At 54.9% G+C, this 57,671-nt stretch carries 52 protein-coding genes and 1 other RNA gene (1 of these 53 only partly in view); 31 read left to right on the top strand and 22 right to left on the bottom strand.

Annotation, left to right across the window (positions count from 1 at the left end):
* The 7 genes from NP590_RS06075 to cysN all read left to right on the top strand — a co-directional run.
* A protein-coding gene (locus NP590_RS06075) for a SulP family inorganic anion transporter (RefSeq protein ID WP_256601377.1) crosses the window boundary here: on the top strand, positions 1–630 show its 3' portion. Its footprint begins 930 nt before the window's first position; only the last 630 of its 1,560 coding nucleotides appear in the window; its start codon lies off the left edge, out of view; the stop codon is at positions 628–630.
* A gap of 166 nt (positions 631–796) precedes the next feature.
* Positions 797–1,705, top strand: a complete 909-nt coding sequence (gene cysD / locus NP590_RS06070; RefSeq protein ID WP_256601375.1) for a sulfate adenylyltransferase subunit CysD — start codon at positions 797–799, stop codon at positions 1,703–1,705.
* 20 nt (positions 1,706–1,725) lie between these two features.
* On the top strand, positions 1,726–2,808 hold the full coding sequence (locus NP590_RS06065; protein ID WP_256601374.1) for an AAA family ATPase: 1,083 nt from the start codon (positions 1,726–1,728) through the stop codon (positions 2,806–2,808).
* On the top strand, positions 2,805–3,329 hold the full coding sequence (locus tag NP590_RS06060) for a hypothetical protein (RefSeq protein ID WP_256601373.1): 525 nt from the start codon (positions 2,805–2,807) through the stop codon (positions 3,327–3,329). Before NP590_RS06065 ends, NP590_RS06060 begins: the two co-directional genes overlap by 4 nt.
* A gap of 235 nt (positions 3,330–3,564) precedes the next feature.
* Positions 3,565–3,768, top strand: coding sequence for a DUF2281 domain-containing protein (locus tag NP590_RS06055; RefSeq protein ID WP_256601372.1), 204 nt, complete (start codon positions 3,565–3,567; stop codon positions 3,766–3,768).
* Positions 3,769–3,772: 4 nt separating this feature from the next.
* Positions 3,773–4,081, top strand: a complete 309-nt coding sequence (locus NP590_RS06050; protein WP_256601370.1) for a type II toxin-antitoxin system death-on-curing family toxin — start codon at positions 3,773–3,775, stop codon at positions 4,079–4,081.
* 123 nt (positions 4,082–4,204) lie between these two features.
* Positions 4,205–5,830, top strand: a complete 1,626-nt coding sequence (gene cysN / locus NP590_RS06045; protein WP_256601369.1) for a sulfate adenylyltransferase subunit CysN — start codon at positions 4,205–4,207, stop codon at positions 5,828–5,830.
* Between the two features lie 109 nt (positions 5,831–5,939).
* Here the strand turns inward: cysN and NP590_RS06040 are convergent, their stop codons facing one another.
* The 3 genes from NP590_RS06040 to hrpA form a co-directional block, all read right to left on the bottom strand.
* Positions 5,940–6,263 carry a hypothetical protein gene (locus NP590_RS06040; protein ID WP_256601368.1) on the bottom strand — a complete coding sequence of 108 codons (324 nt, stop codon included), beginning with the start codon at positions 6,261–6,263 and terminating at the stop codon, positions 5,940–5,942.
* 145 nt (positions 6,264–6,408) lie between these two features.
* Positions 6,409–7,125, bottom strand: coding sequence for a rhomboid family intramembrane serine protease (locus NP590_RS06035; protein ID WP_256601367.1), 717 nt, complete (start codon positions 7,123–7,125; stop codon positions 6,409–6,411).
* Between the two features lie 41 nt (positions 7,126–7,166).
* Complete coding sequence (hrpA, locus tag NP590_RS06030) at positions 7,167–11,060, bottom strand: ATP-dependent RNA helicase HrpA (RefSeq protein WP_256601366.1); 3,894 nt, start codon at positions 11,058–11,060, stop codon at positions 7,167–7,169.
* A 494-nt stretch (positions 11,061–11,554) separates the two neighbouring features.
* Between hrpA and NP590_RS06025 the strand changes: the two genes are divergently transcribed.
* From NP590_RS06025 to NP590_RS06010, 4 genes are all read left to right on the top strand, one after another.
* On the top strand, positions 11,555–12,157 hold the full coding sequence (locus NP590_RS06025) for a DUF502 domain-containing protein (protein ID WP_256601365.1): 603 nt from the start codon (positions 11,555–11,557) through the stop codon (positions 12,155–12,157).
* A 124-nt stretch (positions 12,158–12,281) separates the two neighbouring features.
* A complete protein-coding gene (locus NP590_RS06020) occupies positions 12,282–12,566 on the top strand; it encodes a hypothetical protein (RefSeq protein ID WP_256601363.1) in 285 nt (94 codons plus the stop codon).
* A gap of 43 nt (positions 12,567–12,609) precedes the next feature.
* The gene (locus NP590_RS06015; RefSeq protein ID WP_256601362.1) at positions 12,610–13,194 is read left to right on the top strand and encodes a DedA family protein; all 585 of its coding nucleotides are present in this window, start codon (positions 12,610–12,612) and stop codon (positions 13,192–13,194) included.
* A 113-nt stretch (positions 13,195–13,307) separates the two neighbouring features.
* Positions 13,308–14,072 (top strand): exodeoxyribonuclease III, encoded by a 765-nt coding sequence (locus NP590_RS06010; protein ID WP_256601361.1) that lies wholly within the window; start codon positions 13,308–13,310, stop codon positions 14,070–14,072.
* Positions 14,073–14,078: 6 nt separating this feature from the next.
* Here the strand turns inward: NP590_RS06010 and nhaR are convergent, their stop codons facing one another.
* Together nhaR and NP590_RS06000 are read right to left on the bottom strand one after the other, a co-directional pair.
* On the bottom strand, positions 14,079–15,005 hold the full coding sequence (nhaR, locus tag NP590_RS06005; RefSeq protein WP_256601360.1) for a transcriptional activator NhaR: 927 nt from the start codon (positions 15,003–15,005) through the stop codon (positions 14,079–14,081).
* A 137-nt stretch (positions 15,006–15,142) separates the two neighbouring features.
* Entirely contained in the window at positions 15,143–18,025 is a 2,883-nt protein-coding gene (locus tag NP590_RS06000) for a cation-transporting P-type ATPase (RefSeq protein ID WP_256601359.1), read from the bottom strand.
* 386 nt (positions 18,026–18,411) lie between these two features.
* Between NP590_RS06000 and ppc the strand changes: the two genes are divergently transcribed.
* The 8 genes from ppc (at position 18,412) to NP590_RS05960 (ending at position 29,241) form a co-directional block, all read left to right on the top strand.
* Positions 18,412–21,216 (top strand): phosphoenolpyruvate carboxylase, encoded by a 2,805-nt coding sequence (gene ppc, locus NP590_RS05995; RefSeq protein WP_256601358.1) that lies wholly within the window; start codon positions 18,412–18,414, stop codon positions 21,214–21,216.
* A gap of 610 nt (positions 21,217–21,826) precedes the next feature.
* Positions 21,827–23,494: an ATP-binding cassette domain-containing protein gene (locus NP590_RS05990; protein ID WP_256601357.1), complete on the top strand. Its 1,668-nt coding sequence runs from the start codon at positions 21,827–21,829 to the stop codon at positions 23,492–23,494.
* Positions 23,491–24,855 carry an HlyD family secretion protein gene (locus tag NP590_RS05985; RefSeq protein WP_256601355.1) on the top strand — a complete coding sequence of 455 codons (1,365 nt, stop codon included), beginning with the start codon at positions 23,491–23,493 and terminating at the stop codon, positions 24,853–24,855. The genes NP590_RS05990 and NP590_RS05985 overlap by 4 nt, the downstream gene beginning before the upstream one ends.
* A gap of 151 nt (positions 24,856–25,006) precedes the next feature.
* A complete protein-coding gene (locus NP590_RS05980; protein ID WP_256601354.1) occupies positions 25,007–26,398 on the top strand; it encodes a TolC family protein in 1,392 nt (463 codons plus the stop codon).
* On the top strand, positions 26,395–26,835 hold the full coding sequence (locus tag NP590_RS05975; protein WP_256601352.1) for a hypothetical protein: 441 nt from the start codon (positions 26,395–26,397) through the stop codon (positions 26,833–26,835). The genes NP590_RS05980 and NP590_RS05975 overlap by 4 nt, the downstream gene beginning before the upstream one ends.
* Positions 26,836–26,966: 131 nt before the next feature.
* Positions 26,967–28,034 (top strand): GGDEF domain-containing protein, encoded by a 1,068-nt coding sequence (locus NP590_RS05970; protein WP_256601351.1) that lies wholly within the window; start codon positions 26,967–26,969, stop codon positions 28,032–28,034.
* A 160-nt stretch (positions 28,035–28,194) separates the two neighbouring features.
* The gene (locus NP590_RS05965; RefSeq protein ID WP_256601350.1) at positions 28,195–28,404 is read left to right on the top strand and encodes a hypothetical protein; all 210 of its coding nucleotides are present in this window, start codon (positions 28,195–28,197) and stop codon (positions 28,402–28,404) included.
* Between the two features lie 333 nt (positions 28,405–28,737).
* Positions 28,738–29,241, top strand: a complete 504-nt coding sequence (locus tag NP590_RS05960; protein WP_256601349.1) for a DUF4124 domain-containing protein — start codon at positions 28,738–28,740, stop codon at positions 29,239–29,241.
* Positions 29,242–29,259: 18 nt separating this feature from the next.
* On the opposite strand, the gene argH is transcribed toward NP590_RS05960, so the two are convergent.
* Positions 29,260–30,651, bottom strand: a complete 1,392-nt coding sequence (gene argH, locus NP590_RS05955; protein WP_256601348.1) for an argininosuccinate lyase — start codon at positions 30,649–30,651, stop codon at positions 29,260–29,262.
* Between the two features lie 162 nt (positions 30,652–30,813).
* Between argH and argA the strand changes: the two genes are divergently transcribed.
* Complete coding sequence (argA, locus tag NP590_RS05950) at positions 30,814–32,130, top strand: amino-acid N-acetyltransferase (protein WP_256601347.1); 1,317 nt, start codon at positions 30,814–30,816, stop codon at positions 32,128–32,130.
* 2 nt (positions 32,131–32,132) lie between these two features.
* Positions 32,133–32,924 (top strand): 3',5'-cyclic-AMP phosphodiesterase, encoded by a 792-nt coding sequence (cpdA, locus tag NP590_RS05945; RefSeq protein ID WP_256601346.1) that lies wholly within the window; start codon positions 32,133–32,135, stop codon positions 32,922–32,924.
* Here cpdA and NP590_RS05940 read toward each other — a convergent pair.
* Positions 32,921–33,445 carry an RNA pyrophosphohydrolase gene (locus tag NP590_RS05940; protein WP_256601345.1) on the bottom strand — a complete coding sequence of 175 codons (525 nt, stop codon included), beginning with the start codon at positions 33,443–33,445 and terminating at the stop codon, positions 32,921–32,923. The two genes, cpdA and NP590_RS05940, sit on opposite strands and share 4 nt — an antisense overlap.
* Before the next feature lie 149 nt (positions 33,446–33,594).
* Here NP590_RS05940 and NP590_RS05935 point away from each other — a divergent pair, with 149 nt between their 5' ends.
* Positions 33,595–34,248: a histidinol-phosphatase gene (locus NP590_RS05935; protein WP_256601344.1), complete on the top strand. Its 654-nt coding sequence runs from the start codon at positions 33,595–33,597 to the stop codon at positions 34,246–34,248.
* Between the two features lie 89 nt (positions 34,249–34,337).
* On the opposite strand, the gene NP590_RS05930 is transcribed toward NP590_RS05935, so the two are convergent.
* Positions 34,338–34,568 carry a sulfurtransferase TusA family protein gene (locus NP590_RS05930; RefSeq protein WP_013820292.1) on the bottom strand — a complete coding sequence of 77 codons (231 nt, stop codon included), beginning with the start codon at positions 34,566–34,568 and terminating at the stop codon, positions 34,338–34,340.
* A gap of 72 nt (positions 34,569–34,640) precedes the next feature.
* Here NP590_RS05930 and cysG point away from each other — a divergent pair, with 72 nt between their 5' ends.
* A complete protein-coding gene (gene cysG, locus NP590_RS05925) occupies positions 34,641–36,041 on the top strand; it encodes a siroheme synthase CysG (protein ID WP_256601389.1) in 1,401 nt (466 codons plus the stop codon).
* Positions 36,042–36,179: 138 nt separating this feature from the next.
* The gene (locus tag NP590_RS05920) at positions 36,180–36,572 is read left to right on the top strand and encodes a c-type cytochrome (protein ID WP_504222743.1); all 393 of its coding nucleotides are present in this window, start codon (positions 36,180–36,182) and stop codon (positions 36,570–36,572) included.
* A gap of 81 nt (positions 36,573–36,653) precedes the next feature.
* On the opposite strand, the gene NP590_RS05915 is transcribed toward NP590_RS05920, so the two are convergent.
* The 7 genes from NP590_RS05915 to NP590_RS05885 form a co-directional block, all read right to left on the bottom strand.
* Entirely contained in the window at positions 36,654–37,268 is a 615-nt protein-coding gene (locus NP590_RS05915) for a hypothetical protein (RefSeq protein WP_256601343.1), read from the bottom strand.
* A gap of 162 nt (positions 37,269–37,430) precedes the next feature.
* On the bottom strand, positions 37,431–38,639 hold the full coding sequence (locus tag NP590_RS05910; protein ID WP_256601342.1) for an argininosuccinate synthase: 1,209 nt from the start codon (positions 38,637–38,639) through the stop codon (positions 37,431–37,433).
* A gap of 91 nt (positions 38,640–38,730) precedes the next feature.
* The gene (gene waaA, locus NP590_RS05905; RefSeq protein WP_256601341.1) at positions 38,731–39,987 is read right to left on the bottom strand and encodes a lipid IV(A) 3-deoxy-D-manno-octulosonic acid transferase; all 1,257 of its coding nucleotides are present in this window, start codon (positions 39,985–39,987) and stop codon (positions 38,731–38,733) included.
* A 121-nt stretch (positions 39,988–40,108) separates the two neighbouring features.
* Positions 40,109–40,519 carry a DUF6515 family protein gene (locus NP590_RS05900; protein WP_256601340.1) on the bottom strand — a complete coding sequence of 137 codons (411 nt, stop codon included), beginning with the start codon at positions 40,517–40,519 and terminating at the stop codon, positions 40,109–40,111.
* Positions 40,520–40,604: 85 nt separating this feature from the next.
* A complete protein-coding gene (locus NP590_RS05895) occupies positions 40,605–40,943 on the bottom strand; it encodes a periplasmic heavy metal sensor (RefSeq protein WP_256601339.1) in 339 nt (112 codons plus the stop codon).
* 112 nt (positions 40,944–41,055) lie between these two features.
* Positions 41,056–41,745, bottom strand: coding sequence for a response regulator (locus tag NP590_RS05890; protein WP_256601338.1), 690 nt, complete (start codon positions 41,743–41,745; stop codon positions 41,056–41,058).
* 8 nt (positions 41,746–41,753) lie between these two features.
* The gene (locus NP590_RS05885) at positions 41,754–43,199 is read right to left on the bottom strand and encodes an ATP-binding protein (protein WP_256601337.1); all 1,446 of its coding nucleotides are present in this window, start codon (positions 43,197–43,199) and stop codon (positions 41,754–41,756) included.
* 123 nt (positions 43,200–43,322) lie between these two features.
* Between NP590_RS05885 and ppgK the strand changes: the two genes are divergently transcribed.
* The 5 genes from ppgK (at position 43,323) to NP590_RS05860 (ending at position 47,842) form a co-directional block, all read left to right on the top strand.
* On the top strand, positions 43,323–44,063 hold the full coding sequence (gene ppgK, locus NP590_RS05880) for a polyphosphate--glucose phosphotransferase (RefSeq protein ID WP_256601336.1): 741 nt from the start codon (positions 43,323–43,325) through the stop codon (positions 44,061–44,063).
* A 36-nt stretch (positions 44,064–44,099) separates the two neighbouring features.
* Positions 44,100–44,747 (top strand): ABC transporter ATP-binding protein, encoded by a 648-nt coding sequence (locus NP590_RS05875; protein WP_256601335.1) that lies wholly within the window; start codon positions 44,100–44,102, stop codon positions 44,745–44,747.
* A 1-nt stretch (position 44,748) separates the two neighbouring features.
* Positions 44,749–45,546, top strand: coding sequence for an ABC transporter permease (locus NP590_RS05870; protein ID WP_256601334.1), 798 nt, complete (start codon positions 44,749–44,751; stop codon positions 45,544–45,546).
* Positions 45,547–45,904: 358 nt separating this feature from the next.
* The gene (locus NP590_RS05865; protein ID WP_256601333.1) at positions 45,905–46,126 is read left to right on the top strand and encodes a hypothetical protein; all 222 of its coding nucleotides are present in this window, start codon (positions 45,905–45,907) and stop codon (positions 46,124–46,126) included.
* 117 nt (positions 46,127–46,243) lie between these two features.
* Entirely contained in the window at positions 46,244–47,842 is a 1,599-nt protein-coding gene (locus NP590_RS05860; protein ID WP_256601332.1) for a SulP family inorganic anion transporter, read from the top strand.
* A 55-nt stretch (positions 47,843–47,897) separates the two neighbouring features.
* Here the strand turns inward: NP590_RS05860 and recR are convergent, their stop codons facing one another.
* From recR to rluC, 7 genes are all read right to left on the bottom strand, one after another.
* A complete protein-coding gene (recR, locus tag NP590_RS05855; RefSeq protein ID WP_256601330.1) occupies positions 47,898–48,494 on the bottom strand; it encodes a recombination mediator RecR in 597 nt (198 codons plus the stop codon).
* Between the two features lie 2 nt (positions 48,495–48,496).
* Positions 48,497–48,820, bottom strand: a complete 324-nt coding sequence (locus NP590_RS05850; protein ID WP_256601329.1) for a YbaB/EbfC family nucleoid-associated protein — start codon at positions 48,818–48,820, stop codon at positions 48,497–48,499.
* 12 nt (positions 48,821–48,832) lie between these two features.
* Positions 48,833–50,446 (bottom strand): DNA polymerase III subunit gamma/tau, encoded by a 1,614-nt coding sequence (gene dnaX, locus NP590_RS05845; RefSeq protein WP_256601328.1) that lies wholly within the window; start codon positions 50,444–50,446, stop codon positions 48,833–48,835.
* 30 nt (positions 50,447–50,476) lie between these two features.
* Positions 50,477–50,573, bottom strand: an RNA gene (gene ffs / locus NP590_RS05840) — signal recognition particle sRNA small type.
* A 74-nt stretch (positions 50,574–50,647) separates the two neighbouring features.
* Positions 50,648–51,616: a signal peptide peptidase SppA gene (gene sppA, locus NP590_RS05835; RefSeq protein ID WP_256601327.1), complete on the bottom strand. Its 969-nt coding sequence runs from the start codon at positions 51,614–51,616 to the stop codon at positions 50,648–50,650.
* 11 nt (positions 51,617–51,627) lie between these two features.
* Complete coding sequence (locus tag NP590_RS05830) at positions 51,628–52,275, bottom strand: HAD-IA family hydrolase (RefSeq protein ID WP_256601326.1); 648 nt, start codon at positions 52,273–52,275, stop codon at positions 51,628–51,630.
* On the bottom strand, positions 52,259–53,218 hold the full coding sequence (gene rluC, locus NP590_RS05825) for a 23S rRNA pseudouridine(955/2504/2580) synthase RluC (RefSeq protein ID WP_256601325.1): 960 nt from the start codon (positions 53,216–53,218) through the stop codon (positions 52,259–52,261). The genes NP590_RS05830 and rluC overlap by 17 nt, the downstream gene beginning before the upstream one ends.
* A gap of 413 nt (positions 53,219–53,631) precedes the next feature.
* Between rluC and NP590_RS05820 the strand changes: the two genes are divergently transcribed.
* Together NP590_RS05820 and NP590_RS05815 are read left to right on the top strand one after the other, a co-directional pair.
* Positions 53,632–55,800, top strand: a complete 2,169-nt coding sequence (locus tag NP590_RS05820; RefSeq protein WP_256601324.1) for an Rne/Rng family ribonuclease — start codon at positions 53,632–53,634, stop codon at positions 55,798–55,800.
* Between the two features lie 229 nt (positions 55,801–56,029).
* Entirely contained in the window at positions 56,030–57,604 is a 1,575-nt protein-coding gene (locus NP590_RS05815; protein WP_256601323.1) for a peptide chain release factor 3, read from the top strand.
* Positions 57,605–57,671 lie beyond the last annotated feature (67 nt).

Here is a 57,671-nt window from a genome sequence, read left to right as displayed (position 1 = left end):
AGCAGCTTGGCGGGCGGTTTGCCGATCACGGCGGTCATCGTTCGCAGCGCCGCCAATATCAATGCAGGCGGACAAACACGCTTGTCCAGTTTCTTTCACGGTGTTTTACTACTGATCAGCGTACTGTTCTTCGCCCAGTACCTGAACATGATTCCGCTGGCCTGTCTGGCGGCGATTCTGTTGCAAACCGGCTATAAACTGGCCAAGCCGAAAATGTTGCTGGAGTTTTACCGCAAGGGCTGGAATCAGTTTCTGCCCTTTGCCATTACCATCGCGGCCATTCTGGTAACCGATTTGTTGCAAGGTATCGTCATCGGCATGGCAATCGGTATTTTCTTTGTGTTGCGCGCCAATTTCCACGAAGCCATGACGCTGACCGAACACGGCTCCCATTACCTGTTGCGCTTGCATAAAGACGTGTCGTTTTTAAATAAAGCCCTGTTGCGCAAACATCTCACCGCCATTCCCGCCGATAGCGAACTGCTGATCGACGGCACCAAGGCCCTGTTCGTCGATCACGATATTCTGGAAACCATCGCGGACTTTTTGGCGGCGGCACCGGATAAAAATATCAACGTCGAAATTCAGGGCTTTGAAGTTGCCTGTCTGGTACCCAGCAGCGGCCATTGACAATACCACCGCCCTAAAAACACCCCGCCCTCCGCATCCGCGCGGCGGGGTGTCCGATGCCGGGCAAGTTTTTCTGCCTTGCCGATAGCATCCCCACCCGCTTTGCCCTTAAAATAGCCGGCTCAAACCCTTTACCCATAGTAGGGCCCGGCGCCCGGGAATGTTCATGACCGATTACAAACTGACTCACCTGAAACAGCTAGAAGCTGAAAGCATTCATATCATCCGCGAAGTAGCGGCGGAATTCGATAAACCGGTCATGTTGTATTCCATAGGCAAAGACTCGGCGGTCATGCTGCACTTGACCATGAAGGCCTTTTATCCCGGCAAGCCGCCGTTTCCATTATTGCACGTCGACACCACCTGGAAATTCAAGGAAATGATCGAATTTCGCAATCGCATGGCTAAAGATCTGGGCCTGGACTTGATGGTGCATATCAATCAGGATGGCGTCGAACAAGGCATAGGCCCCTTCACGCACGGCAGCAAGAAACACACCGACGTGATGAAAACCGACGCCTTGAAACAGGCCCTGAACAAACACCAGTTCGATGCAGCCTTCGGCGGCGCCCGCCGCGACGAGGAAAAATCCCGCGCCAAGGAACGGGTGTACTCCTTCCGCGACAAAAACCACCGCTGGGACCCGAAAAACCAGCGTCCGGAATTGTGGAACATCTATAACGGCAAGGTCGAAAAAGGCGAAAGCATCCGGGTATTCCCACTGTCCAACTGGACCGAGCTGGACATTTGGCAATACATCCACCTGGAAAACATCCCCATCGTGCCCTTGTACTTTGCCAAGGAACGTCCGGTGGTAGAAAAAGACGGCATGCTGATCATGGTCGACGACGACCGCATGCCGATTGGGCCGAACGATAAAGTCGAAATGAAAATGGTGCGTTTCCGCACCTTGGGTTGCTACCCATTGACCGGCGCGGTCGAATCCACCGCCACCACGCTACCGGAAATCATTCAGGAAATGCTGCTGACCACCACCTCCGAACGCCAGGGCCGCTTGATCGACCACGACCAAGCGGGCTCTATGGAGCAGAAAAAACGAGAGGGTTATTTTTAAAGTTACTATCGAAGTCGCAGATGATTAACAGCGTCCAGCTAAAAAACTTCGGCCCACTCACCGAGCTTGATTGGCAAAACTTAGGCCCGATCAATTTGGTAATCGGCAATAACGGCTGCGGGAAGTCGTTTTTGTTGAAGGCGATTTATAGCGCTGTGCGAACATTGGAAGATTATAAACGCGGGGATAATCCGGATAGACCGGATCATATTTTATTAAATAAGCTTTTCTGGACATTTCAAGCAGAAGGAGTTGGCAACCTAATATCAAGGACTGGATCCACCAATTTGTCATTTGGTTTAACTCTCGATGGCCATAAATTTAGTTATCAATTAACCAAGCCTTTTCGAAATGCTATTGATAGTTGGGTGAACGATGTCCCTCCGCGGAAAGACAATTCAATTTTTCTGCCGTCGAAAGAAATTCTGTCTTTCTATCATGTTATTTTAAAATCCAGACAACAAGATCAGGTGCTTGGATTTGACGACACTTATTTGGATTTGGCCCGAGCGCTGCAAATTTCACCGGAAAAAGATTTCATGGATGCCGCTGTTCGCGAAATATGGACAAAAGAGGACGCGCCAAAAAGTGGGTGTGGCTCATGGGACTTTCAAAAGGCGACATCCAGCTTAAAAGGTCTGATTGGTGGAAAGATAAATTATGATGAAACAACAAATCGCTGGTATTTTGAGCAAGAGGAGTTCGACAAAAAGGAACGATATGCCATGGGAGCAACGGCGGAAGGAATAAGGAAAATTGCCGTTTTTGATAGATTATTGAGGAATGGTTATTTAAACGAAAAATCCATAATATTTATCGACGAGCCCGAATCCACTCTGCACCCAGAAGCTATCTCAACATTTCTGGATATTATTGCCATTCTCGCCAAACATGGCATCCAGTTTTTCCTAGCCAGCCATTCTTATGCTGTAGTCAAAAAACTATCCTTAATTGCCCGGCAACAGCAGCTTTCCATTCCGGTGCTGTCCAAAGAAGGCGATGATTGGGTGCAAACGGATTTGTTGCATGATATGCCGGATAACCCAATTATTAACGAGTCGATTCGTCTTTACGAAGAAGAAGTGGATTTGGCCTTCCAATGATCAGCAATCCAAAAAATGATTTTGAACGTCTATTTGGTCCATACCAAGATGGGTATTGTTTTGAAATTGAGAACTGCCAAATACGTAGGGCACTAAACAATAGAGTGAGCAAGCATGGAGCAGGTTTAAAATCAGCTGAATTCTTGCTGTATAAAGCTAAAAGTAATAAGCAGATTATTTATATTGTTGAAGCCAGAACAAATGCGCCAAAACAACTAGATAGTTATATTTCTGAAATACAAGAAAAGTTTGTCGACAGCTTATCTTTGTTTATAGCCATGCATTTAAATAGGCAAAGTCAAGCAGAACTTCCAGAAATTATTATACAAGCCAATATTGCCAGCCTTGATTTCAAAATGGTTCTGGCGATCGAAAAGTATCCAGACGATTTACTCTCTGATTTACAAGATAAGCTTAGAAAGGCTTTGATAAAAACGACCTGTATTTGGAATATAGGCTTTGACTCTGTCATTGTTATTAATGAAAAAAGTGCAAGAAAACATGGACTAATGAACAGCTGAGCCGCGTCTAATTTTGCCTTCCAAAATACCAGATTTGATTTTTATTTAGAAATCCCATGCCTCACCAATCCGGCCTAATTAACGCTTATCTGGCGTAACACGAACGCAGCGAATTATTATGGTTTTTAACCTGCGGCAGCATCGACGGCGGCAAAAACACATTCTCATGATGAATGGGCAAAAGTACCGGTTCGCCGACTGATACCTTCAGGCAAAATTTTGGCAGGATCTAACCATGCAATTACATGAAGAAATACAACAACACCTTGTGAGGCTGGAGCCCAATCTGCAAGCCGAGGTATTGGATTTCGTATTGTTTTTGGAACAAAAACAGCAGCAAGCGTTACCCGGTACGGCAATTGACGATGAAGAGGCCTTAAAGATTCATCAACAATTGATGAATCAATATGCCGACGCCTTTACCAAATTAGCGCAATAACAGCATGGCGCAATTGTTTTTTATCTCTAAAATACTGGCATTGACGATACATAGGCAACAAATTGAACGCTTCGGAGGCACGCAAGGCATTAGAGATGAAGCATTGCTGGAATCGGAGCTCGGCGCGGCCCAACAAATTTGGCATTACAGCGGCGACATTTTTCAAACCGCCGCTCAATATTGTCATTCTCTGGCCAATAACCACCCTTTCTGGATGGCAACACGCGAGCCGCCGCAGCCTGTATGCTGGTATTTTTGGCCGCCAATCATAAACAGCCGGCAATGGACAATACCCAGCTTTACGACTGGATGATCAATTTAGTTACCAGGCAGTTGAGTCGTGATGAACTAGCCGACTTATTGAAACAGTATTGCAAGTAAGCGCTTCATAAAAAACGCGGTACCCTTTATTACAAATCAGGCATTTAGGAATCCCATGTCCCACCAATCCGACCTCATAGCTACCGATATCAACGCCTATCTGGCGCAACACGAACGCAAGGAACTGCTGCGCTTTTTAACCTGCGGCAACGTCGACGACGGCAAGAGCACCTTGATCGGCCGCCTGCTGCACGACTCGAAAATGATTTACGAAGACCAGTTGGCCGCAGTACAGGCCGACAGCGTCAAATCCGGCACCACCGGCGCCGGCAAGATCGATTTGGCCCTGTTGGTCGACGGCTTGCAAGCCGAACGCGAGCAAGGCATCACCATCGACGTGGCTTACCGCTATTTCTCAACCTCGACCCGCAAATTCATCATCGCCGACACGCCGGGCCACGAGCAATACACCCGCAACATGGCCACCGGGGCTTCGACCTGCGACTTGGCGGTGATATTGATCGATGCCCGTTACGGCGTGCAAACCCAAACCAAGCGCCACAGTTTCATTGCCTCCTTGCTGGGCATCAAACATATCATCGTCGCCATCAACAAAATGGATTTGGTCGGCTACAGCGAAGACGCCTTCGATAAAATCAAGGCCGACTATTTGGCCTTTATCCAAAATCTGGACTTGCCCGACGTGCATTTCATCCCGATGTCGGCACTGGACGGCGACAACGTGGTCAACCCCAGCCAAAACATGCCGTGGTTTAGCGGCCCGCCGATGATGGAATTGTTGAACAGTATCGAAATCGCCAGCGACCACAACTTCGAAGACGCCCGCTTTCCGGTGCAATACGTCAACCGGCCGAACCTGGATTTTCGCGGTTTCTGCGGTACGGTGGCATCCGGCGTATTCCATAAGGGCGATGCAATCATCGCGTTGCCGTCCGGCAAAACCAGCCATATCAAATCCATCGTCACCTTCGACGGCGAATTGGAAGAAGCCTTTGCCTCAATGGCGGTGACCTTGACTTTGAGCGACGAGATCGACGTCAGCCGCGGAGACATCATCGTCGGCCAACATCGAAACGCGCCGACCATCGCCGACAAATTCAAAGCCACCATCGTCTGGATGGCGGAAAAGGCCATGACGCCGGGCCGCCAATACCTGATCAAACTGGCCACCCGTAGCGTGTCCGGCTCGGTATCGCTGATTCATCACCGCATCGACGTCAACACCCTGGAACATCACGATGCCAACGAACTGAAACTGAACGAAATCGGCCATTGCACCATTGCCGTCAACGCGCCGGTGGTATTCGACCCTTACAAACGCAACAAGTCTACCGGCTCCTTCATCGTCATCGACCGGCTGACCAACATCACGGTGGGCGCCGGCATGATTACCGGCGACGCCAGCGAAGAAGAGTGGTCGCCGGTTTCCGCCGAAGAACGCGCAACCCGTTTCGGCCAGATTGCCTCGGCGATAAGCTTGAGCGGGACCGCGGCCCAACAAGCGGCCTACCATCTGGAACGTAAATTATTCGACACCGGCCACGCGGCAACCATTTTGGAAACCGGCGGAGAGGAATTAGTAAACGCCATCAAGCAAGCCGGTTTGTTGTGTCTCTGCCTGGACGGCAATCCCGCCCAAGCCGATGTATCGTTCAATTGCGACGAATATACGGTCGACGAAATCTATGCCGCACTGAAAAATCGGGGCTTGATTCATTGATCCGAGGCGACCAGTTCGGATGCCGCGAGCTTATCTTCCCAGGCCGGGAAAATCACGGACAAAAAAAAGGGGCTTCGCAAGCCCCTTTAGTTTCGCTGACCGAAAACGCTTATTTAACCGCTTCAGCGAATTTGTTGAAAGCTTCCACCCGTTGTTTGCCGAGGTTGACCAAATCGATACCGTTGTCGATCAGCATTTGAACCAAGCCTGGGGTGCTGTAAACGATTTTACCCAGATAGGCCACCACTGGCACGGCGACGATGGCGCCAAACAAGGTACCGATGCCGAATACGTTCAGGAATTTGGCCATCAGCACGACCATATCCAGCGGCAGCAAAATCATGGTACCGAAATATACCAGCACGATGAAAGTAAACAGAACGAAAACTACAAACTGCAGGAACCTTACCAAAGCAATATTTAGGTTTTTCATGGTTTATTTATCTCGAGAGTCAATTGATGAATCTTAGCGCGGTGGCGGGTTTGGCGGGCAAACGATTTCAGTCGCAAACTGGCCGGCATTATAAAATAAAACCCCTACGCTTACTCAACTTTTTGTCGTTCAAATGGCGCGTGCATCAGGCTTCTTCCCTGGGTTCGACATCGATGCGATAGCCCACCGGCTTATCAATGAACCACGGGTGAATCAAGGCGCCCACCACGAAACCGCCCAAATGCGCCCACCAGGCGGAATTACCGCCCATGCCGGGAAACAAGGCGGCGGTGCTGAGCTCCTGCAACTGCAGGATGACCCAGACCCCCAAAAAGGCAATGGCGGGGATTTCGAAAAACAAGGGAAAGAACAGAATCGGCACCATGATGACCACGCGGGCGTAGGGAAAGCGAAAAAAATAAGCTCCCAATACCCCTGCTATCGCCCCGGACGCTCCCACCACAGGCACCACCAGATTCTGCGAGAAGTACCATTGAATATAAGTCGCCGACAAGCCGCATATCAGGTAAAAAACCGCAAAACGCCTGTGCCCCATCAAGTCTTCGATGTTATCGGCGAAAATCCACATGAACATCATGTTGACCAGCAAATGCGCCCAGCCGCCATGCAAAAACAGGCTGCTCAAAAAGGAAAAATAATAATCCGGCGGCAAACCGAAGTGTTGCGACCAGGTCGGGTTGCTATACCGAAAAGGCACCATGCCGTACATATACAGAAAATGCTGCGCCACGGAGTCCGGCATCAGCAACATCACAAGATAAACCCCGATACAAATCGCCATGATGCCCCAGCTGACATACGGAGTCGTGTTGCATGGTATCGAATCTCTGATTGGTATCATTTCGAGCTTCCTCGGGGTTTAAAACATCATTGAGAGCCTTTTCAAAACATTTCGTTCCATTGTTTTTCCAAGCGTTGCACCGAAACCGGATATGCGGTTTTCAGCTGCTGGGCAAAGACCGAGACCCGCAACTCTTCAAGCGCCCAGCGAAAAGACTCTCGCTCAGGCATGGGTTGGACGGTTTTCAGCTGCTTTTCAACATGTTGCCAATAGCGCCACCACAGACGTTGCAAGCCCAGCGCATCGGCCGAATCGGGCTTTTGCTTTTCCAACCGGAAACTTATAGCCTTTAAATATCGAGGCAAGGCCTGCAACTGCGTCAACGGGGTGTAGCGAACAAAGCCGCTGTAAATCAGCAAGTCCAGCTGGTTTTCCACATCCTGCCTTAAAGCAGATGCAATGCCCGACTGCTTCAACAATTGGCGTATGCGCTGATAGTCTGCCATGATTTCGCCGATCTGCTTGCCGACCAGATTACCCGTGGCAATCAGCGCTGATTTTTTAGCCGCCAAGCGGGCATCGAAGGCGTCCCGGCCGCGAATCTCGCCGTTCTCGACAAACACACCGCTGAATATCAAAAACAATAGATCGTCCATGAACTCGCCACCCCCGCGCGCCGGCAATATCGGGTGCTTGGTGAGTTGGTTATACGCCAATTGCAAGGCCGCCGGCACACCGTGGTTCTTTGCAATATATTGCGCGTCCTTTTTCAATACCAAGCGGTACAGCTTGGTCAAGCCATCGAAGTGCGCCAATTCTGCCTTGCGCTGGGTTTCCAGAATTTTAACCCCGACTGTCTCGCCCTCATCGACGATGGCAGGGTAACCGATAAAAGTTTGACCCTGTTGCATAAACTGCATGGTGTCCGGCAAATCGTCGAAGGCCCAGATGATGCAACCGGTGTGGTTCAGCTCTTCCCTAGCCAGCTTGTCGAAACTGTCGCCGGCCTTTGCGGCATGTTCCGCCTGCAATTTGGCCAAATTGCGGCCGTAACCGATGGCTCGGCCGGCATCGTCGACCACCCTAAAATTCATTTTCAAATGCTCGGGCAAGGCGTCCGGCTGCCATTCGTTGAGAGGAATCGCCTCGCCGGTCAATTTGCGCAGGCGATTGCTCAGCCATTCGTAAAGCGAGCCTTTAAAGTCGGGCTCGATTTCCAGGCAGGCCTTGGCGGTGTTCGGCACCGGTACGAAATGTTTGCGCAGATGCTTGGGCAGACCCTTGATCAGCGCCACCACCTTTTCCTCCAGCATGCCCGGCACCAGCCAATCGAACGGGGTTTGCCGAATCTGGTTGAGCTGGTGCACCGGCACGATCGCGGTGACGCCGTCCTCGTCGTGACCGGGCTCGAAGCGGTAGTGCAGTGCTATGCTCAAATCGCCGAGTTTTTTGCTGTCCGGAAAATCCCAATCGTTGATCTGGTTGTCGTCGTTGCGGGTCAGGTCTTCCTTGGTCAAGAACAAAATCTTCGGATTGTCGCGCTCGGCCTTTTTGCGCCACTGGTCCAACGTGATGCCGCTGACGATCTCGGCCGGCAATCTCTTGTCGTAAAACTGGTACAGCCATTCCTCGTCCTCGATCAAATCGACCCGGCGGCCCTTGTGCTGGATGTATCCCACCTCCTCCAGCAGTTTTTCGTTGGCCTTGAAGAACGGCGCATTGGAATGGTAGTCCTGATTCACCAGCGCATGGCGGATGAACATCTCCCGCGCCGCCTTGGCATCAACGTTCTCGTAAGGCACCTTGCGCTTGGCGGTCAGGGTCAAGCCGTACAACAAGGTTCGCTCGAACACACCGCAGCGACCGGCGTTTTTCTCCCAGTGCGGGTCGTAGTAATTGCGTTTGACCAAATGCTGAGCGCAGGCTTCTATCCATTCCGGCTCGATCTTGGCGACGGTGCGGGCGTAGACCTTGCTGGTCTCGACCTGCTCGGCGGCCATGATCCACTTCGGCCGCGCCTTGTGCTGGCCGGAACCGGGGAAGATGAAAAACTTCAGGCCGCGCGCGCCCAAATACTCGTATTGCTCATGCCTGAAGCCGATGTTGGACAGCAAACCCGGCAGCAAGGCCATGTGGATTTGCTCATAATTGGCCGGGTTGCCGGCGGTCTTCAGACCCAAATCGCCGCGCGCCACCTGCATTATCTGGGTGTGGATGTCATGCCATTCGCGCATGCGAATGTAGGACAAAAAGTTGTCCTGACAGTATTTGCGCAGCTTGCTGTTGGTCAGATGTTTCTTCTGTTCCTCGAAGGCATTCCACAGGTTCAGCAAAGTCAAAAAGTCCGAGTCCTCGGCCTTGAACTGGGCGTGCTTGGCTTCGGCCTGCGGCAGTTTGTCGGCCGGCTTGTCGCGCGGGTCCTGAATGCTGAGCGCCGAGACGATGATAGACACTTCGTGCAGCGAACCCAATTGCGCCGCCGCCAACAGCATCCGCGCCAGTTTCGGGTCGGTCGGAATCTTCGCCAGTTGCCGGCCGGTTTCGGTCAGCTGGCCCTGCTTGTCCAAGGCATCGACTTCGAACAACGAAGTCTTGCCGTCGCGCACCATTTTTTCGTCGGGCGGCTCGACGAACGGGAATTCCTCGATGTCGCCCAGCTTCAGCGCCGCCATCTGCAAGATCACCGACGACAGATTGGTTCTTAAAATCTCCGGATCGGTAAATTCCGGCCGCGCCAGATAATCTTCCTTGGAATACAAGCGGATGCAGATACCTTCCGCAACCCGGCCGCAGCGCCCTGCCCGCTGGTTGGCGCTGGCTTGCGAGATGCGCTCAATCGGCAAGCGTTGGATCTTGCTGCGGGCACTGTAGCGGCTGATGCGGGCGTGGCCGGAATCGATCACGCAACGAATGCCGGGCACGGTCAGCGAAGTCTCGGCGACGTTGGTGGCCAACACGATGCGCGGTTTGTTGCCGGAAGGCTTGAACACCCGCTCCTGCTCGGCGACGCTGAGCTTGGAATACAGCGGCAACACTTCGTAGCGGCCGTTGTTATGCGACTTGCGCAAGGATTCGGTAGTCTCGCGAATTTCGTGCTCGCCGCTCAGGAAAATCAAAATGTCGCCGCGCAAATCCCGGTACAGCTCGTCCACCGCATCGAGAATCGCTTGCTGCAAGTCGGCCGAAGTTTCGTCGTCTTCCTCGATCAACTCGATCGGTCGGTAGCGAATATCCACCGGATAAGTGCGGCCGGAGACGTTGACGATGGGCGCGCCACCGAAATGCTTGGCGAATCGTTCCGGGTCGATGGTCGCCGAAGTAATCACCACCTTCAAATCCGGCCGCTTCGGCAACAGCCAGCGCAGATAACCCAGCAAAAAGTCGATGTTCAGGCTGCGCTCGTGGGCCTCGTCGATGATCAGCGTGTCGTACTGGTTCAGGTAGCGGTCGTTCTGGGTCTCGGCTAGCAAAATGCCGTCGGTCATCAACTTGACCAGCGAATTCGGCGCGGTCTGGTCGTGGAAGCGCACCTTGTAACCGACCGTGTTACCAATGGCCTGGCCCAATTCCTCGGCGATGCGGTCGGCCACGGTGCGCGCCGCGATCCTTCTCGGCTGGGTGTGGCCTATCATGCCGGTTATGCCGCGACCGATCTCCAGACAAATCTTCGGCAACTGCGTGGTCTTACCGGAGCCGGTCTCGCCGCAGACGATGGTGATCTGGTTGTTCCTGATTAATTCGGCAATCTCGTCCTTCTTGCCGCTGACCGGCAAATCCGGATACTCGATCACCGGCACCGAGGCCCGCCGCTGCATGCAACGGCTCACCGAACGCTCGATCTTTTCCGCCAGTTGCTGTAACTGTCCGGTAGTGTCTTTGCCCTTCCCCGCCTCGCTACGCAACCTATCCAGTTGCCGCTTTAGGCCGTGGCGGTCCGCATTGAGACAGTGGTTAAGCTGTTGGGTAAGACGTTTTAACTCTGGGTGGACGGACATAATCTGAGGTTAAACTGACAAATCGGCACATTATAAGGGGTTCACGCACCGCCCGTCCCGACAGCAATGCTCCGTAACCGCGCCGTCCGGACGGGCTCGACTCGATCAAGCAGGCGCCACGGGGCGGTCATGCGTGATCCCGGATTGGCGCCACGCATTGTTGCTCGAAAGCGGTTTCAGGGTTGCGGCACCGAAACAATGCATTCATTGATAAAATTTTTATCGCCAACCGTCACTTATCGCGCTCGAACTTTCACGAGGGGAAACCGGTCAGTAACAAGCGCGGGCGCACTTACTTGCGAGTTTATCCTATATGGCAGGACATAAGGTCAAGGCATCGCGCGGCGAAGCGGTCCGTCCGTTGCGCGATGTTGTAACAGCTAGGGGCAACGCCCAAGTCGCGACTTACATTGCGCAAAGGCTACCCCATTTCATCCAGTCAGTGTAAGCTAGTGCCAGCCCGAATAATCAAAAACAAGGTATCAGGGGGTAATATGAAACAAAAACTGCGTTCATTTATTGACTATTTTCTTTTAGGAGTATTTTCGGTATTGCCAATACTGGTTGTCGTGCAAATCGTGGTATTCATTGAACGCCTGCTGCGCGATACCTTTCTCAGTGTTCACGGTTATTACGAAAACTATTGGATGACCGTATTACTTTTTACCGTAACGATTTTGGGCTTGAGTTTTTTAGGTTTCCGGATTCGTAACGGTAAATCGCAACTTTTTCATTTACTGGAATCTTATCTGGAAAAGCTGCCCTTTCTCAGCACGGTATACAGGGTAAGTAAAAAACTGATAGGCATATTTTCCGGCGAAGGCAAGGACAAGCCCCGCGAGGTGGTATATGTGGAATATCCCAAGGATGGAGTTTGGGTACCGGCTTATGTTACCAACCAACTGGGAGCTTTATATGTGTTGTACGTCCCCACATCGCCGAATCCGACCTCGGGCTTCACGGTGATTGTGGACGAATCCAAAATAATAAGATCTTCCATGTCTTTTGAAGAGGCTTCCAGCTTTGTCATCAGCGTGGGAGTGGATTTCGTGAAACTTGACGATGCCGCGGAGAAACTGCTACCCAAAAAACTCTAGACCGTTTTTTAGCGCATCGGACAGCCGACGGAATTAATCAACGCCTTTATAATATTTAACGAATGACTCCACCATGAAAACAATAGGCTTCACCTTTATCATTGGGACAGTTTTGCTTTATTTCATGAACATGGCAATGCTTAAAACCGCGATACCCAACCTGGAATGGAGCATACATGCGGGAACACGTTTTATCGTGGGTTTTTTTGTGCTTGGCGTCTTCCACTTTTACGGCAAGGCATTCAGTTTCAAAAGCGCCATACTATTGACATCGATTATAGTAATTCTGGATTATCTTTACGACTATTACGTCGAAGCTTACCGCTTAAATTTCGAAATCATATTACACGGTATTTATATGTTGGTTTGGGGGGCTTTGCTGGGCTATCTGACGGCAAAACGTTTTTAGACAAAACCGCGGCCTCCACTTAAATTTTTAAAACATATTTTACATGGACGAACTGTTTCTTTATATCCAAAACCATATTGAATATGCGCCAATCATAATATTCAGCGCGCTATTATTGGCCGGCTTTAACATACCCGTCTCCGAGGATGGCATGTTGTTTATTTCCGCGTCATTGGCGGCTAAAAATCCGCATATGTTGGCAAATCTGTTTATAGCAGTCTATCTCGGCGCATATTTCTCAGATTTGATCTGCTATTGCCTGGGCAGGTTTGTCGGGCCGAAACTGCTGCATATTAAATTTTTCGCCCGCATGGTGCGACAGGAGCAAATCGATAAAATTCACGATTATTATCAACGCTACGGCATCTTCACCTTGATACTGGGCCGTTTTATTCCGTTCGGCGTCCGCAACGGTTTATTTTTAACGGCGGGATTGGGCAAGATGAATGCCTTCAAATTTGCCGGCGCGGATTTGTTGGCCTGCACCATTTCCTCGGTAACGTTTTTTAGCCTTTACTATCGATACGGCGCCACGGTGATCGATTATGTCAAGGAGTTCAATACTGTCGTTTTCATATTAGGCGCACTCATGTTGGGATATTTTTACTTACGGAAACGCGGGCGTTAAACAAACGATTCCTATTTTCCCCGGCGCCCGCGCTTTTGCGGAATAAAAACATTTGCCAGCAAATTTCAAACAGACATTAACCCGCCGCAACTTCACTTTAACGGAATTTTTCGATGAAAATCATCTCCTGGAATGTCAACGGCATCCGCGCCGTGCAGGAAAAAGGCTTTAGGGACAGTTTGCATCAATTCGATGCCGACTGCGTTTTGTTGCAGGAGACCAAGGCCCAGGACGATCAAGTCCATAAAGCCCTGGAAGGTCTCGATCATTACCATGTGTTTTGCAATTCCGCCGAACGCAAGGGCTATTCCGGCGTGGCACTGTTGAGCCGGGAGCCGCCGCTAAGGGTCAGCCACGATATCGGCATAGCCGAACACGACCAGGAGGGCCGGGTGCTGGTGGCGGAATACGAAAAGTTTTTTCTGCTGAACGTTTATGTGCCCAATTCCGGAGACGGCTTGGCCCGCCTGGATTACCGGCAAACCTGGGACGCGGCTTTTCTGGCCTACCTGCGACAACTGCGCGGTCAAAAACCGCTGATAGCCTGCGGCGATTTCAATGTCGCCCACCAAGCCATCGATATAGCCCGGCCCAAGGCCAACTATAATAAGTCGGCCGGTTATACCCAGGTTGAAATCGACGGTTTCAGCCGGTTCGTGGCGGACGGACTGGTGGACAGCTTCCGCCAGCAGCATCCGGACAGCGTGGCTTACAGTTGGTGGAGCTACCGCGCCAATGCCCGCGAAAAAAACATAGGCTGGCGCATCGATTACGTCCTGGTCGATCAGGCCCTGCTGCCCCGCATGCGCGACAGTTACATCTTGCCGGAGATCATGGGCTCAGACCATTGCCCGGTCGGTATCGACATTGATTTGTAATGGCTTTTAAGTGGCGGGTTCCGGCTTGTCCAATAAATCGAACAGTCCCTGCCGGGCATGTTCCAGAATGGCGGTCACCAGCGGATGTTTTAAGCGCCGTTGCGCCGTAATGGCATAAAATCGCTCATACACACCCTCGGCCAAGCCCAGCATCGGCGTGCCGTATTGGCGCTGTATTTCGCTGGCCACGGCGCGAGCCGAAAAAAACAGCCCGGTCCCCGCCGCGCCAAATGTTTTCAGCAAAGCGCTGTCTTCCACCTCGGCCTGAATCGCCGGCGTGATTTGCCGGTTGTCGAACCACTGGTCCAGCGAGCGCCGTAGCGCCACATTGTGCGTGGGCAACAAAAAAGGCGCCCCATTCAGGCAACGTGGAAAATCTTCCCGATAACGCGCGGCCAGTTTGGGAGCGGCGAAAACCGCCACCGCCGATTCGCCTAAAAAATGATTGAATATGCGCGTGCCGCTGGCCGGTGTCGCCGGCACATCCGCCAGCATCATGTCGATACCGTGCAAACCGATTTCCGTCAACAGACGCTCGGTTTTATCCTCCACGCATTGAATCTGCGCCGGCTCCGACAGTTCGAGCACCGGCGCCATCAAGCGGTAGGCGATCAACTTGGGCATGGCGTCGCTGACCCCTATGTTCAAACGCATGCCGCGTTCGGTGGTTCTGCCTTTCAGCATATGACTCATTTCCCGGCCCAGGGCGAAAATCTCGTCGGCATAGTGAAAAACCGCCCGCCCGGTTTCCGTCAACACCAGTTTCCGGCCTTCCTTCCTAAACAATTTTGCCCCCACCGATTGCTCGAATACCGCCAGCTGCCCGCTAATGGTCGGCTGCGCCAGATGCAGCCGGTCACAGGCCGCCGTGATACTGCCGTGCTTTGCGACCATCCAGAAATAGTACAGATGTTGGTAGTTAATACGGTCCATGGCAGGGCTGTTTTGCCTAATCCCAGTTTAAGGAAATGAAACGTAATGTCCGCAACACTTCGCCTGTTTTGGGTTGATCGCGAAACCGGGCCGTTGCAGAGCCGTCATGACCGTTTGCCGGGCCGCGTTGGGAAAATTCATGCCGGCCGTTTCCCGTCGAACATTTTACGGCGCAGCCACTTTTCCACTTCCAACAGCAAAAACAGGCAAAGACCTATGCCGACAATTTCCAGGCCGTGGTCTAAATCGACCGGCCGGGTGTCGAAAAAGCGTTCCATGAACGGCACATAGGTAAAAATCAGCTGCAAGGCGACGACTACGCCAATCGCGTAACCGACGGCCCGCGAGTTGAACATGCGTTTGAAGCTAAGCGCGGAAATCCTCAGATAACGCACGCTGAGCAGATAAGCCACTTCCATCGTCACCAGGGTGTTGACGGCATATGTTCTGGCTTCTTCCAGCGTGGAATCGTGCAGGAGGCTCCATTCGAAAATGCCGAATACGCCCGCCGCAAACAAGCCGGACACCAGACCAACGCGCCAGACCAGAAAACCCGACAACATGGGTTCGCGGGCCGGGCGCGGCGGACGCAGCATGACATCCGGCGCCGCCGGGTCGAATGCCAATGCCATGGCCAGTGCCACGGAACTGACCATGTTCACCCAAAGTATTTGCAAGGGGGTAATCGGCAAGGTAAATCCCAATAATATCGCCAGAATGATGCTCATGGACTCGCCGCCGTTGACGGGCAACAAAAAAACGATGGCTTTTTTCAGGTTGTCGTAAACCGTGCGCCCCTGCTTGACCGCGTGCACGATGGTAGCGAAATTATCATCGGTAATCACCATTTCCGAGGCCTCCTTGGCGGCTTCGGTACCCTTGCAACCCATGGCAATCCCCACATCGGCCCGCCGCAAGGCCGGCGCGTCGTTGACGCCGTCGCCGGTCATCGCCACGATGGCGCCGCCCGCTTGCAATAGCGTCACCAGCCGCAACTTGTGTTCCGGGCTGACTCGCGCAAACACATCGACCTGCCCCACGCGCCGCAACAATTCGTCGTCGCTCATGCTGTCAAGCATGTGCCCGGTGATGGCTTCGGCGGTATTTTGCAGATTCAATTGCCCGGCAATGGCGCAGGCGGTGATTTCATGGTCTCCGGTAATCATTTTGACCCGGATGCCGGCGGTTTGGCATTCCTTGATGGCGGCCACGGCCTCGGGACGCGGCGGGTCGATCAGGCCGAACAAGCCCAAAAACACCAGGCCTTCATCCAGGTCGTGAAAATCCAGTTCGGTTTGATGCGGCCGCGCGGCCTTGCAGGCAAAGCCCAATACCCGCTGCCCCTGTCTGGCCAGCGCCTCTATGGCTTGTTGCCAGTAGGCTGGTTCAATGGCCCTATCGCCATCGGCGCCGCGCTGCAGCGCACACATCGCCAACAGGCGTTCCGGCGCGCCCTTGATGTGAATCATGGCCTCGCCCTGATGATTGTGATGCAAGGTCGCCATGAATTTGTGTTCCGATTCGAAGGGAATCAAATCGCGCCGCGGCCACTCCTTCAAAATTTCCACGGCGGACAGTTCCGCTTTCAGCCCGGCCACCAGCAAGGCGGCTTCCATCGGATCGCCCTGGGTTTTCCAGGCGCCGTCGCGATGTTCTATCGTGGCGTCATTGCAACACAAGGCCGTTTGCAACAAGTTCAACAAAACCGACTCGGACTCCACATCCATGGGCTTGCCTTCGCGTAAAAATTCGCCGACCGGTTCGTAACCGGTGCCGCTGACGTCGATTGGCCCGTCGGTTGCAATCACGCTGCACACCGTCATTTCGTTGCAGGTCAAGGTGCCGGTCTTATCCGAACAAATAATGCCGAGAGCACCCAAGGTTTCCACGGCCGGCAAGCGGCGAATGATGGCCTTGCGGCTGGCCAAACTTTGCACGCCGATTGCCAGCGTGACCGTCAAAATGGCCGGCAAACCTTCCGGAATGGCGGCGACCGCCAAACCCACCACCATCATGAACATGTCGACGGCTTCGCCGCCGCGCACCAAGATGCCGAAAGCGAACACCAAGGCCGATATCAGAATCACGGCCCCGGTTATCCAGCGGGCGAAAACAGCCATTTGTTGCAATAGCGGCGTGGTCAGGGTTTCGACTTGCGACACCATCATGCTGATGTGGCCGATCTCCGTGCGCACGCCAGTGCCGACCACCACCCCCTTTGCCTGGCCGAAGGTCACCAGAGTGCCGGAATACGCCATATTCGAGCGGTCGCCTATCATCGCGTCGGCGACTACAGGATCGGCTTGTTTCTCGGTCGGCACCGATTCGCCGGTCAATACGGCTTCCTGTACCTGCAGGCTCTTGACGCTGAACAAGCGCAAGTCGGCCGGCACTTTGTCGCCGGATTGCAAAAACACGACGTCGCCGGGCACCAGATCGGCGGCGGAAATGTCGATTTTCTTGCCGTTTCGCTGCACCACCGCGTGCGAAGACAACATTTGCTTGATGGCCTGCAGCGCATCTTCGGCCTTGCCTTCCTGAACGAAACCGATGATGGAATTAATGATCACCACCCCCAGAATCACCAAGGTATCGGTCCAGTGTTCCAGCAGCGCGGTGATCAGCGCGGTTGCCAGCAACACGTAAATCAACAGATTGTGAAATTGGCCGATAAAGCGTAGGAAGGCGCTACGCGGTTTTTTTTCCGGCAGATGATTGGGTCCGAAGCGCAGCAGACGGTTCCGAACCTCCTGTTCGTCCAGACCGTGCTCCCTGTCCGCGTTCAGCTCCTGAATGACGGCTTCCACCGTCATCGCGTGCCAATCCGGCGCCTTGTCCGCCGGGGGCTGCGCGCTTGCTTGCGGATTATCCCGCAATGCCCGCTTTTTTCTCAGCTTGATCCAGCCCAGTAATCCCACTAAAGCGGTAAAAACTAACATCACCAGCAGTAAATTCAGATGCGCCATAAAAAACACATCCAGGGATTGGCCGCCGGAACTCCGGCTTGGCAACTCATTCATACCCTACTCCTCGGCGTTAAAGCCGGAAACCCAAAAACCAACAAACGATTGATTTTCAAATGAAAGATGTTTTATTGAGTGTAAAACCGGAACCGATTGCCGCCAAGTGCCGCAATCAGGCCCTTTATTCATCCTGCCACAAAGTTTCTCTAACGACCAGCGGCTAGCAAGCCCGCGCAAGGTCTTCACGGCACACCGTCCGCCGGGCTAAACCGCGCCGACGCCACGGCATTCATGGCTTGGCGCTATGCCCGGCAGTTTATCGGTGGAAAAATTCATACCTAATAAATAGAAAATTTCTATGTTTAAAATTTATATATTCTATTTTTCTATAGCTAGACATTGCTGTAATGTATCTACCGAGTTCAATCCACCGAGATCAGATCATGCCCCGCATTCCCGAATACGACGACAAAACCCTGCGCAGCAATGTCCGACTGCTGAAAGACATGCTGGATGAAGTGTTGCAGCAGCAGGCCGACCCGCAAGCGGCCGCCATCGTGGAACAATTGCAACAGCAATTCACCGGCCTGCAACGCGACGGCAACCCCACCCGCCGCCAGCAACTGCACAAACTGCTGCAGGGACTTTCGGCGGACACCCTCAGCGAAGTGATTCGGGCCTTCAGCCTGTATTTCAGTTTGCTGAACATCGCCGAGGAATCCACTCAGCTACAGCAACGCCGCCGTCAAATCGAAAAACACAAACATTACTGGCGCGGCTCGTTTCACGACACCTTGCTGGGTTTCAAGACCGCCGGCATCGGTGCCGAACAACTGCAACCCTTGCTGGACGACTTGCACTATCTGCCGGTCATGACCGCGCACCCCACCGAAGCCAAGCGCCGCTCGGTGCGCGGGGCCCTGCGTAACGTCTTTGTCAGCAACGAAAAACTGCAAAACACCGGCATCAAGGGTTATTTTCGCGAGGAAGCGCTGGAACGCCTGCAAAGCCAGATCCAATTGCTGTGGAAAACCGATGAAGTGCGGACCCGCAGCATGGGCGTGATCGATGAAATCGACTCCGGCCTGTTCTACTTTCCCCTGTCCCTGTTCGAAGCCACCGCCCAAGTCTATCGCAACTTTCACCGCGCCTTGGTCGACGTCTACGGCGCGGAGGAAGCCGGCAAGGTGCGCATTCCCGGTTTTTTGAACTTCGGCTCCTGGATAGGCGGCGACCGCGACGGCAACCCCAATGTCAAACCCTACACCACGGCACTGGCCCTGCGCCTGCAAGCCCGCACCATCACGCAGGAATATCTACGCCGCATCGACATTTTGAAGGATCAGCTGTCGTTCTCGCTGGGCATGTGCCAGCCCACCGCGGCGTTTTTAGACAGCCTGAGCCAGGACCGCGAATTGCTGGGCGACAGCGCCGTCATCGCGGAACGCGGCTGCCTGCAGGAACCCTACCGGCACAAACTGGCATTGATGAAATTCCGCATGCATCGCCGGCTGGAATTGATAGAACAACGCATTTTGGGCGACAGCAGCCAGTCCGACGCGGCGGCCTATAACACCATCCAAAGCTTTCAAGCCGATTTGCAATTGATCCGTGATTCGCTGATCAGCCACGGCGACCGGGTGATTGCCGACCGGGATCTGCAGGATTTGATCCGCCTGGTGGAAGTTTACGGCTTTCACTTGATGCAACTGGACGTTAGGCAGGAGTCCACCCGCCACAGTCAGGCGGTGGCGGAAATCTTGTCGGCGGCCCTGGGCATCGATTACTTGAGTCTGGAGGAAGCCCGACGTCTGCAAGTGTTGAGCGAAGCCATCGCCATCGCCGGCGGGCTGGGCTATGACGCCAGCGGCCTGAGCGCCAACACCCTGGAGACCTTGGAAGTATTTCAGGTCATGGCGCAGATGCGCAGAGAAATCGGCCACGACTGCTTCAGCCGTTACGTGATTTCCATGACCCATTCGGCCAGCCACATCATGGAAGTGTTGCTACTGGCGGCACAAAACGGCTTGGCGGGCCGGATCAGCGGTCAGTGGTATTGCCACATCGGCGTCAGCCCGCTGTTCGAAACCATAGACGATCTCAACCACATCGACAGCGTATTGCGCGGCCTGCTGGCGCAACCGGTTTACCGCGCCTTGCTGGAAGTTTCCGGCCTGCGGCAGGAAGTGATGCTGGGTTATTCGGATTCCTGCAAGGACGGCGGCATTCTGGCCTCGGCCTGGGGTTTATACCGGGCGCAGCAACAGGTAATGGCGATTTCCGACGACCAAGGCATACCCTGCCGGCTGTTTCATGGCCGGGGCGGAACCATAGGCCGCGGCGGCGGTCCGACCCACGAAGCCATCCTGGCCCAACCGCCGGCCACCGTGCGCGGCCAGATCAAATTCACCGAACAGGGCGAAGTGCTGTTTTACCGATACAACAACATGGAAACCGCGGTTTACGAACTGACCATGGGCATCACCGGCCTGATGAAAGCCAGCTCCAGCTTGGTGCAAGCCGTGGAACCGGATCATGCCGACAACTTGGCGGTGATGAGCGAACTGGCGCAATTGGGCGAACGCAGCTATCGGCAACTGACCGAACACACACCCGGCTTTCTGGATTATTTTTACGAAGCCACACCGGTGCAGGAGATCGGCCAACTCAATATCGGCTCGCGGCCTTCGCACCGCAAAAAACAGGACAGATCGAAATATTCGGTCAGAGCCATTGCCTGGGTATTCGCCTGGGCGCAATCGCGGCAGACCTTTCCGGCCTGGTACGGCATCGGTTCCAGCCTGGAAAATTATTGCGCCGGCAACCCGGAACGCCTGAACAGCTTGCGGCGGCTGTATAAAGACTGGCCTTTCTTCCGTAACCTGCTCGGCAATGCGCAGATGGCCCTCAGCAAGTCCGACATGGCCATATCGGAAGAATACAGTAAACTTTGCAGCGACCCGGCCATCGGCAAAAGCATACATAGTATGATCGCAGCCGAATATCGCCGTTGCGTGGACTGGATTCTGGAAATCGCCGAATGCGAACATTTGCTGGCCGAAAACCCCGAACTGGCTGCTTCGCTGCGCCGGCGCAACGATTATCTCGGCCCGCTGAACTACATGCAGGCCGGGCTGCTCAGAGCGCTGAATCAGGACAGCGAGAACGAGAACAGCCAAAGTATCTGGATGAAACCGCTGTTGCGCACCATCAACGCCATCGCGGCGGGCATGCGCAATACCGGCTAGCGAGGGCGGACTTACCAGTTGCCCGCCCTGAATTCGGCTAACGCCTTTGCACCCTCTGTCATCCGGAGGTGGTGGGCCACCCCCTCTTCCTTCGGAGGGTGTCGTAAGAGCTCCCTCTCCCCGCGGGAGGGTTGGGGAGTGAGGGGGGATAAAATTAATATGCCATTGTTTTATATACCCTCATCCTAACGATTATGAAACAGGTGTATCGCCCCGGCAAATGAAAGGCAGTACCGTAGGAGCGACGCACAGTCGCGATTCGCAAGGCCATCATCGCGACTGTGCCTCGCTCCTACCATGACTTTCATAGTAACGTTCATGAAACCGGCGCATCGCCCCGGCAAATGAAAGTAGTGCAGCTGGGCACGGTTCCTCGCCGGACAGGACGCCGTAAATACGTCCGTGTAGGCTCGACGGCAGCATCCTTGCTGCCGACGCCTGTCCGATAAGCAACCGTACCCGCTCGATTTTTTACTTTCAGAGTAACCTTCTCCCCGAGGGAGAAGGGACTGTTTCGGCTTTTACGGGAAACTCCGGAAGGGGGAGCCTTGGCTTTTAAAGCGAATCGCAACGCAACGTTAAACATGGACAATTTCAGGAGAGAAGTTTAATGTCTGGCAGCATCTCACCGTTACGCCGCTTGCAACAACTGGCTCAAATTGAGCGCGAGGACGTTACCACCCTGATCATTTACGGCATGGGGATAGGCCTAATGTCCTTGGCCACGCCGATCGCGGTACAAGCCCTCGTCAACACCATCGCCTTCGGCGCGCTGTTCCAACCCCTGATCGTGCTCACTCTGATTCTGTTGGTGCTGGTAAGCTTCAGCAACACATTGTCGGCCTGGCAATTTTACGTGGTGGAAATGCTGCAGCGCCGCCTGTTCGTGCGCCTGTTCGGCGCGGCCGCGCAACGTCTGCAGCAGGCGGACTTTGCCGTGCGCGACCGGGAATATCTGCCCGAGCTGAGCAACCGTTTCTTCGACGTCGTCACCTTGCAGAAAACCGCCGCCGTGCTGATGTTGGAAACCCTGGGCTATGTCTTGCAGACCCTGATCGGCATGACCTTGCTGGCCTTCTATCATCCGATTCTGCTGGCTTTCGATTTGTTTCTGATCGTGATGCTGGGGATTATCCTGTTCATCATGGGCAAGCACGGGGTCGATACGGCCATCGAACAATCCAAGGCCAAATATGCCGCCGCCGCCTGGCTGGAAAACATTGCCGCCAACCCCATTCTAGGCAAAGCCGCCGGGGAACAGGCTTTTTTCAGCCGGCAAACCGAACGCATAGCCTCCGATTACTTGACCGCCTGCGCCCGCCACTTCCGCATTCTGTCCCGGCAAAACATCAGCGCGCTGGCATTGCATGCCGTGGCCAATACGCTGTTGCTGGGGCTTGGCGGTTGGATGGTGATCGATCGCCAGCTCAGCCTCGGCCAATTGATCGCGGCGGAACTGGTGGTCAGCGCCATGATTTACGGCCTCACCCGCCTGGGCAAAACCCTGGATAACTTTTACGAATTGTTGACCAGCCTGGATAAAATCGGCCACCTGCTGGACTTACCGCAGGGCAGGGAAAAGGGCGGCGCGCCGGCCGACCTGGCGGCACCCATGCAGGTCGACCTGCACCACGTCGCCTTGCCGCAAGGCCCGCAACTGGATCTGTTGAAAAACATCGAATTACACATAACCCCGGGCGACAGCGTGGCAATCGGCGCCGGCGCCGAACATGGCAGCCTGCTGGATGTACTGTTCGGTTTACGCGCCCCGGTCAAGGGTTATGTCAATCTGGACCGCCAGGACATGCGCGACCTGAATCTCAGACAATTGCGCGACGACATTGCCCTGGTGCGCTGCCCCGAGATCATGGCAATGAGTATTGCCGACAATGTCTGCCTGGGACGGGATCACGACCTGAATACCGTCAGAGAGGTACTGGGCCGGGTGGGCCTGCTCGAGACGATTGCCGCCTTGCCGGAGCGCCTGAACACCGTCCTGAACCAGCACGGCAGCCCGCTCAGTCAGGAACAATGCCTGCGCCTGACACTGGCGCGCATTTTATTGCGCAGACCCCGCTTGTTGTTGCTGGATCATGTGCTGGATTGCACCGATCCCGCGCTGCTGGATAGCATGCTGACCCATCTGACGGCAAAAGACGCCCCCTGGACCCTGATCGTCGCCAGCCGCATACCGGCGGTAATTAACGCCTGTTCCCGTCATATCAGCCTGGAGAACGGCATGATCGTTGAAATCACTCCATCCACCGAAGCCCTATGACGCACGACGAAGAACTCAGCCATTTTCTTAGTCAGATCAAAACCGACTTTCCCTACGCCAGGGCCATTCCGCTGGCCGGCCGGCTGGCCAGGTCCTTGCTTTATATTTTTCTGGTCATGTTGATATTTCTGGCATTGACCCCCTGGCAACAAAACGTGCGCGGCGTCGGTCGCGTCGTTGCCTACGCGCCGGCGGAACGCCAGCAGGTCATTGCCGCGCCGGTGGACGGCCGAGTCAGCCGCTGGCTGGTCAAGGAAGGCGGCAAGGTCAAGCAGGGCGACGTCGTGCTGGAGCTGCTGGACAACGACCCCTTGCTGCTACAGCGGTTGGAAGCCGAGCGCCAAGCCCTGCTGGGCCGGAAAACGGCTATCGACGATAGGGTGGAGACTTTCCGCACTCAACTGCGCATGGCCGAAGAGGCGCGTCCGCAAGCACTGGCGGCGGCGGAATCGCGCATCGCCATGGCCGGACAGCGGCGCAGCGCGGCCGCGCAAAGCCTGGATGCCGCCCAAGCCGCCCAAAAAACCGCCGATTTGAATTTGAACCGGCAAGCACAATTGCGGGAAAAAGGCCTTTCATCGCAACGCACGCTGGAACTGGCCCAGTTGGAAATCGCCCAACGTAGCGCCGAATCCCTTAGAGCCAAGGCCGCGTTGCAAGCGGCCGACAGCGAAATTCAAGCCCTGAACGCCGATTTGCGAAAACTGGCGGCCGATACCACCTCCTCCATCGAAAAAGTCCGCGCCGATTTGAATAAAGCCATCGAGGACCAGAATTATCTGCGCGCGGATTTATTAAAACTGGAAACCCGCTTGGCCCGCCAGCAAACCCAAACCATAGTCGCACCGCAGGACGGCACCATCATGCGCCTGTTGGTCAATCCCGGCGCCGAGTTGCTCAAAGCCGGCCAGGCCGTCGCCATTTTGATACCCGACACCGCGGAACGCGCGGTTGAACTCTGGATGGACGGCAACGATTTACCCTTGATCGTCACCGGCAGCCACAGCCGCTTGCAGTTCGAAGGCTATCCCGCCATTCAGTTCGGCGGCTGGCCGGAGTTTTCCGTCGGTTCGTTCGGCGGCCAGGTGAGTTTGATCGATGCCAGCGACGATGGCCAAGGGCATTTCCGCATTTTGATCAAGCCCGACCCGAACGACCTGCCCTGGCCCGATCCGCGTTTTCTAAGGCAAGGGGTGCGCGTCAACGGCTGGGTACTGCTGGGACGGGTCACGCTGGGCTACGAACTCTGGCGTATCTTTAACGGCTTTCCACCGCTGGTTTTACCGGAACCGGAATTGACCAAGCAAGCCAAGGACGCCGGCAAATCCGCCGGGAGCGACGAGAAGAAGAGCTATGATTGACTCAGCCCCGTTGAATGCGCTTATTCGGTTCGGTATCGGCTTATCGAAGCCAGATAGGCAGCGCCCCTCGGCGGACGCGGAGCAAAAGATTGTGACGGGCCGGCTTAATAAGCATGCCCTTGGCCTGTTATTGCTAATCTGCTGTCCGGCCTTGTGGGCCGCGGACCCGCCCGTCGAGCCCTTATCCTTGGAAGAGGTGCAGGCGGCGGCGCTAAGGGCCTTTCCCGGCTTGATGTCCACGGAACAACGCAAACAAATTGCCGAGGGCGAATTTCAAACCGCCGAAGGCGGTTTCGATACAGTACTGAAATCCCAAAACCGCTGGTCGGTGGCCGGCATTTACGAAAACACTCAAAACGACGTCGTCATCGAGCAGCCCACCGCCCTGTGGGGCACGACATTTTTCGGCGGCTGGCGGCGAGGCAGCGGAGATTATCCGGTTTACGAAGGGAAAAGCCAAACAGCCGAGGACGGCGAAGTCCGGCTGGGGGTAAACATTCCCTTATGGCGCAACCGGGAAATCGACAGCCGCCGCGCTAGATTGCAACAGGCGGAACTAGGCAAACTGATCGCCAGCCACGAATACGACCAAGCCCTGTTGGACGTGCGCCGGCTGGCCAGCCAGCGCTATTGGGATTGGGTAATGGCCGGCCAACGCTTGCGGGTGGCCGAGCGTCTGCTGCAAATCGCCGAACAACGCGATGCCGGCATACGCGCGCGAGCCGCCGCCGGCGACATTGCCGACATCGAAGTCCTGGACAATCAACGCGCCATTTTGGAACGGCGGGAGCGGCGGGTTGCCGCGCAACGCCTGCTGGAGCAAAGCGCCATTCAGCTGTCCCTGTATTGGCGCGACGGCGACGGCAACCCGCAACTGCCCGACCGGGAATTGCTGCCCGCCGATTTCCCCGCCAACGAACCCGCGCTCGACATAGCCCCGGAACAAGCCATGCTGGCGGCGCAAGGCCAGCGGCCGGAGTTGAAACGCCTACTAGCGCAAAAACAACAAACCGAAACCGAACTGGCCCTGCAGGAAAATCAACGCGCGCCCGGTGTGGACTTTTCGGTGATGGGCGCCAAGGACCTGGGTTACAGCAGCCAAAAGATCAATCGGGATGAGTTGTATCTGGGCCTGAATGTGGATATTCCCCTGCAACAAAGGGTGGCCGGCGGACGGGCGCAAGCGGCCGCCGCCAATTTGCAACGCCTGAAATGGGACCGGCAATTGCTCGAGGACCGGATCAACAACGAAATCAGGGACGTGCTATCGGCCATACAAGCCGCCAGACAGCGGGTACAGCTCAGCAAACAGCAATGGCAAGCGGCCCGCCAACTGGAAGAGGGCGAGCAGAGCCGCTTTGACTTGGGCGACAGCACCCTGCTGTTTGTGAATTTGCGGGAAATCGCCCAAGGCGATGCCGCATTGATGGCAGCCGAAGCGCAAGCCAATCTGTTTAAGGCCCATGCCGATTATCAGGCCGCCCTGGGCGCGCCGATCGATCCGACACAACAGGGTTACGGCGAACAGGAGACATCGCCATGACGGGAACCGCACCGAGACCGGCAAGCCTGACTTACCAGCGGATCAAAAAAATCCTCGTCATCGGCGCGCTAGGCCTATGCCTGCTGTTTCCGGAATTACTCTGGCACAAGTTCGTCTTTATTCTGCATATTCTTTACGAAGCCGCGTCTTTTCTGTTGGAAGAAGCCCTGGTACATGGCCTGGACATGCAGAAGTATTATGCCCAAATGACAGTGTTTTACTTCTCCTGGCTGCTGGCAATCGTATTGTTCGCGGCTTTCCTGCGACAATTGCCGCATCTGATTCATAGCCTGAAGGCCCGTTGGCTGGCGTTGGTGTGGCAAATCAAATTCCGCCTGCTGTCGGCTTGGCTCGGTTCCAGCGTCTGGCAAAAAACCAAATTCATTTTTTTTCAGTTGCTGCTGGTGGTCAGCGGGCTCCTGTTTCTACTGGCTTGAAACGATCCGTCCCTTGGTGTAGGCAATGCCCTACAAGCCCCTGGTTTTGCGCAAGCTTTTGATGATAAACTTACTCGCTTGATATTTATGGCCAATCGGCCGCGGCGGCGCCCGCCAATCCAGGATTTTTTATGAGCAACCAGCAATCCGACTCCGGACTCCCCAGCATACTGAAAAAACTGGGGGCAATGACAGCCATCCGCGATACATCCATGGTGGAACAAAGCCTGCTGCGCACCCTGGGCCCCTTGCTGGGCATACTGGAGACTTCGTTTTATCGGGTTGACGATTACGGTAACGTCTTGCGCGCGCTTTACCATACACGCACAGTAGTTGACGCCCTGGGCAGCAAGCGCATAGTCGACAACCTGGAAGAAGTCACCTACGAGCAACATATTTCCGCCGAACTGCGCAATTTGTTCGACAGCGTGCGTTTGCTGCGAAAATCCTGCTGCAGAAAGCTGGGTTTGAAGCTGCTGATCTGTTATCCGATTTTCGGCGAAAACCAGGTACTGGGATATTTTGTATTTCAACGCGACCGGGAAGTGACTGCCGTGGAAGACGCCATCATTCAAGGCGTACTGGAAGTTTTCACCAATTATTTTGCCCTGCTGGACAGCAGCCAGCGCGACCAGCTGACCGGCTTGCTGAACCGCTATTCGCTGGAAACCAATCTTGACCGCTTATGGAATCTGTTGTCGGCCAAGCTGCATTCCTCCCGCGACGACGACAATGCCCGTGTCAACACACCCCAAACCTATTGGCTTTGCATCCTGGACGTCGACCATTTCAAGACCATCAACGACACCTTCGGCCACATGATAGGCGACGAGGTGCTGATCATGGTGACGCGTCTGCTGCAAGGCTCGTTGCGCCAATCCGATCTGTTGTACCGCTATGGCGGCGAGGAATTTGTCGCCATCATTGCCGCCAACGATTTTGAATCGGCGCGGGAAGCGTTCGAACGCACGCGCCTGTGTATAGAGCAATTTCTGTTTCCGCAAGTCGGCCACATCACCATCAGCGGCGGTTTCAGCAGCGCGGACCCTTCCGTGTTGCCGCAGGAAGTGATGCACCGAGCCGATAGCGCGCTTTATGCCGCCAAAAATGCCGGCCGCAACCGTATCTACGACTATGACACATTGATGAAACAGGGTGTCCTGCAAGAAGCTGCCACCGGCACCATAGACTTGTTTTAACCCTCACTCGACCGCAAGTCGGGATACGGCCCGACAGTTTGCCCGAATATTAGCCCGGCGCAATCAACGCGGTGACAAAAAAAATCCAAATCTGCTAAATTCGCGCCGCATTAACCACACTGCCCGGCGTGCGAATCGATTTACGAATTGTAGGAAAATCATGACTTCTGACAAACTGAAAAAAAACCGCAAGAAAGTGGCCCTGGATATGGAGACCTATGAAAAACTGAAGACCTTTACCCGCTTTAACGGCGTGAAATTGCGTTGCACGGTCGCCGCCTTGGTTGATTTGATGCTGCAAGATGAAGCCCTGGGCAAACAGGCCGTCGAGTTGTCCATGCAAAAACAGGCGGCCGAGTCGGACGACTGACCTCCCTTGACGCCGGGCGGTGTTGCCGATCCGGGAATGTGCATGCGCTAACTCTGATGAAGGCTGGATATTCGCCCCGGCAAATGAAATTTAACGATGTTATGTCGCTAGCCTTTCAGACTGTTGCCGCATGACTTGCGATTAACAACGCCGCCGTCCGCCAACCGGGGGCCAAGCTCCCGGAAGCACTCGGCTTGCCGAGACGCTGTGGACACAAGTACCGTCATTCCACGGCAAGCAGCCGATAATCCCGCATCGCATAAACTCCACTAGCGCGGGAGTCAATTCGAATTATACTTGACACAAAAATGCCACCGCCGTTGGAGAATCATAATGCGCAGATTTTTTTTATTGCTTTTGGGCCTGGGCTCGGCAAACTGCAACGCCGAAGTATTCAAATGCACCGAAAAATACGGCAAAACCGTTTATCAATCCAGCCCGTGCAAGGCGGCAACCAAGGAACAACAACTGGAAATCAAAACCGATCCTGCCCGGGAAGCGGCGGCAAAAGCCAAGTTGGAAGCCATTCAAAACGAATACGACGCCCGAAAATCCGCGCAGGAAAAAGCCAATAAGGAACGGGAGGAGCAACAACGCGCCAGAGACTCGCTGGAGATTGCCCGCCGCAGCGCCGCGGCCCAACAAGAACAGGCGCATGCGCAGCAACGGCAGGCGGATGCCCTGGAAAAGCAGAATCAATCGGACAACCGCCCGATGATATTTTTACCCCCGATGGTACCCAATTACCCGGCCGGACCTCACCCATCCCCCAGGCCGCAACCGCGCCCAATGCCGGACAACAACAGGCTGGATGCACCAGCGGATATGGCTCCCTGATCCCGCCGCGCGTTGGCGCTAGCCGCCGATTTGCGCGCGCCCCGCTGCGATGGCTTTTCTGACCTGCTCCGGCGCGGTGCCGCCGATATGATTGCGCGCCGCCACCGAGCCTTCCAGTTTCAATATATCGAACACATCCTCGCTAACGGCGGAGGAAAAAGCCCGCAATTCGTCCAGACTCAACTCGGATAAATCCCGTCCGCTCTCCAACCCCAAGCGCACCGCCAATCCCACCACTTCGTGGGCATCGCGAAAGGCCATGCCTTTACGCACCAGGTAATCAGCCAGATCGGTGGCAGTGGCGAAACCACGTTTGGCCGATTCGTACATATTCCGCCGCTTGGCCTTGACATGCGGCATCATGTCGGCGAAGGCACGCAGGCAATTGATCAGCGTATCGGCGGTATCGAACAAGGGCTCCTTGTCTTCCTGGTTGTCTTTGTTGTAGGCCAGGGGCTGACTCTTCATCAACATCAGCAGAGACATCAAATGCCCGGTCACCCGGCCGGATTTGCCCCGCACCAGTTCGGGAACGTCCGGGTTTTTCTTTTGCGGCATGATGGATGAGCCGGTGCAAAATGCATCGGGTATGTCGATGAAATCGAACTGCGCGCTGGCCCACAGCACCAATTCTTCGGAAAAACGCGACAGGTGCATCATCAGCAGACTGCCGGCGGCGGCAAATTCGATGGCGAAATCGCGGTCGCTGACCGAATCCAGCGAATTATTCGAAGGACGCGAGAATCCCAGTAGTTCAGCGGTCATGAAGCGGTCGATAGGATAACTGGTACCGGCCAACGCCGCGGCACCCAAGGGCATGACGTTGATACGCTTGACGCAATCCTGAAAACGCTCCTTATCGCGGCTCAGCATTTCGAACCAAGCCATCAGATGATGGCCGAAGGTAACCGGCTGAGCCACTTGCAGATGAGTGAATCCCGGCATGATGGTATCGGCCTCCTGCTCGGCCTTGTCCAACAAGGCTATTTGCAAGCGCTCGATTTGGGCCAATATGGTGGCGATATCGTCACGCAGATACAGCCGGATATCGGTTGCCACTTGATCGTTGCGGGAACGACCGGTATGCAGTTTCTTGCCGGCAATGCCGATCAGGTCGGTCAGACGGGCCTCGATGTTCATATGCACGTCTTCCTGCTTGATGGACCAGACAAACTCGCCGCGCTCTATTTCGCCGCCGATTTGCGCCAATCCGCGCTGAATGTCCGCCAGCTCCTGTTGGGTCAGAATGCCGATTTTGCACAGCATGGCCGCGTGCGCCAAGGAACCCTGAATGTCCTGCCTCGCCATGCGCCGATCAAAGGTAACCGAAGCGGTGAATTCTTCGACAAAGGCGTCGGTGGCTTCGGCAAAACGGGCGCTGGAAAGTTTTTCGGTATTAACAGTGGTCATGGCGGTCAAAAAATTGAATGGACAAAGCCGAATTATACCGTTACCGGCCCGATTTTTAGGCTTTATCGACCGAGCATAGCGCATAAACGCCGCGCTGGACTTTCAACCGTCAGCTGTCTAACATGCTCGGCGGCACACCGCCCATTCAACATCGATTAGCACATGCAACAACCCACCGCCTTCGTCAACTGGTTCAGAAACTCGTCGCCTTATATTCATGCCCATCGCAACCGCACCTTTGTGATTTTTTTCAGCGGCGCGGCGGTCACCGAACCCGAGTTCGATAATCTGATCCACGATTTCGCCTTGCTGAAAAGCCTGGGCGTCAGACTGGTGTTAGTGCACGGCATCCGTCAGCAGATAGACGAGCGCTTGCTGCAGCAAGGCGATACGCCCAGGTTTCACCACCATTTACGCATTACCGACGCCGCCACCCTGCAATACGTCAAACAGGCGGCGGGCTTGGTGCGGGTGGAAATCGAAGCCCTGTTGTCCATGGGCGTGTCCGGCTCGCCGATGGCGGGCGCCAAAATCCGCGTCGCCTCTGGCAATTTCGTCACCGCCAAACCGCTGGGCGTGCTGGACGGCATCGACTATTGCTATACCGGCAAAGTGCGCCGCATCGATACCCAGGCCATCCATCAGCAACTCGATCAAAATAACGCGGTGCTGATTTCGCCGATCGGCTATTCGCCCAGCGGCGAGGTATTCAACCTGTCCGCCGAGGAGGTCGCCACCGAAGTGGCGATTGCGCTGCATGCCGAAAAGCTGATTCTACTCACCGACCAGGCCTGCCTGTCGCCGGAAGACAACAGCCCCATTCCTCAGCTCACCGCCGACCAAGCCTCGGCCTTACTCGCTGCCGAGCCCGGATTGCCCGACGCGGTGGCACGCTCGCTGAACGCCGCCATCCAGAGTTGCCGGCAAGGCGTCGGCCGCGCCCATTTGATCAACCGCCACCTGGACGGCGCCTTATTGCTGGAACTGTTCACCCGCGACGGCATAGGTACCTTGATCAGCTCGACGGAATTCGAGGCGATCCGCCCCGCCACCCTGGACGACATAGGCGGCATCATGGAATTGATCAAGCCGTTGGAACAGCAAGGGATTCTGATCAAACGTTCGCGGGAAAAACTGGAAATGGAGATCAATGATTACATCGTCATCGAACGGGACGGCCTGATCATTGGTTGCACGGCTTTTCATATCATGAGCGACAAGCGCAATGCGGAGATCGCCTGTCTGGCCGTGCACGCCGACTACCAGAGGGGCGCGCGCGGCAACCGCTTATTGACTTACCTGACGCGGAACGCGGCAAAGCGCGGTATTCAGCGCCTGTATGTGCGCTCTACCCAAACCGTGCATTGGTTCGTCGAACGCGGCTTTAGCCCGTGCGAAATTGAAGACTTACCGGAACCCATGAAAAGCGCCTATAACCATGCCCGCAATTCCAAGGTATTGTCCAAGGCGGTCGACTGATCATGGCCGCGTTGAAGGTATTGCAGCTCACTGACTTACATATTGCCCCCCGCGCCGGCGAATTGATGCTAGGCATAGATACGGAAGCGTATTTTCGGCAAACCTTGAAACACGCCGTCGACCAACACGGCCCTTTCGATCTTGCCCTGCTAACCGGCGATTTGGCGCAAGATCCTTGCGTGGACAGTTATCAACGTATCAGCCGGCACTTGAGCGCGTTCGACATGCGCTGCCTATGCCTGCCCGGCAACCACGACGACTTCGACCTGATGCGGATTTATTTGAACAGCGGCAAGTTGGGTTGCGATAAACGCTTGGTTTTAGGCAATTGGTTGATCGTGATGCTGAACAGCCAAATAATCGGCAGCCCGGTGGGCATGCTCGCCGAGGCAGAACTGGAGTTTTTGGAAGGCACGTTACGGGCGCACAAGCGGTTGCCGACCTTGCTTGCGGTTCATCACCACTGCGTTGAAAGCGGTTCGCCCTGGATGGATGCCATGCGGATTCGGAACAGCGCGGCCTTTTTGGCGCTGATAAAACAACATCCGCAAGTAAAGGCGGTCACTTGCGGACACGTACATCAGGCTTTCGCCAAACGGGAGGCGCATATCGAGTTGTTTGCCACGCCATCCAGCTGCTTTCAGTTTACCCCCCAATCCGACGACTTCAGCCTGGACGACACGCCACCGGGCTACCGGGTGTTCAGGCTTGGCGAGGACGGCTGCTTACAGTCGGAGGTATTCCGTTTACCGATCAGGATGGACGATTTGGACCGGAATGCCCACGAATATTAATTTTCCCGGCATCCGGACAAATAACCGGCGGAATCGACCAGCACATCGTCCGCCGTCAACAAGGAACCCAACTCGTCCATGGCCTTGCGGTAAACCCGCCGCTTGAAGTAGACCACATCCTGCAAGGGGTACCAATACTCCACCCATTTGTAACTATCGAATTCCTGCTTGTGTCCGCAATCGAAGCGCACCATGGACTCGTCGCCGAGCAGCCGCAACAAAAACCAAATCTGTTTCTGACCTATGCATAGCGGCAGCGAGTTTTTGCGAATATACCGCTCGGGCAACTTGTAGCGCAGCCAATAACGGGTCCGCCCCAACAATTGCACATGCTCGGCGCGCAAACCAGTTTCTTCCCACAATTCCCGATACATCGCGGTTTCCGGGTCTTCGTCGACATCGATTCCGCCCTGCGGAAACTGCCACGAATTGGCGCCCTTGCGCTTTGCCCAGAACACACGACCCTCGTCATTGCAAAGGATAATGCCGACGTTGGGCCGGTATCCTTTCGAGTCTATCATGTAAAAACCTGTATTATTTGCCGCCCGCTGTAACGACTGAATGCTAAAATCGAACTCGGGCGGAACATTAAAATGAATGGCGCAATTGTTCCACAAATAAGCGGCGGAAGCCATAAGCCGCTTGGTTTTATTTAATTGACGGGTTTAGCGTGAGTTTAGCGATTTTTGATTTGGATAATACGCTGATTGCCGATGACAGCGACTTCCTATGGGGGCAGTTTTTGGTGGATCGCGGGATAGTGGACAAAGACCATTACGAGGCCGCCAACGCCAAGTTTTACCAAGATTACAAGCAGGGCAGCCTGGACATAGTCGAATTTTTGCGGTTTTCCCTGGCGCCCTTGGCCGCGCACGACCCCGAGCAACTCTACCAATGGCGGGAGGAGTTCGTGGAAACCCTGATCAAACCGATTACCCTCGGCGCCGCGCACAATCTGGTCGAACAGCACCGCGCGGCCGGCGATACCTTGTTGGTGATCACCGCGACCAACCGTTTCGTTACCGAACCCATCGTCAAACTTTACGGCATCGATAACCTGCTGGCCACCACGCCGGAATTCAAGGACGGTCGATACACGGGCAGGTTTATCGACACCCCTTGTTTTCAGGCCGGGAAAGTCGCTCAATTGCGGGACTGGCTATCCAGATCGACATTAGACTTGGGCGGCAGCTGTTTTTATAGCGATTCGCATAACGACTTGCCCTTGTTGCAACTGGTCGAAAAACCGGTAGCGGTGGACCCGGACGACAAGTTACGCGCCGCCGCGGAACAGGCAGGCTGGCCTATTATCAGTCTTAGGTAGGATTGGGGCTCAAGGTACAGGGTACAGGGTTCAAGATCCAAAACCGCGCACGCATCGAACCTTGAACCCTATTTAATATTGAATCGCTGTTATTTTTTCTGTATAAAGAAAATCTGCCTGTCCGCCTCTTTGAGAATTTTCAGCGGAATATGGCCGGCTTGGTCGATGTAAACCCCAAAATCCAGGTGGGCGGCGGGATCGGTGGCTATCACCTTAACCACGGCTCCGCTTTCAATTTCCATAATGGCTTTTTTTAGCCGCAACAAGGGTAAAGGACACTGCAAACCGCTGGCATCCACTTCAAAATCAAATTCGGTCATTTTGCGCACTCATAATTTCACAAACACATTTTCATCATAACACCAACCCCAGCCTTGGAAAATCAAGCAACGATGGATTACTTCCCGCTTTTTATAAAACTCAAAAACCAGCCCTGTCTGGTGGTCGGCGCCGGCGAAATCGCCGCGCGTAAAATCGAATTGCTGGGCCGCGCCGGCGCCAGAATCACAGTGGTTGCGGAACAATTCAGGGAAAGCGTACTGGCAATGCAAGACACCCTGGGACTGATTCCACGGCAAAAAAGCTTCAGCCCTAACGACGTGACCGGCATGCGTTTGGTGGTGTCGGCCACCAATTGCAGAACAACTAACGAACTGGTCGCCGCCAGCGCCGAAACACAGCGGATTCCGGTCAACGTGGTCGACAATCCGGACCTGTGCAGCTTTATTTTCCCGGCCATAGTCGATCGCTCGCCCTTGATTGCGGCGATTTCCTCCGGCGGGGTTTCGCCGGTGCTGGCCAGAATGCTAAGGGCAAAAATAGAAAGCATGATTCCGGCCCGCTACGGCCGCTTGGCGCAATTCGCCGAAGACTTCAGGCTGTTGGTAAAACAAAGCATACAAGAGCCAGCCCGGCGACGTATCTTTTGGGAAAACATGCTGCAAGGCCGGGTGGCGGAACTGGTTTTTGCCGACAATACCGAAGCAGCCGGGCGACTGCTCGAAGCCAGCCTTCACGATGCCGAACAACAACCGAATAAAGGCGAAGTATATTTGATAGGCGCCGGCCCCGGCGACCCGGACTTGATGACCTTCCGGGCTCTGCGCCTGTTGCAGCAGGCCGATGTGGTGGTTTACGATCGTTTGGTGTCGGCCGGCATTCTGGAAATGGCGCGCCGGGATGCCGAAAAAATTTACGTCGGCAAACAACGCAGCAACCACAGTCTGCCGCAAGAATCCATCAACGAGTTGCTGGCCAAGCTTGCTCTGTCCGGCAAGCGAGTGGCACGGCTCAAGGGCGGCGACCCCTTCATTTTTGGTCGCGGCGGCGAAGAAATCGAAACCCTGATGCAGCAGGGCATAGACTTCCAAGTCGTACCCGGCATCACCGCGGCGGCGGGTTGCGCCAGCTATGCGGGCATTCCGCTGACTCACCGCGACCACGCCCAGTCCTGCACCTTTGTGACCGGCCATTTAAAGGACGGCAACATCAATTTGAATTGGAAACAATTGGCCGCACCCAATCAAACCATTGTGATTTACATGGGCTTGGTCGGCTTGACGAATATCTGCCACGCCTTGATTGAAAACGGTTGCCCCTCCGATCACCCTATCGCCGTGGTCCAGCAAGGCACCACGCCCAACCAGCGCGTGCTGACCGGAACGCTGCAAGACATGCCGCAACGGGTTGAACACGAAGATATCAAGCCGCCCACCTTGATCATCGTCGGCACGGTGGTGAGCTTACACGAAAAACTTAACTGGTTTAAAACCGCGCAAGCTTCCGCCGGTTAGGCTTCGGTATTTCAGCAAACTTTAAGTTGAAATCGGAACAATGAGGCCGCAAGCCAGTGAAATCATCCTGTTTTATTGAAAATCGATTGAATTTTTCTCTAAAATTCCCTATGCTTTCCTGACTTTTACCATTGGCTCGTGGACAGACTTTTTAACCCCACGGACCTTTTTTTAATCACAACGAGAGACATAATAATGAAAAAATCATTTGGTTTATTAGTAGGCGCGGCTCTGATTGCCATCAGCGGTCAAGTTGCCGCTAACGAAGCAGAAGAAATCGGCGCGAAAATCTATGAGCGTGCTTTCGGTCGCGGCTGCGGCGCTTGCCACGACATCGCGTCAAACCCACAACTGAAAGAACTGATCAAAGCCGGCAAACTGCCTAAAGATCAATTCTCCAAAGTTCTGAAAGAAGGTAAAAACGGCATGCCGAAAGCAACCGCAGCCATCATGGAAGTCGGCCCCGTCAAAAAAGCCGGCCTGACCGAAGACCAAGCCATCGACGCTGTTTACTCATATTTGAGCAAATAAGTCCAAAAGCTTTAGAGCTAAAAAAAAGCCGCCTCACAATGTGGGGCGGCTTTTTTATCGCCTGTTTAAAATATCGTTAAATCAGTCCTGGCGACTGCGTCCGATATAAAGGGTATGGTTTTTTTGATGCGTCAACCGATAGCGATGCCGCAGCCAAACTCCGGCCAAAGCCGCAATCATCAAACCGCAAGAGATAAAGGTCAAATAAACCAGATCCTTTAAATCGGTAATTTCCTTGATCAATTGCTGGTTAACAGCATCGGTCCTTGGGCTAAGTTGCGGAGCGTCGGTATAAGCACTCAACACTCTGACATCGCTCTTCAAATCCTGAATGGTATTCAGCGAATCGGCCACGCTGCCACGCTTGATATTCTCTTCCAACGACCGCAATTTGCTTTCTATCGAGCCGCTTACCAAGCCGAACAATTGCCCCTTCAGCGTGTTGATCTCGGCTGAAATAGCCGGATTGTGCACGGCATAGCTTGCCACCGAGGCCTGATTGGAAGTGAAGTTGTTGAGGCGATCTTGCCTGGGAATTACAACCAAACCCATCAGAAAAACCGTTACCATCAAGGCAAACACCAGCATCAATAAAAATCGATTGGCTTTAACCAAGGCGTGCTGTCTTTGCACCGCCTGAAGCATGGCTAGCGCGCGCGACTCATGGTTGGCATCATCCGGATTAATCTCAGGCATAGTGCTCATTATTGTTGTAGTTTGCTAATCAGGAAGCGATCGGCCAAAACGGCATGACACAGCAAAAAAGCGATTTCGCCCATCTTAAAGCCGATCTTGACCATAATAATCCATTATACAAGCTTCGCTGAAAATGTCCTGCTTTATGCAGCCGGGAAAAACTTAGCGGCCTTTTTTGGCGGCAATCCGCATTCTCAAGGCATTCAACTTGATAAAGCCTTCAGCGTCTTTTTGGTTATAGGCGCCGGCATCGTCCTCGAATGTGGCGATGTTTTCATCGAACAGGCTATTGTCGGACTGACGACCAACCACGATGACGTTACCTTTATAGAGTTTTACCCGCACCTTGCCGTTCACATGGATCTGCGAGGCGTCTATCATGGTTTGCAGCATGGCCCGCTCCGGACTCCACCAGTAACCGTTGTAAATCAAAGAGGCGTAACGCGGCATCAACTCGTCTTTCAAATGCGCCACCTCGCGATCCAGCGTTAACGACTCGATGGCGCGATGCGCTTTCAGCATCACGGTACCGGCCGGGGTTTCATAGCAACCGCGCGATTTCATGCCGACATAGCGGTTTTCCACGATATCCAGCCGCCCAACCCCATTGGCGCCGGCAACTTTATTCAGCTTTTCCATCACCTGATGCGGAGTATGCGTTACGCCGTCAATGGCCACGATGTCGCCGTTTTGATAGCTTAATTCGACGTAAGTGGCTTGGTCGGGGCCATTTTCCGGCGAAACGGTCCAACGCCACATATCTTCTTCCGGCTCGGTCCATGGATTTTCCAGAATGCGGCCCTCATAGGAAATATGCAGCGAGTTAGCATCCATGGAGTAAGGCGAAGATTTGCCTTTTTTCATCTCCACCGAAATGCCGTGCCGCTCGGCGTAATCCAGCAATTTTTGCCGCGAATTCAAATCCCATTCCCGCCAAGGTGCAATCACCTTGATATCCGGGCGCAAGGCGTAGGCACCCAATTCGAAACGCACCTGATCGTTGCCCTTGCCGGTGGCGCCGTGGGAAATCGCATCGGCGCCGGTTTCGTTGGCGATTTCGATCAAGCGCTTGGCGATCAGCGGCCGGGCAATCGAAGTACCGAGTAGATACTCGCCCTCGTAAATGGTATTGGCCCGGAACATCGGGAAGATAAAGTCGCGGGCAAACTCCTCGCGCAGATCGTCGATGTAGATTTGCTTGATGCCGGCGGCGGTGGCTTTGGCGCGAGCTGGCTCCAGTTCCTCGCCCTGGCCGATATCGGCGGTAAACGTCACCACTTCGCATTGGTAGACATCCTGCAACCATTTGAGAATTACCGAGGTATCCAGACCGCCGGAATAGGCTAGTACGACTTTTTTGACTTCGGACATAATGCGTTTCACACCTTAAATTTAACAATAAAAAATGCCGCGATTATAGCCGAAATCGACCGGCGTTTCCCCCGCATCGCAACGAAGCCACTCAAAGCGCGCGAATCAGCGTATCCGCTATGCGGCGGGTGGCGCCCTGATTGTGCAGGACGAAAGCCTTGGCTTTGGCGGTCAATTTGTCTTTAAAATCGGTATCGGCATGAATTTGCAGCACCGCCGCCATGACCGCATCCATAGTGGCGCATTGCACGGCGGCCTGTTCGGCCAGTATCCGTTCGGCGATTTCGGCAAAATTAAACATTTGCGGCCCGAACAATACCGGCACGCCGATCAAGGCCGGCTCCAGCACATTATGTCCGCCCACCGGCACCAGACTGCCGCCGACGAAAGCCACGTCGACCGCCGCGTAAAGCAGCTTCAATTCGCCCATGCTGTCGGCGATGTAAACATCGGTAGCCTCGGAAACCGGCAGGTTTTCGCTGCGCATGACTACCGTCAGCCCCTGCTCCAGACACAATTTCCGCACCGTCAAAAAGCGCTCCGGATGCCTGGGCGCTATCATCAACAACAGTTGCGGAATCCGTTGCTTCAAGCCAGCAAACAATGACAGCAGTTGCGCTTCCTCATCCTGATGCGTGCTGGCCAACATCCAGACGAAACGCCCGGCAAACTGCCTTTTTAATGCCCGCCCGGCAGCAATTACGCCGTCGTCGATGCGCAGGTCGAATTTTACATTGCCTAGCACCGCCACCCGTTCCGCGTCGGCGCCTATTTCCATAAACCGTAACCTGTCGGCTTCGGCTTGGGTGGCGATCAGACTGACACACTGCAAAGCCGGTTGAATTAAGGCGGGGATTTTTTTATAGGCTTGCGCCGAACGCGCGGACAAACGCGCATTGATTACAAACAAGGGGATTTTCTGCTCCGCACAGGCCGCAAATAAATTCGGCCAGACTTCCTTTTCCAAGAACACAGCCATTTTCGGCCGAAAATGGCTCAAAAAGCGCTGTACCACTAGCGGAAGATCGTAAGGCAGATAGACATGCTCCACTTGCGCATCCAGCACGGCCCGCACTCTGGCGGAACCGGTGGGCGTAGTGGTGGTCACTAAAAACCGCTGTTCGGGATGTTCGGCCCTTAGCAGGCGTATCAGCGGAAACGCCGCCTCCGCCTCGCCAACCGAAACGCAGTGAAACCAGATTGGATTTTGCCGGGCCTGCCCGACATAAAACCCCAGACGCTCGCGCCAACGGCGGCGATATTCGGGAGCCTTGAAACCTCGCCAATACAGTCGCAACAAAACGGCGGGCAAAGCCAAGTAAAAAATAAATGTATAAAGTTGCCGCATCCTTTCAGCACCCAACGTGTAATCGATCAAAACCGTCCGCCGGGGATTTAGCTATTAATGCAACCACCTTTGATACCTCCCTCTCCAATTTGCGGAAAGTATAACAAAGCAGCCACGGCAATTAACGCCGATATTCCCGGCCTGGACTCGGCACAACCACATAACCGTTGGCATGCCTACGATAAAAGGTATTGCCGGCCACGTAGTAGGGCCGCCCTTGCCAGTAGGTCACGCGTTTGAAACGGGGCAACTGATTGACGAAAGCGCCGAACGGAGCGGCAACGGCCACATAACCATGCCGGGAAGACCGATAGAACAAACCGTCGGCATAATAGTATTCGCCCGGGACGGCATACACCCGGGAGTAGCCTCGCGGCAGCGACACGCCAGCCGGTGCATGATTGTAATGGCGCTCTTGTTGGCGATAATCGGCTGCTCGAGTGCCGCGCCAATCGCCGGCCACCGCTCCCTGCCGGCTCATCAAAGCCAACAAAACCACAAGCAGGATATATTTGAAATTGAACGTTTTCATGACTGACTCCTTGACGGAATGTTGCTTGTAAATTGCGGCGCGACCAACGCGCCGCAATTTTTATTAGCTTTTGCCAAACGCCATATTATTTGGCCGCTTGATCTTTTCTTTCATGATGGCGTTTTTGCCATTTTTCGTGGCGCTCTTTTTTCATGTCCTCGAACTTGGCCATTTGCTCCGGAGTCAGCACGGTTTGCAAACGTTGGTCTGTTTCCTGGCGCAACGCTTCGCGCTTGGCGTGTTGCTCTTCAAAAACCTGTTGCAACTGCTGTTTTTGCTCGGCGCTTAAATCCAGTTTTTGGGCCAGATGTTCGATTCTGTCGCCCTTATGACCCTTGAAATCGCCGTCGTGTCCGCCGGGGAAGGCGCCGACGGTTAAAGGAAGTGCCAAGGCCAGTGCAATGATTAGGATTTTTTTGTTCATGATATTTCTCCGATGAGTAAGGGGATTGAAACGGCTTTTCTCCGTTTTCGGGTTCTACTTTATCGATGAAAATCGCAAACAATAGGGAGTAAATGAGGAAAGATTGTGCAAATCAGTCGTGGCCGGCCGGCTGCCTGTCGTAACGATAACCGGCACCGTACACCGAATGAATCAGTTCCTGGTCGGGCAGCAGTTCGGCCAATTTTTTGCGGAGCTTTTTGATGTGACTATCTATGGTGCGATCGGACACGATGCGCTGATCCGGGTACGCCAGATCCATCAAACGGGAACGGGAAAATATATGCCCGGGCTGACGGCACAAGGTCTGCAATAACTGAAACTCCACCGCCGTCAGTTCGATTTCCCGCCCCTCGGCGCCAACTCTGAAGCTGTTGGCATCCAAGATCAAGCCGTCGTCGGCATGGGATTGATCGGCTTGCGGTTGCAGGCGGCGTAGCACCGCCTTGACGCGCGCCACCATTTCCCTGGGGCTATAGGGCTTGCAGATATAATCGTCGGCACCCATTTCCAGCCCCAGCAAGCGGTCGATTTCCTCGACCCGCGCGGTAACCATAATGATGGGGACCTGGCTGAAACCGCGAACTTCCCGGCAGATCGACAAGCCGTCGCGGCCGGGCAACATGAGATCCAGCAAAATCAGATCGGGACGCTGCTGCTTGAGCGACGGCAATACCGCATCGCCATGGCTGACGATGTCGGCGGCAAAACCGGCATTCCGCAGATAATCGGCCGCCAGCGCAGCCAATTTTTGTTCGTCTTCGACAATCAGAATGCGCTGCATGCGACTCATCATTTTGCCAGCGGAAATTCAATCACAATCGCCAGTCCGCCCAATTCCGAGGCTTGCGCCCGGATGCGGCCGTTATGCGCCGCCACAATATTGCCGCAAATCGCCAGACCCAAGCCGGCCCCGCCGTGATTACGGTTGCGAGAACTTTCGACCCGGTAAAAACGTTCGAACAGTTTATCCAGTTCAGCCGCCGCCACGCCGGGCGAGCTATCGGCGATCTCGATATGCAATGTGGCCGCGTCGCTGGAGACGCTAACGACTATCCGTCCTCCGCTGTCGGTGTAACTGAGGCTGTTTTTCAGTAAATTGCGGAACAATTGCGACAGGCGATCAGCGTCGGCATACAAACCGGGTAGGGTTTGGCAGCGCTCTATCAGTTCGACCCGCAACCGTTTGGCGTCAAACTCCGCCGCCAGCGCGGCCAAATCGGCCCGCAAAATCTGTCGCGGATCGATTATGGTTTTGCGATAACTCAGCGCGCCCTGATCGGACAAGGCCAATTGATATAAATCTTCCGTCAAACGGTTTAGCCTCATCACGTCGGCCAGCAGGGAATCGACCGCTTCGGCGCTCATGGGCCGAATGCCGTCCTGCAGGGCCTCCAACTCGCCCCGCAAAACCGCCAGGGGCGTGCGTAATTCGTGGGAAATATCGGCCACCCAACGCCGCCGGGCCTGTTCCGACTGCTCCAGCGCCGCCGCCATTTCGTTGAAATCCCGCGCCAGTTGCCCCAATTCGTCACCGGACTCGACCGGCAGGCGAATGGCGTAAGTGCCCTTGCCCAACTGCTGCGCGGCCCCGGCAATCCGCTTGATGGGCCGGCCCAACAGGTAGGCCAGCAGCGTCGCCAGCAAGGCCGACAGGACAACCATCAATAACGCAATCCAGGCGAAGGCCTGGGTTTGCCGTTCCATGAAGCGCAAATCGCCGATCTGATTATCTCCCCGGCCCGGCAACAGACCCAGGTAACCCACTATTTGGCCGGCGTACTCTATCGGCCGTAGCGACAACTCGGCCAGTTTTTCCTGCCGTCCATATAACAGCGAGCGATCGGCATTCAACAGCATCACCCGCAATTCCAGCGGAATCAAACGCCGCATGCGGCCGTCGGCGTCCTCGGTTTCCGGTGGCCAAAGATTGCCCGGTTCCGCCGACACCTTGGCAATCCAGGGCGGCGGATAACGGTGATGTCGGTTATTCGATTGCAGCAACAAGCGTATCCATTGGCGTTTATTGGCCGCCAACGGGGCCCAACTGCCTGTTTCGGCATAATAGTCGCTCAAAGTCTCCAGCAGATTTTCCACCCGTTCATGCTGGCGCGCCTCAACCAGTTCATGAAAGCCTCTGTCCAGGGACCAACGCATGAACAAATACATGCCGGCCACCACCAGCAGGGTGGTCAGCAAAAAAGTCAGAAACAGTTTGATACGAATGGATTGGCGCACGGCATTGTCCGATGATGTTGTCCGTCATTATGGCCCGCAAATGTGCAAAAACCATGAAATATGTGCCGGCCAAGCCGAAGTTGGCCTAAAATGCGGCATCAAATTAATGAATCAGGATATTTTATGCATATTCTCGGAGTGGATATCGGCGGTTCAGGCATTAAAGGCGCCGTGGTCGATACGGTTAGCGGAGAATTGTTGACGGAACGCCACCGGATCGACACGCCGCAGCCGGCCACCCCGGAAGCCGTGGCGGCGGTGTTGGCGCAACTGGTTTTACACTTCAACTGGACGGGACCGGTCGGCTGCGGCTTTCCGGCCGCCATCCAGCACGGCGTGGCCAGAACGGCGGCGAATATTTCCAAGGGCTTTATCGGCACCGATATCGACGCGCTGTTTTCCGAAGCCACCAACTGTCCCTGTTACAACGTCAACGACGCCGATGCCGCCGGCATGGCGGAAATGCAATTCGGAGAAGGCGCCAAGCAAGCCGGCGTCGTGCTGTTGGTGACCATAGGCACCGGCCTGGGCACGGCTCTTTTTACCGATGGGCATTTAATCCCCAATACCGAACTGGGCCACCTGTATCTGGACAACGGGCTGGAAGCCGAACGTTACGCCTCGGACGCCGTGCGCAAAATCGAAGATCTGGGCTGGAAAGCCTGGGGCAACCGCTTCAACGCCTACCTGACGCTGATGGAAAATCTGTTCTGGCCCGACTTGATCATTCTGGGCGGCGGCGCCAGCAAGAAGTTCGACAAGTTCAAGGAACAATTGAAAGTGGTGGCGCCGGTAAAACCGGCTGCCTTCTTGAATCAGGCCGGCATTGTCGGCGCCGCCTTGTTTGCCAAATCCAAACTTTAAGCCACTACGCCCGTGGCGGAAAACGCCGTTGCCATCATGCCCGCCGTCATCCGCTTCGATGAAGTCAGCGTCGGCGTTGACGGCAAAAACCTGCTGTCCCGAGTCAGTTTCAGCCTGCGGGCGGGCGAAAAAGCCCTGCTGGGCGGAAAATCCGGTTCCGGCAAAAGCACCGTTCTGAAAACCCTGCTGGGCATGCGCAGCCCAACGGCCGGCGTAGTTTATTTCAACGGCCAACCGTTAAACCCAATAACCGTGCAAAACATCCGCCGTTGTATCGCCTATATCGGCCAGGAACCGGTATTGGGCGCCGACACGGTTCGCAATGCCCTACTGCTACCGTTTCAATTCAAGGCCCATCGCCACCTGAGTCCCCCGGACAGCCGGCTGAAGGATGTGTTGCAGCGCCTGCGCTTGCCGGTCGGGCTATTAAGCCGGGACTGCGCCGGCATCTCCGGCGGTGAAAAACAACGGCTGGCCCTGGCCCGCGGCCTGTTATTGCAGAAGACCGTTTATTTGCTGGACGAAGTCACCAGCGCCCTGGACGCGGAAAGCAAACAAGCGGTATTCGAGGTGTTTGCCGATCCGCAATTGACCCTGCTGGCCGTGGCCCATGACCCGGATTGGCTGGAACGCAGCCAGACCGTGTTTGAAATGCATGCCGGGCAGATGACCCGAACGAGGTGACATGGAAACCCTGGATATATCACTATCGCGCATGATCATGCTGTACGGCTTGTGCCTGTTGCCATGGTCTTTGCTGTGGGCGATCGGCGCCGGATTGAGCCGCGATATCGGCATCGGCATCGCGCGCATGACACTGCAACTGGGTCTGGTGGGCGTATATCTGAAAACCCTGTTCGCCCTCAACAACCCCTGGCTGAACGCCGCCTGGATATTGATCATGCTGATCGTGGCGGATTTCAGCATTTTGCGCCGGGCCGGCCTGAAACCGCGCTATTTTGCCCTGTCCTGTTTTAGCGCCGTTGCCGTCAGCATACTGTTGTCCAGCGCCTATCTGGTGGTATTGGTCATCCAGCCGGCGCATTTTTACGATGCCCGCTATCTGGTACCGTTGGCCGGCATGATTTTGGGCAATTGCATGCAAGGCAATGTCATCGCCCTGGAACGCTTTTACGCGGCGGTCGGCAAGAACCAAACCGAATACACCACCTATTTAATGCTGGGAGCCAGCCGCTGGGAAGCCTTGCTGCCCTACTTCCGCCAAGCCGTCAAGTCCGCCATCAATCCAAGCATCGCCAATATGGCCACCATGGGCTTGGTGTCCCTGCCCGGCATGATGACGGGGCAAATCCTGGGCGGCAGCGATCCCTGGATAGCGGTGAAATACCAAATCGCCATCATGATCTGCATTTTTACCAGTACCACCCTGGCCACCGTCATCAATCTGAAATTAAGCCTGCCTATCGCCTTTAACGACTACGACATGTTAAACGAGCGCTTGTTTGCCGACTCCAAGCACTGAGCGACCACTCTTTCAATTCGCCAATAGCCGCTGCATTTTCTTTACCCGACCATTTCGATTCAGCGTTAATCCATCCTCGCCCGTACTCGGATCGACCAGCGCCTTCAGCCGGTTTATCTCCCACCGGGTCCACGCCGTCGCCGTGATGTCCGCGGTTTAGTTGCTTGGTTTTCAAGTAAGCGTAGCGCTGAACGAATCGGAGCCATTAGCCCCGCGTTGAATTTGACAGGCAATGAAAACTTGGAAAACCCGCCAAACAATTTATCGGCAAAAATTAATGCTTGCGGGAGCGAGAAATTCGGCCTTATAATTTCGACTCGATATAATATCGATTCGATGAACTTACCCGGAGCCCATAATGAAAATAACTACCGCTTCCGCCACCGCGCTCTTGCTACTAACAGCAAACCACTCGAGCAGTTTCGCGACAGACGCCACTCTTGCATCGGCATTGCTTGGAAACTCCGATTTCCGCAACCCGCCGGGTTTAATAGCCTATGACAATTTGCCGAGCGGCCTGCTGGTTTCATTATTGATCATCGGCATCTATGCACTTTATTGGTTCAAACAAAAAGCCTAACCATTAAAACACTATCGACAAACTACCGGCAATCAAGCAACACGACTCTCGTGCCGATCGGCCCGACAGCCTAGGCCCAGCCTGTTGCGACACTGCCAATATAACCGGAGGCGGTTTATGAAAACGCATTTAAATTACTACCTGGGCTATTTACGTCAGGATCTATCGGCCGGCATTGTGGTGTTTCTGGTGGCATTGCCGCTGTGCCTGGGCATCGCCCTTGCGTCGGGCGCCCCCTTATTCGCCGGTATTATCTCGGGCATCGTGGGCGGCTTGATCGTATCCTGGATGAGCGGGTCTCAACTCAGCGTATCGGGTCCCGCCGCCGGCTTGACCGTGATTGTTTATACCGCCATTGAAACCCTGGGTAATTTCAACGGCTTTCTGTTGAGTTTGGTAATTGCCGGGATTTTGCAACTGGGATTGGGCTTTTTCAAGGCCGGTTCGATTGCCGCGTTTTTTCCCGCCGCCGTGATCAAAGGCATGCTAGCCGCCATAGGCATGATATTGATAATCAAGCAGATTCCGCATGCCACCGGTTACGATGCCAGCTTCGTCGGCGACGAAAGCTATATGCAGGAGACGGCCAAATCCAGCTTTTCCGAACTGTCTCAAGCCTTGCACAGCATTTCTCCCGCCGCCACCCTGGTTAGCGCAGTCGCCCTGCTCATTCTGATTGCATGGGAAAGCCGATGGGTAAAACGTTACAGCCTGCTGCGCGGCATTCCCGGTCCTCTGCTGGCGGTAGCCTGGGGTATTGCCTACAATCTGTGGACTTCGCAATACGCCCCCGACTGGAGTTTGTCGATCAAACACTTGGTGTCCCTGCCCGAGTTGGGCTCCACGCAAAACTTCGTCAACCAGTTACGCCTGCCGGATTTCAGCTATTTCGCCAATCCCAAGATTTACAGCATCGCCGTGACCTTGGCCATCGTGGCCAGTCTGGAAACGCTGCTAAGTATCGAAGCGGTCGATAAACTGGATCCGCACAAACGCATCACCCCCACTAATCTGGAGTTGAAAGCGCAAGGCATGGGCAATATCATCAGCGGCATGCTGGGCGGCTTGCCCATTACCGCCGTGATCGTGCGCAGCGCCGCCAACATCAATGCCGGCGGCCAAACCCGGCTGTCGTGCTTTTTCCATGGCGGCCTGTTGCTGGTGAGCGTGGTATTTTTTGCCCATTATCTGAACATGATTCCATTGGCCTGTCTGGCGGCCATTCTGCTGCAAACCGGTTACAAACTGGCCAAGCCCGCCATGTTCATCGAGTATTACCGTAAAGGCTTGAATCAATTCGTGCCTTTTGCCATCACCGTGTTTGCGATTTTATTCACCGATTTATTGGAAGGTATCGCCATCGGCATGGCATGCGGCATTTTCTTTGTATTGCGGGCGGATTTTCATTCCGCCATGACCTTGACCAAACACGGCTCGCATTACCTGCTCAGGCTGCATAAAGACGTTTCCTTTCTGAATAAGGCCTTGCTGCGCAATCATCTGGCGGGCGTGGCCGACGACAGCGAGTTGATCATAGACGGCAGCAGGGCGTTGTTCATAGATCAGGATATTCTGGAAACCATAGCCGAGTATTTGATCGCGGCGCCGGATCGAAATATCGAGGTGGAACTACAGGGCTTCGCCGTCGATTCGCCGCTGCATGAAATGCATCCCGGCTTAATGGCGAGTCTGGCGGGCGCGGGTGGACACGTTTAGGCCCGGTGCTTAACCGGGGCGGGGATTTAATCCCGCCCCGCCAGGTCCGTTCGGCCTAAACCTCGCGCCGACCGGCGAAAGCGTGGGCCAGGGTGCCGCTGTCGATGAACTCCAATTCGCCGCCCATGGGCACGCCATGCGCGATGCGGGTGGCGCGGATGTTGAATTTGTCGGCGATTTCGCCGATAAAATGCGCGGTAGCCTGCCCTTCTATGGTGGAATTGGTGGCCAGTATGATTTCCTTGACGGCTCCGCCGGCCAAGCGCTGTTCCAGCAAATCGATGCCCAATTGCTCCGGCCCGATGCCGTCCAGCGGCGACAGCCGGCCATGCAACACGAAATACTTGCCTTTAAAACCGGTGGCCTGATCGATCGCCCAGACATCGGCCGCGCTTTCCACCACGCACAACTGATCATCCTCGCGCAGCCGGTTCGCGCACACTTCGCAGACTTCGGCTTCCGTCAAGGTGCGGCAATCGCGGCAATAACCGATGTTTTCCATGGCTTGCGCCAGTATCCGGCTAAGTTGCCGGCCGCCGGCGCGATTGCGCTGCAGCAAATGAAACGCCATGCGCTGGGCCGATTTGGGGCCCACGCCCGGCAAGCAACACAGGCTTTGAATCAGTTCCTTCAACAAACCCGCGTTTTGCATGTTTAAAACGGCATTTGGAATCCGGGCGGCAAAGGCATGCCGGCCGTGACATCGGCCATTTTGTCCTTTTTCATTTTGCCGACCTTATGCACCGCGTCGTTGATGGCCGCGGCCACCAAATCTTCCAACATATCCTTGTCGTCGCCTACCAGGGAAGGATCGATGCTGACTTTGCGAACTTCGCGCTTGCCGGTCATAACGATCGTCACCAGTCCGCCGCCGGACTCGCCTTGCACTTCCATGGCGGCCAACTCTTCCTGGACTTTTTTGAAGTTGTCTTGCATTTTTTGGGCTTGCTGCATTATGCCAGCGAGTGCGTTTTTCATGGTCTCTCCCATTTAGTTGAGCGGTTCTATACTACCGGGCAAAATTCTGGCGTCGAATTCATCTATTAAAGCCTGCACGTTCGGGTCGGCGTGAATGGCGTCCACGGCGGCCTGCTGCCTATCTTCGCGGGCTTTTTGCTGTTCCAGGGCCGGCGTCATTTGCTGAGTGATTTGCGGGGTGATTTGCAGTTTTATGGGTCTGCCATAATGTTTTTGCAGGGCCTCGCGTAATTTTTCCTCGGCCACCGTGCCTACGCGCTGAAAGCCCGGATCGATAAGCAAGCGGCAAACATTATCGTCCATGCCGTCCAAGATGCAATTATTGGCCAATTCGCGGGTGCGACCGCCAATTTTCAGCGCGGCGATGATCTGCCCCCAAGTTTCAGCTTGTCCGCCTTGGCTGTTTTGCGGCAAGTCCGGCTCGCTTACGGCGGGCGGCGGAATTGGAGCGCTTGCCGGCCGCGGCGCAAGCGCCGCAACCGGCGCGCAGGGGGTGGAATGCGTGGCGACTACCGGTGAAGGCGCGACAGATTGGCTGGCGGCGGTTTGCGGACGAAACGCCAGCATTCTGAGCAAGACCATTTCAAAACCGCTACGCGGATCGGGCGCCAAATCCAAATCCCGCTGCCCGATCAAACCAATCTGATAATACAATTGCACGTCTTCCGGCAATAAGCCTTGCGCCAATTCGGCCAGCAATTGTTGCTCGAATTCGTGATCGACAAAATCGGGCAGTTGCTGCAACAGCGCCACCCGGTGCAACACCCGCAACATCTGCCGAAGGATATCGGCAAAATCCGGTGTCAATTCGGCGACTTCGGCAATTTTGTTCAGTATGCCGCCGGCATCGCGCTTGGCCAACGCGCGCAAAATATCATCCACCGGCTGCTGCGCCACGGTCCCCAGCATGCCGGTGACATCGGCCAGATTGACGCTGCCGCTGCCGTAGACGATGGCTTGATCCAGCAGGCTCAAACCGTCGCGCATGCTGCCGTCGGCACCCCGGGCCAGCAATTTGAGCGCGGCCGGTTCGTAGTCTATGTTTTCTTCGCCCAGAATAAAGCTCATCTGTTTTTCAATCTGCTCCGGCAGCAGCCGTTTCAGATTGAATTGCAGGCAGCGGGACAGCACGGTGACCGGAATCTTCTGCGGATCGGTGGTGGCCAGTAAAAACTTCACGTGCGGCGGCGGTTCTTCCAGGGTTTTCAACAGCGCATTGAAGCTGTGCCCGGACAACATGTGCACTTCGTCGATCAGATAGACCTTGTAACGGCCTTGATTGGGAGCATATTGGGCGTTGTCGAGCAAATCTCGGGTATCTTCGACCTTGGTGCGGGAAGCCGCATCGACTTCGATCAGATCCATGAAACGGCCTTGATCGAAATCCTGGCAAACCGGGCAGGCACCGCACGGATTGCTGTCCTGTAAATTCTGGCAATTGATGGCCTTGGCCAGGATTCGCGCCACGGTGGTCTTGCCGACTCCGCGGGTACCGGTAAACAAATAAGCGTGATGCAGGCGGTCGTGCCGCAAGGCATGGATCAGAGACTGGCTGACGTGTTCTTGGCCGACTAGCTGGGAGAAATTACTGGGACGCCATTTTCTGGCAAGAACCTGATAAGCCATTGGCGACAAAGACGGGGAGTTGGGCGGTTACCATGCCAGCCGCATCCCGGCACACGAATCTGCTGCTACCGTTGCTCCCTTCCGGGCCTGGCGGGGTTTACAGCGTATCGTTGCGAGAGGACCGACACGGTAACCATAAAAACATCGGCTGTCGCCGAAGACTGCGCATTATCCTTAAAAGCGACAGTCTTGGCAAGCCCGTTATTGAAAATTAATGGCGTTGATTGCCGTGCCGATGGCGTGCCCGAACGATGCGCCGAATTTGCCCGCCAATCGGTCGATTAACCGCTCTTGCGGCGTGAAGTTGACTTTATCCTCGGCACCCAGCACGTCGCGAGCCACGGAATCCACGCTACCGAAATCGTCCGCCAACCCCAGCCTGACGCCTTCCTCGCCGGTCCACACCAAGCCGGAAAACATCTCCGGAGTTTCTTTCAAGCGGTCGCCGCGCCCCTGTTTGACCGCGACGATAAATTGCTGATGCACTTGATCCAGCAAGGACTGCATGTGTTGGGTTTCCTGCTGGTTCAGCGGCGAAAAAGGATCCAGCATGGCCTTGTGTTCGCCGGCGGTCAGCAGGCGCCGCTCGACTCCGAGCTTTTCCAGCACATTGCTGAAACCGAAGCCGTTCATGACGACGCCGATGGAACCGATCAGACTGGCTCGACTAACGTAAATTTTGTCGCTGGCCGCCGCAATGTAATAACCGCCGGAGGCGCACATATCGCCCACCACCGAATAAATCGGCAGATCCGGGCGATCGGCTTTCTGGCGGCGAATTTCTTCGTAAACATAGTTCGCCTGCACCGCGCTACCGCCGGGCGAATTGATATTCAGAATGATACCCTTGGTATTTTTATCTTTCACCGCATCCCGCAAACCCGCGATGATGACATCGGCATTGGCGGCTTCGCCGTCGGCGATCATGCCCAGCACATCGATCACGGCGGTGTGAGTCTTACCGGCGCTGACTTCGGACTCGAAGCGCGGGTATAGAAACACCCCCAATGCCAGCGCCAGATAGGCAAAAGTCAATAGCTTGAAGAACACGCCCCAGCGCCGACTCCGTTTTTGCTCCTCTATGGCGGCGAAAGCCAATTTTTCCAGCACCGCCTTTTCCCAACCGGGCGCAGTGTCGTCGGGCGTATCGGGTTGTTGATGATTGTCCACGCTTAAACCTCCTAAATAATGCTTGGTAACTCAGTCGGGTACGCTAGACAACGCAACGGCCGATATTGTTTCAATGTATCCGCCGAATGCGCGCCGCAGGTTACCGCCACGGAGGCCACCCGCGCGTTCAAGGCCATTTGCAAGTCGTGCGTCGAATCGCCCACCATCAAGGTGCGCCGCCTGTCGACAGCCAATTCGGCCATGATTTCCTCTACCATCAGCGGATCGGGCTTCGAAGCGGTTTGATCGGAAGCCCGGGTGGCGCAGAACACATCCGCCACGCCGGTTGCCCGCATGGCCTTGGTCAAACCGGCAGATTTCTTGCCCGTCGCCACCGCCAAGCGAAAACCCCGCTGTTTGAACTGCAGCAGCATGTCCCGCACGCCGGGGAACAAATCATCCGGCCCGATCTGCCTGGAGAAAAACTGTTGTCCGTAATGAGCGGCCAACTTGCCGCGCGTATCGCTATCGGCTCGCGGAAACAAGGTCAGGATGGCATTTTCCAGGCTCAAGCCGATAATATCCCGGGCGGCTTGCGCGTCGGGCACCGGACAACCGTGTTCGGCCGCCGCATCTTGAATGCACCGCACGATCCAGTCTATGGAGTCGACCAGAGTGCCATCCCAATCGAATATGATTAAATCAAAGCGGTTTTTCATTATCCAGCAAGGCTTGTAAGTCAGCGGGCAAGGGCGCGACAAAATGCAGAGCCTGGCCAGTCACCGGATGAACAAATTGCAATTGTTCGGCATGTAAAAACAAGCGTTTATAGCCGCGCTTTTTAAACGCCTTGTTGACCTCATCTTCCCCATAGCGCTCGTCGGCCACTATCGGATGCCCCAACCAGGCCGCGTGCACGCGAATCTGATGGGTGCGGCCGGTTTTGGGCGCGGCGTGCACCAGCGTGGCCGCCTGAAAGGCCTTCAAACGGGTAAACAGGGTTTCCGCCGATTTACCGGCCTGACTCACCGTGACCATGCGTTCGCCGCCCTGGCTGACGTTCTTCAACAAGGGTACCTCAACCAGCTGCTTTTTACGTTTGAATTGTCCGGCCAGCAAGGCCAGATAGGTTTTGCGTATGCCGTCGCCGCGAAACAGCTCGTGCAATACTTTCAGCACCTGACGTTTTTTGGCGATCAATAAACAACCCGAGGTTTCCTTGTCCAACCGGTGTACCAATTCCAGAAACTTCTGTTGCGGGCGGATTTGCCGCAAGGCTTCTATTACCCCGGACTGCACGCCGCTGCCGCCATGCACGGCGAAGCCGGACGGCTTGTTCAGCACGATGAAGCCTTCGTCCTCGTACAGGATGTGGTTTTCCAGGCTGTACTTCAAGGTCGGCTGCACAATGACTTCGTCGTTCTTTTCCGCCACCCTGACCGGCGGAATTCTGACCACATCGCCCAGTTCCAGTTTGTAACTGACGTCGACCCGCCCCTTGTTGACCCTGACCTCGCCCTTTCTGACCATGCGGTAAATGCGGGTTTTGGGCACACCCTTGAGGTAGCTGATCAGGAAATTATCCAGGCGTTGTTCGGTATTGGCCTCGCCGATTTCCAGCCATTGTACTTGCGGATTAGTCTGTTCGGGTGCGGTTTTCATGCCGCAAATAATAGCAATTTATCCCAATTCCATGTTTAAAATTGATGCCCCTGATAAACATTGCTATATTAGGCCAGTTTATCTGTGGATAGACTTAACAAAAATAAGCTGTAGGCCTCGACGCTGGGCGTCCCCGCCGACCAAAAGAATTTTTTCGGGTTTTATCGCTCAACCCATGATGAGTGACTGCATCCAACACCAAGAGTCTAAAAAACAGATCGTCCACTATGCAAGCGCCGCCCTCGGCAAGTCCGATTATCGCTGCCCGGAACAAAACGTCATCCGCCGTTTTCAGTCAGCCTGGCCCGCTCCAATAAAGAACCAGATCAAGCGTGTAAAGCCGCTTTTTTCCGAGACATACAAAACTGTTTATCACTCGTCGGTAGGATACATATAACAACAAGGATAATTGAATGAAAAGAATGCTTATCAACGCCACGCAGCCCGAAGAGCTGCGAGTGGCCTTGGTAGATGGTCAAAAACTGTATGATTTTGACATCGAAGTCCCTTCAAAAGAACAAAAAAAATCCAACATTTACAAAGGCATCATCACCCGGGTCGAACCCAGTCTGGAAGCAGCCTTCGTCAATTACGGCGCCGAAAAACACGGCTTTCTACCATTCAAGGAAATAGCGCCGGAATATAGAAGCGGCGACGGTGACGACAGTAAATCCACCAAGTCCAACATCCGCGAAGGCCAGGAAATCGTCGTCCAGATTGAAAAGGAAGAGCGCGGCAACAAGGGCGCGGCCTTGACCACCTATATCAGTCTGGCCGGCACCTATCTGGTGCTGATGCCCAACAACCCTAAAGCCGGCGGCATCTCGCGCCGGATCGAGGGCGACAACCGCAGCGAGCTGCGGGAAACCATGTCCGCGCTGGAAATTCCCGACAGCATGGGTTTGATCATCCGCACCGCGGGGTCGGACAAAAGCGCCGAGGAATTGCAGTGGGACTTGAACTACCTCTTGCAATTGTGGGAAGCCATCGAGCGCTCCAGCCACGAACAAACCGCGCCCTTCCTGATCTTCCAGGAAAGCAACGTCATCATCCGTGCCCTGCGCGATCACTTGCGCGGCGATATCGACGAAATCCTGATCGACCAAGACGGCGCCTTCAAACTGGCTTCCAACTTCCTGAAGCAGGTGATGCCGCATAATCTGAGCAAAGCCAAGCTTTATCAGGACAGCGTGCCGCTGTTCAGCCGCTACCAGATCGAAACCCAGATAGAGATGGCCTACAAGCGGGAAGTCTCGCTACCTTCCGGCGGCTCCATCGTCATCGACCATACCGAAGCCTTGACCTCGATAGACATCAACTCGGCTCGCGCCACCAAGGGCGGCGACATCGAGGAAACCGCGCTGAATACCAATCTGGAAGCGGCCGACGAAATTGCCCGCCAACTGCGCTTGCGCGACTTGGGCGGCCTGTTCGTGATCGACTTTATCGACATGATGTCGAATAAAAATCAGCGCGAAGTGGAAAACCGCCTGCGCGACGCCTTAAAAATCGACCGTGCCCGTATCCAGACCGGCCGCATCTCGCGTTTCGGCCTGATGGAAATGTCCCGCCAACGCCTGCGCCCGTCGCTGGGCGACTCCACCCAACTGACCTGCCCGCGCTGCAAGGGCCAGGGCACGATACGCAACGTAGAATCCGTCACCCTGGCGGTGCTGCGTCTGATCGAGGAAGAAGCCATGAAAAAGGGCACCGAGCGCGTGATCGCGCATCTGCCCATCGACTGCGCCACCTTCCTGCTGAACGAAAAACGTTCCGCCATCCAGGAACTGGAAACCCGGCTGAAGGTCAGCATCGTGGTACTGCCAAGCAAACATATCGAAACACCGGCTTACGACATCGAACGCATCAAGTCCCTGGAAGGCCTGGAAGACAAACCCAGCCATCTGCAAATCAAGGCAGACGACATCAGCTTGCCCGATTTTGCCAAACAAACCACGCCCAAAGTCGAAAAGGCGGCGGTCAAGGAGTTCTTGCCCGACGCCCCCGCCCCGGTACAAAACAAAAAAACCTCTACCAGCCTGATTCAACGTTTTTGGCAGCGCTTGATCGGACAAAGCAAAACAGCGGAAACCGCCGAAACGGGTGAAAAAAGCGATGAAACCAAACCCAGGTCGGGCCGCAACAACCGCCGCGACCGCCCCGCCGGCAACCGTAACAATCCGCGTCGCAATAGCGGCAAACGCAACCCAAACCCCAATCAGGCCGCGGCGGAAAACGCCGCGCCACTGATGGAAAGTAGCCAGCCCGAGCTTGACCAGGTAGATAACAACGAAGCGCCGCAGAACAAAGCCAATGGCGACCGTCCCGCCCGCCGCGGACGCAACCGCCGCCGCGGCCCCAGAAACGGGGGCGACAGAAAGCCGGAAGCAACGATGGCTGAAGGCGCGACCGGCGAACAACAGGCGGCTCCAAGCGCTCCGAGTCAAAGCAACGGCGAACAACAACCCAGGGCTTATAACAGCGAATTTGCCGAACGCAAACAGCGCGCGGAGGCAGAGCCACAGATCGCCAGACACAGTGAAAACAATGCCGTGCCGGCGGCCTCGACATCCGATGATTAGTTAAACCGTCCGCCTTCCCGATTTCAAGCCCAAGCCAATGGTTTGAAATCGGGTGGACGTTAAAGCATCGACATCCGTTTTAGCGCATGGCGTTATTGACAGCAAGCCATTGAAATTTCGGACAGTCCGCTCCGGCGGGTCTTAAGAATTTTAAATTTTGATGTGTCGCCCCGCGAACAAAAAGCTGTACCTGTTACGCACATAAACCCCAATACCGACCCATACCATCATGCAAGTTCCGGAATTTCAACGACGTAGAACCTTTGCCATCATCTCCCACCCCGACGCCGGTAAGACCACCATTACCGAAAAACTGTTGCTGTTCGGCGGCGCGATTCAATTGGCCGGCTCGGTCAAAGGCCGCAAGGCCGCCCGCCACGCAACTTCCGACTGGATGGAAATGGAAAAGGAACGTGGTATTTCAGTAACGACTTCGGTGATGCAGTTCGAGCACAACGGGGCCATCATCAATCTGCTCGACACGCCGGGCCACGAAGACTTCTCGGAAGACACCTACCGTACCCTGACCGCCGTGGATTCGGCCTTGATGGTGATCGACGTCGCCAAGGGCGTCGAGGACAGAACCATCAAACTGATGGAAGTCTGCCGCCTGCGCGACACGCCTATCCTGACCTTCATCAATAAACTGGACCGCGAGGGCCGCGAGCCCATCGAATTACTTGATGAAGTCGAAAGCATCCTTAAGATCGAATGCGCACCCATGACCTGGCCTATAGGCATGGGCAAGCGCTTCAAGGGTGTATACCAGCTGTACAAGGATGAAATCCTGCTGTTCAATCCGCAGCACGGCGGCAAAATCGCCGAGTCCACCCTGATCAAGGGCTTGAACAATCCGCATCTTGATGAACTGCTGGGCCTGCAGGCCGACGAATTGCGCGAGGAAATCGAGCTGGTCAAGGGTGCCAGCCACGAATTCGATCTGGACAAATACCTGCGCGGCGAACAAACCCCGGTGTTTTTCGGTTCAGCCATCAACAATTTCGGCATCGTCGAGTTGCTGGACGCCTTTGCCGAATTCGCGCCCGGCCCCAGGGCTCGCCTGGCCGAGCAGCGACTGGTGCATCCCGAGGAAGAAAAATTCACCGGCTTTGTGTTTAAAATCCAGGCCAATATGGACCCGGCCCACAGAGACCGGGTGGCCTTCATGCGTATCAGCTCCGGCAAATTCGACAAGGGCATGAAACTCCACCACGTCCGCATCGGCAAGAGCATACAGGTCGCCAATGCCATCACCTTCCAGGCCGACAGCCGTAAAAATGTCGAGGAAGCTTATGCCGGCGACATCATAGGCCTGCACAACCACGGCACCATACAGGTCGGCGACACCTTCACCCAGGGCGAGAATCTGAAATTCGCCGGCATCCCCTACTTCGCACCGGAACTGTTCCGCCGCGTGGTGCTAAAAGACCCGTTGCGCGCCAAGGCCCTGCAAAAAGGTCTGGTGCAACTGACCGAGGAAGGCGCCACCCAGCTGTTCAAACCGCTAAAAAACAACGATTTAATCCTGGGCGCGGTGGGCATCCTGCAGTTCGACGTCACCGCCAGCCGACTGAAAAACGAATACAACGTCGAATGCGTTTATGACGCCTCGCCGATCAACACGGTACGCTGGATCAGCGCCAAAAATCCGGCCAAGCTGGAAGAATTTAAAAATAAGGCCTTTGAAAATTTGGCCGAGGACGGCGGCGGCTATTTGGTGTATCTGGCCAGCAGCCGAGTGAATCTGCAATTAACCGAGGAACGTTGGCCGGATATTACCTTTAGCGCGACCAGGGAGCTGTAAGGGCCATTTCCGGATTTGCCCGCGCACCGACTCTCCGCTTACCCGTCTCCGACGCACGGTATTTTTG

The organism is Methylomonas subterranea, assembly GCF_024505185.1.
Classification (GTDB): Bacteria; Pseudomonadota; Gammaproteobacteria; order Methylococcales; family Methylomonadaceae; genus Methylomonas; species Methylomonas subterranea.
This window is presented reverse-complemented; position numbering and strand designations above follow the sequence as displayed.

Bases quoted from the DNA above. Each gene is read 5' to 3' on its own strand.
- hrpA (WP_256601366.1), bottom strand. From the start codon at position 11,060: ATGTCCGTCCACCCAGAGTTAAAACGTCTTACCCAACAGCTTAACCAC.
- NP590_RS05940 (WP_256601345.1), bottom strand. From the start codon at position 33,445: ATGATAGACTCGAAAGGATACCGGCCCAACGTCGGCATTATCCTTTGC.
- NP590_RS05865 (WP_256601333.1), top strand. From the start codon at position 45,905: ATGAAAATAACTACCGCTTCCGCCACCGCGCTCTTGCTACTAACAGCA.
- NP590_RS06035 (WP_256601367.1), bottom strand. From the start codon at position 7,125: ATGATACCAATCAGAGATTCGATACCATGCAACACGACTCCGTATGTC.
- NP590_RS05890 (WP_256601338.1), bottom strand. From the start codon at position 41,745: ATGCAGCGCATTCTGATTGTCGAAGACGAACAAAAATTGGCTGCGCTG.
- NP590_RS06000 (WP_256601359.1), bottom strand. From the start codon at position 18,025: ATGAATGAGTTGCCAAGCCGGAGTTCCGGCGGCCAATCCCTGGATGTG.
- NP590_RS05830 (WP_256601326.1), bottom strand. From the start codon at position 52,275: ATGAAAAACCGCTTTGATTTAATCATATTCGATTGGGATGGCACTCTG.
- NP590_RS05910 (WP_256601342.1), bottom strand. From the start codon at position 38,639: ATGTCCGAAGTCAAAAAAGTCGTACTAGCCTATTCCGGCGGTCTGGAT.
- ppgK (WP_256601336.1), top strand. From the start codon at position 43,323: ATGCATATTCTCGGAGTGGATATCGGCGGTTCAGGCATTAAAGGCGCC.
- cpdA (WP_256601346.1), top strand. From the start codon at position 32,133: ATGGCCGCGTTGAAGGTATTGCAGCTCACTGACTTACATATTGCCCCC.
- NP590_RS05850 (WP_256601329.1), bottom strand. From the start codon at position 48,820: ATGAAAAACGCACTCGCTGGCATAATGCAGCAAGCCCAAAAAATGCAA.
- NP590_RS05900 (WP_256601340.1), bottom strand. From the start codon at position 40,519: ATGAAAACGTTCAATTTCAAATATATCCTGCTTGTGGTTTTGTTGGCT.
- NP590_RS06015 (WP_256601362.1), top strand. From the start codon at position 12,610: ATGGACGAACTGTTTCTTTATATCCAAAACCATATTGAATATGCGCCA.
- NP590_RS05820 (WP_256601324.1), top strand. From the start codon at position 53,632: ATGAAAAGAATGCTTATCAACGCCACGCAGCCCGAAGAGCTGCGAGTG.
- NP590_RS05930 (WP_013820292.1), bottom strand. From the start codon at position 34,568: ATGACCGAATTTGATTTTGAAGTGGATGCCAGCGGTTTGCAGTGTCCT.
- NP590_RS06060 (WP_256601373.1), top strand. From the start codon at position 2,805: ATGATCAGCAATCCAAAAAATGATTTTGAACGTCTATTTGGTCCATAC.
- NP590_RS05860 (WP_256601332.1), top strand. From the start codon at position 46,244: ATGAAAACGCATTTAAATTACTACCTGGGCTATTTACGTCAGGATCTA.
- NP590_RS06010 (WP_256601361.1), top strand. From the start codon at position 13,308: ATGAAAATCATCTCCTGGAATGTCAACGGCATCCGCGCCGTGCAGGAA.
- nhaR (WP_256601360.1), bottom strand. From the start codon at position 15,005: ATGGACCGTATTAACTACCAACATCTGTACTATTTCTGGATGGTCGCA.
- NP590_RS05985 (WP_256601355.1), top strand. From the start codon at position 23,491: ATGACGCACGACGAAGAACTCAGCCATTTTCTTAGTCAGATCAAAACC.
- recR (WP_256601330.1), bottom strand. From the start codon at position 48,494: ATGCAAAACGCGGGTTTGTTGAAGGAACTGATTCAAAGCCTGTGTTGC.
- dnaX (WP_256601328.1), bottom strand. From the start codon at position 50,446: ATGGCTTATCAGGTTCTTGCCAGAAAATGGCGTCCCAGTAATTTCTCC.
- NP590_RS05895 (WP_256601339.1), bottom strand. From the start codon at position 40,943: ATGAACAAAAAAATCCTAATCATTGCACTGGCCTTGGCACTTCCTTTA.
- NP590_RS05970 (WP_256601351.1), top strand. From the start codon at position 26,967: ATGAGCAACCAGCAATCCGACTCCGGACTCCCCAGCATACTGAAAAAA.
- NP590_RS06055 (WP_256601372.1), top strand. From the start codon at position 3,565: ATGCAATTACATGAAGAAATACAACAACACCTTGTGAGGCTGGAGCCC.
- NP590_RS06050 (WP_256601370.1), top strand. From the start codon at position 3,773: ATGGCGCAATTGTTTTTTATCTCTAAAATACTGGCATTGACGATACAT.
- NP590_RS05965 (WP_256601350.1), top strand. From the start codon at position 28,195: ATGACTTCTGACAAACTGAAAAAAAACCGCAAGAAAGTGGCCCTGGAT.
- waaA (WP_256601341.1), bottom strand. From the start codon at position 39,987: ATGCGGCAACTTTATACATTTATTTTTTACTTGGCTTTGCCCGCCGTT.
- NP590_RS05870 (WP_256601334.1), top strand. From the start codon at position 44,749: ATGGAAACCCTGGATATATCACTATCGCGCATGATCATGCTGTACGGC.
- NP590_RS05915 (WP_256601343.1), bottom strand. From the start codon at position 37,268: ATGCCTGAGATTAATCCGGATGATGCCAACCATGAGTCGCGCGCGCTA.
- argH (WP_256601348.1), bottom strand. From the start codon at position 30,651: ATGACCACTGTTAATACCGAAAAACTTTCCAGCGCCCGTTTTGCCGAA.
- ppc (WP_256601358.1), top strand. From the start codon at position 18,412: ATGCCCCGCATTCCCGAATACGACGACAAAACCCTGCGCAGCAATGTC.
- NP590_RS06020 (WP_256601363.1), top strand. From the start codon at position 12,282: ATGAACATGGCAATGCTTAAAACCGCGATACCCAACCTGGAATGGAGC.
- NP590_RS06040 (WP_256601368.1), bottom strand. From the start codon at position 6,263: ATGAAAAACCTAAATATTGCTTTGGTAAGGTTCCTGCAGTTTGTAGTT.
- cysD (WP_256601375.1), top strand. From the start codon at position 797: ATGACCGATTACAAACTGACTCACCTGAAACAGCTAGAAGCTGAAAGC.
- rluC (WP_256601325.1), bottom strand. From the start codon at position 53,218: ATGAAAACCGCACCCGAACAGACTAATCCGCAAGTACAATGGCTGGAA.
- NP590_RS06065 (WP_256601374.1), top strand. From the start codon at position 1,726: ATGATTAACAGCGTCCAGCTAAAAAACTTCGGCCCACTCACCGAGCTT.
- NP590_RS06025 (WP_256601365.1), top strand. From the start codon at position 11,555: ATGAAACAAAAACTGCGTTCATTTATTGACTATTTTCTTTTAGGAGTA.
- NP590_RS05990 (WP_256601357.1), top strand. From the start codon at position 21,827: ATGTCTGGCAGCATCTCACCGTTACGCCGCTTGCAACAACTGGCTCAA.
- NP590_RS05815 (WP_256601323.1), top strand. From the start codon at position 56,030: ATGCAAGTTCCGGAATTTCAACGACGTAGAACCTTTGCCATCATCTCC.
- cysG (WP_256601389.1), top strand. From the start codon at position 34,641: ATGGATTACTTCCCGCTTTTTATAAAACTCAAAAACCAGCCCTGTCTG.
- NP590_RS05975 (WP_256601352.1), top strand. From the start codon at position 26,395: ATGACGGGAACCGCACCGAGACCGGCAAGCCTGACTTACCAGCGGATC.
- argA (WP_256601347.1), top strand. From the start codon at position 30,814: ATGCAACAACCCACCGCCTTCGTCAACTGGTTCAGAAACTCGTCGCCT.
- NP590_RS05960 (WP_256601349.1), top strand. From the start codon at position 28,738: ATGCGCAGATTTTTTTTATTGCTTTTGGGCCTGGGCTCGGCAAACTGC.
- cysN (WP_256601369.1), top strand. From the start codon at position 4,205: ATGTCCCACCAATCCGACCTCATAGCTACCGATATCAACGCCTATCTG.
- NP590_RS05875 (WP_256601335.1), top strand. From the start codon at position 44,100: ATGCCCGCCGTCATCCGCTTCGATGAAGTCAGCGTCGGCGTTGACGGC.